This window comes from Limimonas halophila (assembly GCF_900100655.1).
In the GTDB taxonomy this organism is placed as follows: Bacteria; Pseudomonadota; Alphaproteobacteria; order Kiloniellales; family Rhodovibrionaceae; genus Limimonas; species Limimonas halophila.
Map to the genome: position 1 here is coordinate 111,700 of NZ_FNCE01000007.1, position 49,839 is coordinate 161,538.

The window sequence follows — 49,839 nt, forward strand, 5'->3', positions numbered from 1 at the left end:
GACGAAATCATCGACCCCAACCCCCTCTATGATCTCCCACTTGCACGCCACAGGCGTGCCACTGCGTGTGGCGCGCCTGTGGCGCGCGAGGCGAGCAAAGCTCGCCTGTCCCCCTCCACGGCAAGGGGGAGATGGGTTTGGGGGGTCAGCCCGAAACCCAGAGGGGGATGGGGCCATGCTCTCGCACGTATGATACCGCCGAGTTGATGAAGTCATAAGCCTCATCCCCCTCTGCCTTTCGCGCAGGTTTGCGCGAAAGCCATCTCCCCCTTCTCCTTCAGGAGAAGGGGGAGATTATAGAGGGGGTTGAGGCCGTCACGATGACCAAGTCATGTCATTGGCTCGATCGTATGATTTCATTGGCTCGCTGGTATAAGCCGCGTAAGCGGCAATCCGCCGAAACCCAGCACACCCTCCCCAACCGGCCGCCGGTTTGCTACCCTCGCGCGTGCATACGCCATCGCGGAGGATGCCCATGATCCCCGGCCTCGGCCCCGCCACGAGCGGCCTTCAAGCCGCGCAGACGCGCTTGCAGACCTCGGCGGCCAACGTCGCCAACACGCGCAGCGTGGGCGCCGAAGACGCGGACGGCCCGGCGCGGACGGAGCAGGGCCGCAACGCCTTCCGCCCGCAGCGCGTGGTGCAACAGGCGAGCGAAACCGGCGGCGTGCGCACCGACACCGCGCCCGTGCGCCCCACCTCCGTCCAGCAGTTCCAGCCGGACGCGCCGAGCGCGAACGATCAGGGCCTCGTCAACCGCCCGAACGTCAGCTTCGTGCAGGAAACCGTCACCCAGATCGAAGCCCGCGCCCAATTCTCCGCCAACCTCACAACCATCGACCGCGCCACTGAAATGCGCGACAGCCTGTTGGATATCGAGCTATAGGCCCCGCCCTACAGCAGCCTCGTCTCCTTCCTTATGGCGAAACGCAGAATCAAAGCCCTGACATAATTCTATACCCCACTTTCAAGAGACCTCTGGCGAACTCCCGATCGTGATTGACACCGGTGATACCCCTAGCACTTGCAACCGCGCCCGCATTCTTTAGGATGGTAGAGAACCACATAGAGCGGCGACACTCCAAGCTTTGACTGACCCTAAAGAGATATCAAACTTACTCCACGATTTAGCGCGCGGCAGAGCCGCAGACATAGAAAGCGTCCTTAAACCTGTCACGCGGGATGACCATGTTTACGGGACCAGAGTATTAACTCATTGCCACTGCCTCCAACTCGACGGCAATGGAAGGCCAAGAGTTAATGACCTAGCGGAAAAGATCGCCCATAATGTTATCGAATATTGCATTCCTAGAACAAAAATAAATAAAGCATACGAGAAAATGCATAAATATGGAGACGCATCGGAATTCGTTCGATTGACTCGACGAGCTACAAACCTTTTTACTCCTTTGGAGAAAAGTGGCGAGGGCGGTGAGCTCTTACTGTTCACATTTGCAGAACGAGTACTTAAACTACCACAGCTGCTATGCAAAATGGATCTCAAGACTAACAGCAACATGCACATACATGGCGCGGACGGGGTCCATTGCGGAGTCTCCGATGATAAAAGACGTCTTTTGTTGTACTGGGGAGAATCCAAGATCTATCAAGATTTTTCTACTGCTTGCAACGATTGCCTAGAAAGTCTCGCCAAACTCCTTCTGTCCCGTTCCAGCGCCGACGGTGAAATCGCGCGAGATCTACAACTGTTAAGTGGGCGGCTTAATGTAGCGAATGAAGAACTGGAACTGGCGTTGCAAAGCTTCTTAGATCCAGATGAACCGGGCTGGAATGACACCGAGATGAGTGGTCTTTGCCTAGTCGGATTCGATTATGAGAACTATCCTGCTGGCCCAAACGAATCGACACTAAACGACATATCGAGACAAATTCGACAAAATATCCCAGACTGGAAAAGTCACATAAGTCGCTCTGCGGATAAAAAACACGTAACGGAATTCAATATACATTTCATATTAGTTCCGCTGAACTCTGCTGAACAGTTTCGTCAATCGTTCAAACGCACGTTGGGCTTGAGAAATGACAAATAAAATTGCAAAATATATCTGGGATCACGAAACGTTTCAGACGGATTTTCGTACTATCTGCGACTGGTTGGTGTTGTCTGAATTTACCACAGTTACCAAAAATGAATCATGTGATATAAAATTGTCATGGAATAAGCTACTAAATTATGCGCAAATTTTCTCTGCTACTGAAGACCAAAAACTCTTAGATGCTTCGCTTCGAATTGTTCAAGCGGCGTTGAAATTCTCGGGAAATCGGCCCGAAATTCAAGCGGGTGCGGCTTATGTATTGAACCACATGTGGAATCGCCCGACAATTGATCTTGCGCAGAGTAAAAAACTGTTGCCCGACGATGTTGGTCAGATGCTGCCAGGACCGGCACGTTATGATTGGATTTATTTTGAAGAGTCACAGTCAATACACATTGAAGGCCGCGGAGATTTGCGTGTAAACAAATTTCAAAATGAGCTTTGGGGTATGTTGCAGGACTACGAATGGATTAGCTTTTCAGCCCCAACGAGTGCAGGGAAATCGTTCATATTATATCAGTGGGTTATAAATAAATTGAAAAATAAAAAGTACGGCGATATAGTTATAATTGTCCCGACACGTGCATTGATAACACAATGTTCAAATGATTTACGCGAATTGATAAGCAAATCAGGCTTAAAAAACGAAGTTTTTAATGTTCCAGGAGAATTTGACTCGAGTGGTGCAAATTGTGTCTACGTATACACGCAGGAACGCCTATATCAACATATGGTGCATACCCGTAGCCAGTCTGGTTTTTCTCTGATTATCGTCGATGAAGCACATAAAGTGTCTGATGCCCAAAGAGGGGTGTTTCTGCAGTTAACGTTAGAGCGCGTAATAACATCAAATAAACGAGCGCAATTCGTATTTTCTAGCCCGTTAACGGACAATCCGGGTAAGTTACTCCGGTCGGCCCCGACCGGTGCGACTGCCGAAAGTATGACAGGATATATAAATACGGTTAATCAGAATTTGGTTTGGGTCGCTCAAGTCGAGCGTAAACCAACGCGTTGGAAACTGTTAAATGTTGCAGACGATGAAGTTAGAGATATCGGCCGGCTAGAGTTGGATTATGGGCCTAGAAAACCGCGTGATCGCTTTGCGAGTGTTGCTTATAAACTTGGAGGTGGGCGCCCGGGGAATGTTGTGTATGTCAATGGGCCGAACGAGGCTGAGCAGATTTCACATTTGTTAGTTTTGCAAATTGGTGGGCAAGTTGAAGAAACAGACGAGTTGATTAATCTTAGCAACGCAATAAGGAAGACAATACACCCAAATTATATGCTAGCGCGCTTTGTGCGCAGCGGTGTTGCATTTCATTATGGAGTTATACCACAAAATATTCGTGACGAGATTGAACGCTTGTTTAGGAACGGACAGATAAAGTACTTGGTAGCAACGTCGACGTTGGTTGAAGGAGTGAATCTGGCTTGCCGCAACATTTTTCTTCGGGGCCCGAAGACGGGCAACGAACCGATGGGACCGGGCGACTTTTGGAATTTGGCGGGTAGAGCCGGAAGATGGGGGAAGGAGTTCCAAGGAAATATTATTTGCGTTGATCCGTATTGGACAGGCCTTTGGGCCGAAGGAGAACCGCCGAGAGAACGGACGAAATTTAGTATATATCCGAAGGCTGAGGTGTTACTCCGAGATCCAACTCGGATAATTGATTTTATCGATAAAGGGGGCATTGCGAGGAGGGTTGGTGATAAAGACGCAGAGAGTGTTTGGCATTATCTCTGTGCGCAATATATTGAGTTTGGAGATTTAGATAAGTCGTTCGCGGGGTTATACTTGCGTGAGGGATGGGCGGAAACTTTACAGGAGAGGGTTTCGGCTACCCTAACGAGTTGCGCGGTGAGTTGGGCCAACATTCTGCGGAACCCTGGGATTTCTGTTAATGCAATGGATGAGATATATCAGTGGTTCGTTTTGGAGGTTCGGGAAGGGAGGTCAGAGGAATTGATTCCGCCGCCTCCGACGAGTGATGATGCGGTGCGAAACTACGCAAGGCTGTTTAATATTATGAAAAGGAGGATGGGGGCGGTTAATATTAGTTCAGGGAGTAGGGAGCCCGGGGATAAAGACAACAGGGCTATGCAGGTTGCGATATTGTCGGCGAATTGGATGCAGGGTATGTCGTTGCCTAACATTATTGACCGGAAGATCAAGTATGAAAAGAGACGGAAACGAAAGGTTGACGAAAATAGCACTATACGTGATACTATGAAGGATATCGAACAATGTGTTCGGTTCGAGGTTCCGAAGTATCTTAGTGCCTACGTGGACATTTTATATCAGTGTTTTCAGGACTATGGCGTTGAGATTGAGGATATGAGGTTAGATGACTTGTCGGAAAGGTTAGAGTTTGGTGTGGCGACTAAGACGGAGTTGTCATTGATTGCATTAGGGGCTTCTCGAAGCGCTGCCATGATGGCAGCGCCGTATTTGCGTGCGGAAGAATTGGGGAAAGAAGAAGTCCGTGACGCTCTTCGGAAGATTGATTGGCGAATTACGGATATTCCGGAGCTTATTCGGCGGGAGATTGTTGAAGTTGTTTGGGGACATGAAGGCGAATGAGGGTGATGTCGTCAGGGGCTGAGTGTAGATGTCGTCGGAAATTGGTACAATGTGTTGCGTGGTTGGGGGGGTTTTGGAGAAGCGACTATGCTGGGAGGAAGTGCGTGCGGTGCCGAGGTCGGTTCGGAGCATGCTCACGCTTGCGGTTCATGGTAACGCCGCCAGGGTGCCCTACCACCCCGGCGGCGCGGAGCAGTCTGAACCTATGGGTGGTTGGAGACTGCCAAATTCAGGGTAAGTGACCGCCGGTTGTGGTCAAAGGGAGCGCTGATCGTGGCGCTCTCGGCGGTTACGACGCGCGCAGGACGCGGGCGATCTTGGTGAGCCGGCGGATGGTGTCGGGGTCGGCGGGGCGCAGGGTTTTGATGTGGTCGCGCAGGGCGCGGCGGTGTTCGGTGTCGCGGCTGGGCTGGTCGGCCAGGTCCAGCAGGTCGGCGACCGTGATCTCGAAATAGGCGGCGATGCGGACCAGTTCCGGCAGGGGCGCGGCGTTGCGGCCGTGCTCGATCTTCTGCACGCGCTCGCGTGACTTGCCCAGGCCCGCCGCCAGCTCTTCCTGCGTGAGGCCCGCGTGCTCGCGCAGTTCCCGCACGCGCGCGCCGAAGGCGCGCCGTATGGCTGCGTCATCGATCTCGTCTACCTGACTCATGCCGCAAGCCTCGCCCACGCGGGCCGGGCGGGAGAACGTCAATCTCGGCGCGAATCTGGACGAATCAACGGGAAACGCGTAGAAAAAATACGCGTACAGGTGGTAGGTTGAGCGAAATACGTCGCATGAGAGGCACAGCGCGGAGTTACAGTTCGCATGCCGGTTGATCAGGACAACGCGCGGCCGGTTCTGCCCGAAACGCGGCGCGTCGCGGCCGTGATCGCGCGGGTGCGCGTGGACGCCGGCCTCTCGCCCGACCGCGCGGCCGAGGTCACGGACGCCGACCCCGATGCCGTCCGCGCCTACGAGGCCGGCATGCGCGGCGTTCCGGCGACCTACGTGTACGCCCTGCTGCGCGCCTGCGGCACGCCCTTCCCGACCTTCCTCGACATGCTCTTCGCGTCTGCCGATTGGGGCGAGGACGCGGGCGACCCGGCGCCCCTGCCGCCCGATGCCACGCTGCTGGAAAGCGCGCTGCGCATGTGGCGGCTGCAGCCCGAGGGCATCGAGGCACACCTGCGCGGGATCGTGGACGAAACGCTCGCGGCCGGGGGCCATCCCGCGAGCGGCCCGGCGCTGGCGCTCATCCGCTCCTGACCGCCGCACGCCTCGAAACACGCCGCCGCGACTGCTACAGCATCGGACGATTGTTCGTGGTTAAGAACGTGGATGCGCGCAACGGTGTGCGCGCATGACGCAACGGGGAAATCCGCACCGTCATGTCATGGCCGCCCGCCGCCTGCCACCGGACCGCGATCCGGTGGTCGCGGCCATTCACACCTATTCACACCTGTTTCTGAAAAGCTGTCCGGTGCTCTAGCCTCCGGGGCCGGTTCAGCATTCCGGCCCGCGAGGCAGCATGGCGACGACGGCCGAGGCCCCCGCCCGCGACGACACCACGCTTTCCGCCGCCGCCAGGCTTTGGGCGCTTCTCTTCGGCATGGGCTTGTTGCTGGTCGGCAACGGCCTGCAATCCAGCCTGCTGGGTGTGCGCGCCGACGCCGAGGCCTTCGGCGGCTTCGTCACCGGGCTGGTGATGTCCGGCTACTTCCTGGGCTTTTTCGCCGGCTCGCTGCTCACCCCGCGCTTCGTCCGCCGCGTGGGGCACGTGCGCGTCTTCGCGGCGCTGGCTTCGCTCGCCTCGATCGCCATTCTGGTGCACAGCGTGCTCGTGATCCCGGCGGTGTGGGCGGTGATGCGCCTGCTGACGGGCTTCGCCTTCGCCGGGCTCTACATCGTCTCGGAGTCCTGGCTGAACGACAGCGCCAGCAACACGCTGCGCGGCAGCCTGCTGGCGCTCTACATGGTGATCAGCTACCTGGGCCTCGCGGGCGGGCAGTTGATGCTGAACGTCGCGGGGCCGGAGCAGCACACGCTCTTCATCCTGTGCTCGATCCTGATTTCCTTTGCCCTCGTGCCCATCCTGCTCTCCTCCACGCGCCAGCCCTCGGCGGACACGCCCGAGCCCATGAGCCTCGCGCGCCTCTACACCGTCTCGCCCCTGGGCGCGGTGGGCTGTTTCGGCACCGGAATCGCCAACGGCGTGATCCTCGGCATGGGCGCGGTCTACGCCCGCCAGACGGGGCTGAGCGTGGCCGAGGTGTCGATCTTCATGACCGCGCTGGTGCTCGGCGGCGCCATCCTGCAGTGGCCCATCGGCAAGCTGTCCGACCACCTGGACCGGCGCACCGTCATCACGGGCGTCGCGGTCCTGGCCGCGCTGGCGGCGGGCGGCGTGCACCTGGCGGGTGCGGTGTCGGACCTGGCGGTGCTGGCGACGGCGGCGCTGATGGGCGGGGCGGTGCTGAGCCTGTATCCGCTCTTCCTCGCCTACACCAACGACCACCTGGACCCGCGCCAGATGGTGGCGGCCAGCAGCGCGCTGGTGCTGTCCTACGGCGGGGGCGCGGTGCTCGGCCCCTCGGGCGCGGGGTGGCTGATGGACCTGATGGGGCCCGAGGGCTTTCTCTTCTACCTGGGGCTGATCCACGTCGCGATCGCGGGATTCGGCGTCTACCGCATGACGCGCCGCCCCGCGCCCACGGATCAGTACCCGCACATCCTCACGCCCTCGCAGGCCTCGCCCGTCAGCGCCTCCTGGGCGGAGGAGAGCTACGAGGCCGCGGCGGCCGAGGAAGCCGACGCCGAGACGCGGTGAGCCTTACCCGAACGACGTGATGACGGCGATGCCGGCGTCGGGCGTGCGGTCCATCGCCATCAGGCGCTCCGCCCCCTCGGCCAGCGAAACGTGCCGGGAAATCAGCGCCGCCGGGTCCAGCCGCCCCGTTTCGATCAGGCGGAAGAGCGTGGGGAAGCGGTGCCCGGCCATGCCGTGACTGCCGCGCAGCTCCAGCTCGCGCGCGATCACCTCGTCCATGGGCAGCGGCGGCGCGGCGTGCTCCCCGGTCAGCAGCCCCACCTGGACGTGCCGGCCCTGCTGGCGCAGGCCCCGGATGGAGTTCCGGCAGGTCGCGGTGTGGCCGAGCGCGTCCAGGCTCACGTGCGCGCCGCCGTTCGAGGCATCGCGCACCGCCTCGGCCACGTCGGCGGCGGTGGCGGCGTTCACGCTCGCGCTTGCGCCCAGCGCCCGTGCCCGGTCCAGCGCCGCGGCGTTGACGTCCACCGCGACGACGTGCGCGCCCGCCGCCACGGCGATCATCACCGCCGACAGCCCCACGCCGCCGCAGGCGTGCACCGCCACCCACTCGCCCGTCTGCAGGCGCCCCTGCTCGATTAGCGCGCGGTAGGCCGTGGTGAAGCGGCAGCCCAGGCTGGCGGCGGCGGGATAGCCGAGGTTCTCCGGCAGGCGCACGAGGTTGCTGGCGGCGTTGGGGACGGCGACGTACTCGGCGAAGGCGCCCCACTGCGTGAAGCCGGGCTGGCGCTGGTGCTCGCAGATCTGCTGCTGGCCGGACCAGCAGCTCGGGCAGCTGCCGCAGGCCATGACGAAGGGCACGGTCACACGGTCTCCGGCCCGGAATGCCGGGCAGTCCGGGCCGGTCGCGACGACCTCGCCGGCCAGCTCGTGCCCGGGCACGTGGGGCAGGCGGACGTTGGGGTCGTGGCCCTGCCAGGCGTGCCAGTCCGAGCGGCAGATGCCGTTGGCGTGGACGCGCACCACCGCGCCGTCGCGCGGCGGCTCTGGGTCGGGAACGCTGCGCACGCCGATGGGGCCGGCGAAGGTGTCGAACTGGGCCGCGCGCATGCCGCTCTCCCGTGGCCGGTTTCAGCGCCGGTGGTACGCGCCGCGGCGGGCCGCCGGCAAGACGGTCTTCTCCCAACACGCAGTCAGCGGAACGACCCAGACCACACGCGTTTAGCGGCGGCATATCGGCTAGGGTCCTTTCTCCTTTAGGAGAAAGACAGAATGAGGCCATGCCTTTAGCTGTTTAAGTCACCCGCTTACAGCCGCACCGCCACCAGCGCCGCCGTCACCACCAGCGGCGCCAGCAGGGTGGAGACGAAGACGATGGCCGAGGCCAGCTCCTCCTTGGCCTGGTACTCCACGGCGAAGATCGCCAGCAGGATGCCGGCGGGCGCGCAGGTGCTCACCAGCAGCAGGGCGCGCAGCTCCGCCGGGAAGGGCAGCAGGAACACGGCCGCCGCCGTCAGCAACGGCGCCGCCAGCAGGCGCAGTCCCACGGCCGTGGCCGTCTCCCGCGCCGGAATCCGAAGGCCGCTGCGCGCCAGTTGCGCCCCCAGGCTGACCAGCGCCAGGCCGACGTAGGCCTTGCCGAAGGTGTGCATGGGGGTGCGCAGCACCTCGGGGATCGACCAGTCCAGCGCGTTGAGGCCGAGGCCGATGGCGACCGCCGGCAGCATGGGCGTTTCCACCAGCGCCTTGGCGTGGCCCAGCACGCTCGTCCGCCCCTGGGCGTAGACCAGCGGCACCACCAACAGCAGCAGGACGGTGTGGATGGAAACGATCACCACCTGGTGCGTCACCAGATCGCCGCCGAACGCCAGCTCGATCAGCGGGATGCCGAAGTTGCCGCCGTTGGGAAAGGCGCACGCCAGCGCCACCAGCGGCCGGCCCTCGTCGCCAAGGCCCGCCGCGCGGGCGGCCCACCAGCCCACCGCCAGCAGCACGCCGAACTGGACGACGGTGAACAGCGCCGTCCCCTGCACCTGGCTGAGCGGGATGCGCGCCTCCGCCAGGGTGACGATGATGAAGCAGGGAAACGCGCCGTAGACCAGCAGGCGGTTCAGCGTCGCCACGTCGAAGCGCAGGTGCTTTTGCAGCCCGTAGCCGCCCAGCGCCAGCAGCACGATGGGCAGCGTGATCCCGACGACGACGTCCTGAAGGATGGCGAGCATGCGCGTGGGCTCCGAAGCGGCGGCTGTGATGCGGCGCGACAGGCTGCATCTGCGCCCGCGCGGTGCAAGGAGCGGGGTGATACGGCGTGCAGTCCCGGTCGCCGCGCCGGTTGCGGCGAATTGCGGACACTCATCGCCGGGATTTCGCAGCTTTATTTCGCAATCGCCTTTGGGCGTGCTACCGTCGCGCCGTGAATTCGGATCGAGGCGACATGATCTCGACCGGATGTTTGGCTTTCCGATTTTGGCAAACGCCAAGCGTCGGCGCTCGTTCAGGCGCCGCGTTCATGAAGAAACACGACCGGAACGACAGGGAGAGAGGCTTCATGGTCAAACACAGCATCCGCGCGCTCGCCATGGCCGCGGCCGTCGCGGTTGGGTTCGCGCCGGCCGCCGGTGCGCAAGCCATCACGGTGGGCGGCAAGAACTTCACCGAGCAGCTGCTGCTCAGCGACATGACGGGGCAGTACCTGGACGCGCACGGCTTCGACGCGGACGTGCGCAACGGCATGGGCAGCACCGTGCTGCGCCGCGCCCAGCTCAACGGCCAGGTCGACCTCTACTGGGAGTACGTCGGGACCTCGCTGATCACCTACAACAAGGTGGAAGGCGGCGCGAAGATGTCGCGCCAGGAAGCCTACGAGAAGGTGAAGAAGCTGGACGCCGAGAAGGGCCTCGTCTGGCTCAAGCCCTCGCAGGCCAACAACACCTACGCCATCGCGATGGAGGAGGAAGACGCCGAGAAGCGCGGCGTTGAGACCATCAGCGATCTGGCGAAGCTGGTCGAGGGCGGCAAGGAGCTGACCTTCGCCACGGACGCCGAGTTCGCCTCGCGCCCCGACGGCCTGCCGGGGTTGCAGGAGCACTACGGCTTCTCCTTCCCCCGCGCGCAGGTGAAGCGCATGGACGCCGGCCTCGTCTACAAGGCGCTGAACGAGGACGAGGTGAACTCGGCCATGGTGTTCGCCACCGACGGCCGCAACGCCGCCTTCGACTTCCGCGTGCTGGAGGACGACCAGAACTTCTTCCCCAACTACGCCATCACGCCCGTGGTGCGCGAGGACGTGCTGAAGAAGCACCCCAAGCTGCGCGAGCTGATGAACGAGCTGTCCAGCAAGCTGGACGACGCCACGATGCAGCGCCTGAACAAGCAGGTGGACGTGGAAAAGAAATCCGTCTCCCAGGTCGCCGAGACCTTCCTCAAGGAGAACGGGCTGATCTAACGCCCCTCCACCCGCTACACCTGCTTTTGGGGGCCGCCATCCGGCGGCCCCCTTTTTGTGCGGAGGTTCGGTGACGGTCAGGGCGTTTTCCCGCTTGCGTTACACGCGTCTGGTGTGGTCGGTGCACACCATCGTGCCCGCCAGCACAGGGGAGCCGGCATGGTCGCGCGCGTGGCTACCGTCGCCTTCCGCGGCATCGAGGCCGTGGACGTCGAGGTTCAGGTGCAGATGTCGCAGGGCCTGCCCGCCTTCCAGATCGTGGGCCTGCCCAACAAGGCCGTGGACGAAAGCAAGGAGCGCGTGCGCGCCGCCCTGGGCGCGCTGGGCCTCTCGCTGCCGCCCAAGCGCATCACGGTGAACCTCGCCCCCGCCGACCTCGCCAAGGAGGGCAGCCACTTCGACCTGCCCATCGCGCTGGCGGTGCTGGTGGCGATGGAGGCCGTGCCGGCGGAGGACGCGAGAACCTACCTCGCGCTCGGGGAACTCGGACTCGACGGGCGGCTGGCCGACGTGGCGGGCGCGCTGCCGGCCGCGATCCACGCCAACGGCCGCGACCTTGGCCTGATCTGCCCGGCGAACCAGGGCCCGGAAGCCGCCTGGGCGGGCGAGGACGTGGAGGTGCTAGCCCCCGACAGCCTTATCGCCCTGGTGAACCACTTCAAGGGCTCGCAGATCCTCACCCCGCCGGCGGCGCAGGTCGCCACCGCGGACGGCCGCGCCCCCGACCTCGCCGACATCAAGGGCCAGGAAACGGCCAAGCGCGCGCTGGAGATCGCCGCCGCCGGCGGGCACAACATGCTGATGATCGGCCCGCCGGGCGCCGGCAAGTCCATGCTGGCCGCGCGCATGCCGGGGCTGATGCCGCCCCTGGACGCCCGCGAGGCCCTGGAGGTCTCGATGGTGCACTCCGTGGCCGGCGGCCTGCCCGACGGCAAGCTGATCAGCCAGCGCCCGTACAGAGATCCGCACCACAGCGCGTCCCTGCCGTCATTGACGGGTGGCGGTGTGAATTACATTAGTTCCTGCGACAAAACATCGGTCAATGCGACTCGCGTGCCTAGCAAGCGTGAGGGCGGTACGAAGGCTGGACCTGCTGCGTACCCTTGTCACGCTAGGTCTTCTTGCACGCCGCCCGGCGCGCGACTGGATTGGCGTGGCGGGGTGGCGCACCGCCTGGCCGCGCGATGTCCGCGTGCGGCCGGGGCCGGCCGGGCCGGGTTCGTGCTCTGAGGAACCTATCCCCGAGGCAACGCTCCTCGCCGCGTGCCACCGGCCGGACGCACCCCAAAATACGGCGACGAGCCGGGACCATGAGGACACGGCCAAGGTATTAATTAACGCAGCTCACTGCCGAACCTTGGCACGAATCCGGGTAATTAAGAGAAGCCAAACAGGATCTAGCTGTTATCGCCACGCAATAGTTTCTTGACTCTCTGTTCTATATTTGGGCCAATGTTACGATATGTCTCTTCAACACTCTGAACCCGCTCAAGAACCCATTGCGCGTCTCCCTCGCTAAAATCCACATCCTTGGTAAAATATTCCTGACCTGAGGGGGTTTCCTGCCGCAGCGCAACGGTCGTAACGTTCGACTGCTCATCGTGGCTCGGATTAGTGACCATTGCCTCCACCTCCCAGCGCCTCAGAAAGAATCGATGAGAATACCATAGCATAAGCACCAAACAAACGCATAAACACTCTATCTATGTACTCCCGCCACAGATCCTCACTGCTGTCAATGGATACCACGCCCAACGGCTTCATCCCTGTGGACGTGCCAGCGGCCGTGCCCGTTGGCGACCAGACGGGAAGTGCTATGATGGATTGCAAATTCGGAGAAACCATCGCCATTTCATACTTCGTCATGTAAAGTGACCTACGACTATTGCGGCTAACATTCAGATAAACTGCTTTCCGTTTGTGAAATGCTGCAGGGGCCCCTGCATTTCGGGAATCGATCATTAGGGCGTCATCAGGGTCGCTACTCGCCAGTCCACTCGAGGCAACAATCTTGAACGAAAACCGACCACTGCCGACCGGTTGTATGAACATCGCCCTTAAGGTTACGGGCTGGAGCGTATCGTCGCTTGCGCGAATTTCGCTGCTTCGGTTTTCGAGAGCAACGCGAAGCTCGTGAAGAAACCGCGTCAACTGCCCCTTCATGTGGCAATCGAAATCAAAAGTTTCCCGCGCCCTGCTATATCCTTCTCGATAGGCCTCGGATGCTTTCTCAGCAGACATATCAAGATCAAATGGCGCAATTGACGGGCTCAGTGAAACAACATACAAATCGCTTAATAGTTCATCGGTGATGCGCTGGTTACCGAAAATTCCAGCTTTGCCCACTTCCGTACAGAAATGAGAAAACGCGGCAATATTTCGGACTGATGGCCTATTCAGAAAAAATGATTTTACACATTCAGTCATGTAGCTGCGGTCAGACCGCCTTGTTGGAGTGAATTTGCTTTCACCCCCGTCGAGTTCGAATGCCAACAAAGGAACACGATCTTGTATTTGACGCTCAATGTAACGTTTCTCGTCTGAGAAAACCCATGCCGGGAGATTGCCAACTAAGCCGCCGTCTAAAAAGCAACGTGAAGAAGAGTCGTAGGAATGCTGTTGGCTGGAATGCTGCTTATTTGCCTCTTGTACGTCGACCGGCGAAAAAACGAACGGTATTGAGATAGACGCTAAAACAGCATCGGCTATGACTACGTCGGGAGTGTGGTGGCCGAATACCACAGGCCGACGATTGATGACGTCAGTCGCAACAATTTTTAGAAAAGCGGCCCAATTATGATCTAATGGGTCTATGTCGCGAAAACAAACCCAATCTGGCAAAGACTCGTCATCGTTTGGGACTCCGAGATTACTTGCCAACTTTACGCGAATTATGTAATTAATTCGTTCACGTAGCGAAGATATATCTATATAATAAAAATTTTCAATAATCGACTTCTGAACCGTGTGGGAACTCGGAACAATTCGACCAACGTGGCGGCCGAAATTCAGCATCAGAAATGCATAAATATTACTTTGAGCACTGGCTTTACGGAATGTTCGCCACTTTTTATGACCGAATACGGTGATCGGATCGGCCGCATAATTGGTTAATATATTGGAGGAGGGAGAGGCAGGATCAATAAGGTCGTCGGATCGATATCCAATTGCGACTAGGGTGGCGACTAATGCACCAGCCGAGGCGCCGGCTACACCGCGGAATACATAACCTTCCTCCTCCGCAGCTTTGAGTGCTCCGGCGTGAGCCACGCCCATTGCGCCACCGCCTTGGAAGACGCCCAGTGCAGTTGTCACGATGGCCATTCTACTTCATTGGGGAACATGGATGTTGATAGGGTGGGGCAACCATATCTGGGATGCAAGCGGAAAATGTGGAAGTAAGACACCGGAACACGTTAAGCGGGTGGGGTGAAAGCCCCTTGGAGATACATGGGGACTCGGCGCGGGCAACGGCACGCGTACCGCTTTGCTGGCGCTTCAAAGAGACATGATCAGGTGTCCTGGGGGAGCTGGGGCGTCGTGCAGGCAGAGGTGGAGTGGGCGCTGATTTCGTAAACCGCGGTTGTTGGCGACCCCGTGCGCTGAAGAGTCAGGTAGATTGAGGTTGGCCGCATACACCATATTTTTGCAACGTTCGCCAAAGGTGGTTACCCTTCAAACCTACAAACTTGGGTTGTGAGCTACCGGGGGATACGTGAAGACCATCGTTGTCTGCTGTGACGGCACTGGCCAGAAGTTTGACGGAAACAAAACCAATCCACTGAAGTTCTATTCGTGTCTCCGTGAGAGTCCGGAGCAAAGGTGCTTCTACGATCCGGGTGTGGGAACCTTCGATCCCGAGCGTGTCGAGTTCGGCAAGACATGGTTGCACAAAGCGGCAGCCTGGCTTGGAAAGGTTCGTGGCAAGGCCCTAGGTCACGGGATCGTACGCAACATCACGGACGCCTATCGCTACCTCATGAACGTTTACGAAGAGGGCGATCGCGTCGTTCTGATCGGCTTCAGCCGCGGGGCGTTCACGGTCGAGGCACTCGCGGGCTTGCTCCGCAAGTGTGGGCTTTTGCTGCCGGACCACGACAACCTGCTGCCGTACGCCATCGAGATGTACTTGCAATCGGGTAACGAGCAAGTGGCCGCGGACTTCAAGGACACGGTGGCGCGCTCCTGCCGGCCCAGCATGATCGGAGTGTGGGACACGGTGGCCAGCCTGGGGCCGTTCCTGCGTTCAGAGCGCCATTTCCTCAACGGGCCGGTCGGAGACCTGGCGGATACGGCTTACAAGGCGCTCTCCATCGATGAACGCCGCAGGCCGTTCGCACCAAGCCGGTGGCTGCTCCCAGAGCGTGAGAAGGGTTTTGAGGAAGTATGGTTTGCCGGCGTTCACAGTGATGTCGGCGGCGGTTACGCCGAGGCTGGCTTGGCCCATGTGCCGTTGCAGTGGATGATCCGGAAAGCGCAGGATAACGGCGTGGCGTTCGATCACGACCGCGTCAAACGATACGCACCAGAAGCATGCGGTAAGCTGCACAACTCGTTGAAATGGTATTATTGGGTCTTGGTCCCGTACGAGCGGCCAATTCCTCAAGGCGTTCGGATACACGAGAGCGTGGAGACACGCCGGCAGCATTGTGATTACGCGCCCGGCAACCTTCCGAACAGTTATGAGGTCGACGAGACACCTGTCGATCCTGGAGCTCCGCGAGAATGACGAAGAGGCGTTCCAGGGCGTCGAGTGGTACGGGGAATCATGGCGGATCGGTACGTTTTTGCGATCGACGGCGGCGGCATACGAGGGGTGATTCCCGCCGTGGTGCTGAAAGAAATCGAGCGGCGCCTGGACCGCCCGATTTCCGCAGTGGCCGACATTATCGTCGGGACGTCTACGGGTGGCATCCTGGCCGTCGGCCTCTCGCAGGTTCAGGAGGGGCCGCTGCGCTCGGCGGCGGAGTTGCTGCAGCTCTACCTCGAACAGGGCCCGGAGATCTTCGCAGGGCCTGCTGATCGGGGTGACGGCGGGGGTCGGGACGATTCACCTCCGCGCGGTAAAGCCGGATCGGTCGGTGCGATCGAGGACGACAACCAAGTCACCGGCCTCTTCGATCGGAAATACCCGGCCGACGGCCTTGTGAACGTGATCCAGGAGGTCGTGGGCGAGTATACGCTCGACGACCTCACGACCGGGATGCTGGTCACGTCCTACGACCTGCAAACGCGGCGGCCGCGTTACCTCGGCTCTCCCAGTGCGCGCGACGGCCAACTGGTCGCGCCCCAGAATGTCTCCTTGGTGGACGCCGCGCGCGCGACCTCGGCGGCACCGACGTTTTTCGAGCCGGTCCGAGCCCAGGCGCTCAACGAAGAGGCCACGTTCGACCTCATCGACGGCGGCGTGTTCGCCACCAACCCGGCCAGCGTCGCCCTTACGGCGGCACGCGCGATCTTCCCGGACGACGATATCCACGTGATCTCGTTCGGCACGGGGACCGACCAGGAACCGCTGGATTACGACACGGTGAAGGACTGGGGCGCGGTCGGCTGGGTGCGATCCCTGATCTCCATCCTGATGGACGGCCCCGCGGATCTGGTCAGCGACCAGCTTCGCACGTTCCTCGGGGACCGGTACTGGCGCTTCGACATTCCCCTCGAACGGCTGGACGACGATACGCCGGCGCCCAGCGGTGCCATGGACGATGCGAGCGCAGAGAATCTCGAGCGGCTGCGTCGAACCGGCGAAGCGCTCGTCGAACGGGAAAATGAGCGCGTTCAGGCTTTGGTGGACCGCTTGAGTGCAAACGCGTCCGAAGCCGGCCGTGGTGAGTTCCCGACGAGTTGATGGCTGTGAGGTGTTTGATGCGTGCGATGCGCAGGTTCGGGCCCCTCGTCGTGGCGTGTGGCCTTCTCGCCGGTTGCGCGGATTGGATCGACGAAGACATGAACGCCGTCTACGAGCCGGCCGATGCCCCGGCTGTGACGGAAGAGACCCGCGAGCTGCACTCCTCCCTGTTCGTCGCGGATCTGCACGCGGACACCATGCTCTGGGACCGCGACCTGCTCGAGCGCGCGGACTTCGGGCACGTGGATCTGCCGAGGCTCGTCGAGGGCAACGTCGCCTTGCAGGTCTTCGCGGTGGTCACGAAGACCCCGAAGAAGGAAGAAGCCCCGGCGGACGCGGAGCTGGTCAATCCGAAGGCCAGCAAGTGCATCGCGCCCGACAATCTGAATGAGGTCGGATGGCTGCAGGTCGCACAGATGCGGCCGCTCGATACATGGTTCAGCTTGCACGACCGCGCGTTCTATCAGATCGATCGGTTGAAGGGCTTCATCGACCGCTCCCAAAAGCGCCACGAAGCGAACGCCAAAGCGCCTTACCTCATGCTCGTCCGCGACGTTGGGGACCTCCAGGAGCTGATCGCCAAGCGGCAAAACGGTGAGCCGGTGGTTGGAGCGCTGCTTGCCGTCGAGGGCGCCCACTGGATTGGCGGAGACGGCATGCCCGTCGAGAAGGGCGTTCGGGAACTCTTCGACGCCGGCGTTCGGATGGTCGCCCCGACCCATCGCTTCAACAACGCCCTCGGCGCGTCCAGTGAAGGCTGCGACCAGCGCGCGGGCCTGACCGACGACGGGCGCACATTCCTCGAGGCCGCCGAGGGTCGGGGCATGGTGATCGATCTCGCTCATGCCACGGATCGCGGCATCTCGCAGGGAACCGCGGACCGTTCGGGTCCGGTGGTCGTCTCGCACACCGGGGTCAGAAGTCGGTGCGACCAGGCACAGCACGCCGGCGACTGTGTCTACGAGCGCAATCTACGGAGGGATGAGATCCAGGATGTCGCCCGCACTGGCGGCGTGGTCGCCATCGGCTACTGGCCGCAGGCGGCCGGGCGCGGAATGGAGTCCGTGGCCGCTACGTTCCATGCAGCGTATAAGGCGCTGAGCGCGCCCGACTTCGTGGACGAGATGCGCCGCCAGGAACCGGACTACGATCCGTTGGATCACATCGCTCTGGGCTCCGATTTCGACGGGGCCGTGAAGACTCCCTTCGACGTCGCGGGCCTTCAGACGCTGACGGCTGCGTTGCGGCAGTTCCCGACACCCGAGGGCGTGCCCGCGTTCGATGACGAGGCGCTGCGTCGGATCTATGGACGGAACGTCTGCAAGATTCTCGCGGCACAACTTCCTGCCGATGGCTCGGACACGCCCGAAAACACGTGTTCCAATCTGTGACGGACACGGCAACACGCGTCCCTCGGGAAGTCGGCATCCCCGGACCCGGCGGATCGATGCCGCCGGTTGAGGTCCCGTGCAGCGCGGGCGGTGTGTGACTCCCGGATGGGTCGAACATGAGGCCCCAGGGCATGGCTGGCCGAGGTCCTGGGGCCTCATAATCGGGATACAGGGCGTGTGCGGGCCGCGCCCATGGCGGACCTTACGACTGCTCGGACCCGCCTTCGACCTGAGGCGCTTCCTCCTGCAGGGCCGTCAGCGCCAGCTCCACGTAAAACTTGGGTTCGCCGCGAAGCCCGCGCGCCGACATTTCCCGAGATAGCTCGTGAAGCATCAAGGCAACATAAGACTGGTCGTCAGACGACGGCTGCTTTGACATCCTGCTCTCCTTCCCGCAAAGCTTCGCCCGGTATCACCGGGGCGCACAGGGACGGCTCCCAGAGCCCGCAAGTCCGGGCGATCCGTTGCAGTTGCTGGTGGTCGGTCGGAAAACGGCCTGCGACGGTGGAAACGGATTGGTGCGAGCCGTCACTGCCAATCCGCTCGACACTCAAGCCGCAAAAACGAAGGATTTTTTCAAATCGGGCATCCGTGATGAACACGACTTGCTCATAGCCATTGTGCAGCCCGTACTCCACCATCGCCTTCAGGAGTTCGGCTGCGGTCCGCGTGATCATCTTGCTTTTGTTCAGGCGCGTGGAGCGCTGTGTGTCCACAGCGAAGCGGCTGGCCTCCAAGGCACGGTTGCGGTCCTCGGGCTCGAAGCCGCCCTTAATGGCCGCGAAGGTATTGTCGATCATGCACATCCGCGTGCATGGGATCAGGCGAGCGCACCCGACGACCGCACCGTCGACATCCGTTGCAATGAGATAGACCGGATCTTCAAGATCGTATTCGTCCTGCTCAAGAAATCCATATATTGATGAGTGAAAACATGTGATATCCCATCCAAGACGCCGTATAAAAACGCGATATCGTAGATTGTGCATGTTCATGATCGTCGGCTCGAAGACTTCATGCTGCGTGGATCGGATTGATATGACCATGGAATCCCCCGTTGCGTTGGTCGCGCGGGATTCCATCAGCCCTGGCAGGGGCTGAAAAGCTGTCACGTTTCATAGGTTGACATCACTGATAGAGGTTGAACTCTGTTGCCACACTAATTGCATGCTCCAAATTTCTAACTTTAAGTTTTTTCTTTATCCTCATGTTATGAAAATATACCGTGTTTGCAGTTATACCCAGTTCGGCGGCGGTTTGTTTTGCGGACTTACCAGCCGACAAGGCACGAAGGACTTCGGTTTCCCGTTTGGAAAGTTTCGGAATATCGTGTTTCCATTTACGCGATATGTTCGCGATCGCGTTGTAGATGATGATGGCCACGTAGGAGAGGGCATCCCCCTCGCTCGCAACCATCGGCTCGACGACGTCGATGTCATGGCGCGATACGAAAGAAACCAAAGCCACGGTCTTTGAGTTCTTCGAAACCGGAACGACGTATCCGGTCCGAAGCCCCCAAGAGGCAGCGCGTTCCATCATATGGCGTTCTTGATCAGTCTTTCGGAAATCGGGATATAGACGCGACCATAAAAACGGAGATATTTCACGGACCGTACGCCCGACGACGGGATCGATGCGGTCGTACTGATTTTCCATGTACTCGTCGAGCCAGCCCTGTGGATAGTTGGATATGAGCGAGGGCGGCGTATCGAAAGAACCAAGAGTCCGAAAATTCGCATATACATACCAGTCGAAACCGAGCGACTGCGTTATGTCGTGGAACACGACTCGCAATTGCGAAAGATCGGAGATGTTTCGCAATTGCGCCGAAACTCTGGACACAGGGTTGTTTGGCGTTGGCATGAGCGCCCCCGCGGCGTTTCGTTCAGCGTCGGCAATGCATCTGCGCTTATGTTTTGACCGGCCGTGCCGAGCGGCTAGGCGCAGCGTGGAAGGCCGGCGCTGCTGGGTCGGGCGGTAGCTGGGGTGAACCGCGCACGTCCCTCCTCGTCGGCCATTCCGCGCGCCGGCTCGCCTGAGCATGCAGCGGTGTGAGAGTGGTCACGCGAAACCACTGTATGCGAAGCATCGGTAGAAATAGAAACATGCGATGGTACTCGCTGTTGTGGGCTGGCGGCATCCAAGCACCGACGGAGGGGGTTGAAAAGCTGTCACGTTTCATAGGTGTGTATGCGCGTGCAGGGAGCAGGTTCCGGGAAGGGCGCAATGAGCGGGCCGACGGAAGGCCCGGCCATCGCGCGTCACGCAGGCAGTGCGTGGCGGGGCGCCCCGGAGCCGGGATCGCGCCTGAGGGCCGCGACCTTGCCCTCGATGAGACGATCTGGCAGGCGCCGGCTATGCACCTGACCCAGCTGCCCAAAATCCGAAGGCTGAACGTGCCGCCTCCCTCGCCGTCGGCGCGACCGCCGTGGCCGCGATGGTTGCCGTGGGTGTTGATGGGGAGTGGATCGGCGGGGTTCGCGCTGCTTATGGTCGCGATGTTCGCGGGATGGCTGTGACGTATCGGGGCCTGGCCGTCGCCGCCGCCATGGCCGTGAGCGTCGGCCTGGCTGGCCAGGTGGCCGATGCGGCCGCGCTGACGGGGAAGGCGCGGGTGACCGATGGCGACACGGTCGTGGTCGGCGGGAAAGATATCCGGTTACAGGGCGTGGACGCGCCGGAAACCGAATCGTGCGCCACGACGGAGAAAACGTGAATCGGTGGCTGGTGCGCCGGGGCCACGCCTGGGTCTACGATCGCTACGCGGACGATCCACGCCTACCGGCTCTCGAGCGCGAGGCGCGCCGCCACCGCCGTGGCCTTTGGCGACGCTCCGACCCGATCCCGCCGTGGCGCTGGCGCGACGGAGAGCGCCGGGGAACCTCCGGCACATCGGGCAACCCGGAAGTCGCGGACCGTGACTGCTCGGATTTCGAGACCCATCGCGCCGCCAAACGGTTTTTCGAGGCGCACCAGCCGGGAGATCCGCATCGCCTGGATGGCGACGGCGACGGCAAGCCGTGCGAGGGCTTGCGATAGCTTTGGACCTTTGGCGGCGGTGGCAGGCCGTCATTGATTGTCGCGGAAGTAGTCGAGGACAAATCCTCGAACGGCCGCGGTGAGCTGACGAGACCGGAGCTTGTCCACGTGTGAAACGAGTTCGTTGACGCTCGTTTTCTTATCTCTCGCAATCTTGTAAAGGCCGTCCCAGAATTCGCGTTCGAGTCTGAGGCTGGTTCGGCGGCCATTGACGGTCACGTTGCTGCTGATCTTGTCGCTTTCCTCGCGCTCGCGGGTCATCCCTGCACCTGCGAATTGTTCACAACAACACGCTTCATCCCGCGCACGTTTTAGCACGGGGTGGGTAGCGAACGGGAAGGCCCGGATCTGCGGGCAGGGCGTTAGACCGAGGCAGTCTGCGAGCCTGTTTGCACCGCGCGCTCCATGTGGCGCGCGAGCACGTCGGAATGCTTGCGGCCCTCCCCCCGGAAGCGCCGCATGTCGCCGAACACCAGGAAGGACCGCTTGGCGCGCGAGACGGCCACGTTGAGCATGTTGGGCTGCCGGTCGAAGAACGCGGTCTTGTCGACGTCGCCGGTGATCGTGGGCGAGAAGATCACGATCTGCGAGGCAGCGCCCTGGAGTGCGTGCACCGTGCCGACCGTCATGCCCGCGTTCCGCGCCACGCGGATGCCCTGGTTCCTCAAAGCACGAATCAGCGCTTCTTTCTGGGGGCGGTAGGGCGTGACCACCGCGACGAGATCCTCGAGGCGTTCGCCTTGTCTGCCGTAGGTCCGCTGGAGCGCCAGGCGGTTACGGGCGAGCCAGGCGGCGATCGCGTCGGCCTCGTCGGGGTTCGCCATGCTGCCGGCGCGCCGTTCGACGCGCCCCACGACGTCCACCCACCCGAAGAACGGCAGCCCGCCGGCGACCTTCTTTCCCCGACAGGGGACGAGCGGCTGTCCCTCGGGTTCATAGATGAGGTCGTTGCAGAAGCCGATGATCGGATCGGGACAGCGCCGGTGTTCCTCCAGGAAGAGCCCATCGGCCCGTGGCGGTTCATCGGCATGTGCGCGCGACCACGCGGTGGCACGGTGAGCCGCCACCATGAGGTTGCCGCCGGTGTCTTCCCCGCTGCCCGGCGAGGCCTTGAGACCGTTCTTGCGGATCGTGTCCCCGGCCACAGTGTCGCGGTCAAGTCCGAGCTGGCGCAGGTTCGCCTCGTCGACCGACACGGGCAGGTCGTGGACGGGTTCGATCTGCCAGATGTCGCCCACGATGAGGCCCGTGCGCGCCAACGCGAAGGGCGGACCCGCGACGTCCGGGCTCGCCTGGCCGGCCTCATCCGCGATCAGCAGGTCCGCCTCGCCCAGCATGTAGACCGTCTCTCCGTCAGCGCCGCCCTGACGGCAGCTCAGCCACCGCGGCAGCATGTAGGCCGTGGACACCATGCACGGCGTCAGCATCGCCGTCCGGCGCAGCGTGGCGCGCCGCGCGCCGGCGGGCGCCCCGTTCAGTTTGGCCCCCGGCTTGTTGGCGTTCACCACGTCCCGGTCGGCCTCCAGCAGAAAGCGGCCCTCCCAGTAGTGCACGGCGAGCAGGAAGGCCCTGTGGCGAGCCTTCACGTCGAGCAGCTCCTCGATGGAGGCCGGACTCTCAAGGATTTCAGCCTTGCCCGGATGCGTCACGCCGCCGGTCCGCTGCAAAAACTCGCTCACCAGGCGCGCGAAACGGTCCTCGAGATCCTCCATGTGGCGGATCGTCTCTCGAAGACGGCGTTCCTTCTTCCGGAGGTGCTGGACCTCGGCGTCGCGTTCGCGCCGCAGCCGGGCAACACGATCGTCCGCGGCTTTGACGGCCTCCCTGGCATCACGGTCGAGGCGCTCGAAGGCGGCACGCAACTCCGAAGGCGACGGTGCCTCGAGCCGGTCGAACGGGGCGCCGGCGATTTCGCCAAGGTCGAGTTCCCGAAGACGGTGCTGAAGGCGCCGCCAAGCCCTCGCGCGACGACCCGGCAGAAGGCGGAGCAGCGCGGCGATGAGGCCGCGAGCGGTAAGCGGAGCGGCCTCCGCATGCAGATCCCTTACGGCATCGCACCGCGCGGCAGCCGGCTCGCGTTCCCGCTGAACCCGCTCGATGGTTTCGTTGTAACGCGCCTGGGTGTCCGCACACGCCTTGCGCCGGCACTCCAGCTCGTCGCGCGCGCTGGCGAGCGTGCCGCCCGGGAGTGCGCCGCGGCCTTCGAGCACGTCGTGCGCCGTCTTTTGAGCCCGCTCGATGCGATCGCACTCCGCCCGGATCTCGTCGCACAGCGCCTGGACGCCCGTGTCGACGGTGTCGGCGCCGTTGTGGAGCCGGCAGGCCGCGGCGAACGCGGCCTTTGCCTTCGAGATGTACTCCGGGTCGTGCTTGTCCGCGATGAAGCCCCTCCACTGCCAGCCGTTGAGGCCGGCGACTTGGTAGCCCTCGCTGACCTGCTGGCTGGGCGACGGCAGGTACAGGCCAAAGGAACTCACCTCCGGAAGCCACCGCAGGCCGAGCGGACCGTCATCGCCGCTGCTTTCGCCAAAAGCGTCGATCACGTTCGTGACGGCCTGGTTGTTCGCCGACGTACCGAAAATCAGCGGCGGCTCGGCGCCCCGGCGGGCGCGGTCCACCACCAGGTGGGCCACGACTGACTGGATGAGCGTGGTTTTGCCCGTGCCGGGCGGGCCGTCCACGGCCAGGACTTCGCCGTCGCCCGTCTCGTTGTAATGGGCCAGCGCCTCGCGCTGCAGCTCGGCGAGCGGGAAGTCGCCCTTCATTTGGCCGAGATGCGCCTGTTTGCGCGAACGCCCGCGCCAGTGGCGCAGGCCTCGGCGTTCGCCGCCTTGGATGACGGAGCATAACGCTGTGCCGCGCAGGCGTTTCCTGCTGTCGCCCTCTGCGGCATAGGCCGTCAGGCGGCGCAGATGGTGTCCGGCCTGGACCAGGCCCGAGGTTGGCAGAAGCGCCGCCTCGTCGAGGGCCAGCCATCCCGGTGGAACCGCCCCGCCGTGTGCGGACATAGCTCCATCGGCCGGATCCTCCTCGGTTGCGCCGCTCTGCTGTGGTGGTGAGCCGGATTCGGCAGCCTGCAGGGTCTTCGCCAGCAGCGCTTCGGCACGCCGGAGATGCTCGGACCAGGTGTCCGCCCGCACCTCATCGAAGATGCTCCGTGCCGCGTCGTAGGCGTCGAGGGCCGCGACCGTCGGTTCGCCACCGCCCATGGGTTCCAGGAACTGCCGCGCCACGAAAGCGCCCTGCTCCGGATGCGGATGAAGCGCCCCGGCTTCGTCGAGCCGCGCCGGGACGATCAGGACGAGGCGCGGTTTACCGTTCGTCCGGTCGCGTCCCCCTCGCGCCGTCTCCGCGCGAAGGACCAATGGCGCCGCAAGGATTTCCAGGCGAGTTTCGCCGTACTGGTCGGGGCCGATCTTCGATTCGGCGTTGGCGCTATCCCAGAGGGCGTTCACGGCCGTCTGGTCCAGCTGGCCCGCCCGCAGTGTATCTTGGCTGACGTAGGTGAGTTCGGTGTCTTCCTTGACCTGGATCTCGAGGAGATCCGCATCCTTCAAGCAGTAGTTCCAGTAGGTGAGAAGCTTGGCGGAATCCATACGAATGGCCTACGCGCTGTGATTGCTGGAGGTGTGTCCACGGGCTTCGCTTTGGCGTCGACAACCGCAGCGATTAATTACCTCAGCGTGTGCGCTGCGGCACGTTGATCGAATTGTTTGTGTTATTTCACACGCCAAATAGTCCCCCTCTCTATAAGACAAAGTTCCTACGTATTGATGCGCGCCCCTGTTGTGGATACGCTCTCGCTCATCTAGCGGAGCAAGAGAGGTTGGTATGATAGAATCGTCAAGCTTAGAAGAATATGATCAGATATTGGAAGATCTCGATGCAGATGCGATCATCTATTCGGGCCCTATCTTAAGGTCCGGCGCAGATCAATTGATAGCTGAAGTTTTGTCGCTAAGCACGTCAAGGTCTCGTCTGTTCTTGTTTTTAACCACAGACGGAGGGGATGCTGATGCGGCATTCCATATATCGAGACATATAAGGCGCTATTATAGATCATTCAGTATTTTCATTTTCGGCCTTTGCAAGAGTGCCGGAACCCTCGTTACATTGGGGGCTGACGAAATTGTAATGACCGATTTTGGTGAACTTGGACCGCTTGATGTCCAGACTACTAAGCCGGATGAACTTTTGCAGGTCCACTCAGGGTTGGATATTTTCGAAGGGCTTACTGCTGTTTCGCGTCACGCTTTTTATACGTTTGAGCATACGCTACTGAACATTGTTCAGAAGAGCGGTGGCCACATATCTGCTGTAACTGCTGCACAGATTGCGCGTGAGCTGACTGCAGATCTGTATGCGCCGATTACCAGGCAGATTGATCCAGTTCGAGTTGGCGAGCAGCACCGCGCAACTCGGATTGCAGAGCACTATGGGCTTCGCTTGAACTCGAACAATATGAGATTAAATGCAATAGAGGATTTAATTTCAGCTTATCCGTCACATAGCTCGGTGATCGACATTGACGAAGCTGAATATCTGTTCTATAATGTTCGTTACCCTGAGCATGAGGAAATTTTGTTAGCCCAGGGGTGGGCAGACAGTGTGAGATGCCCACGTAGTGATGCAACGGTCATAAATGTGTCTCTCAAAGCCAAGGAGGCCGTTCGGCAAAGGGAAGATGATGAGGCAGGGCAACCCGAACACGGGGATGGAGAAGCTCGTGCGCCGTCAGATGGAAGCGGCGGACAGGACGATTTCGCGTCTGGAACGTCAGAGCCGCAGGAGTTCGACGAACGCCAGCATGAAGGCCCGCCCTCCGATTCGAGGCGAAAAGGCAACGAAAGTGCGGACGAAACCAACGAAGGACAAAACCACCATGCATAATTTCCTGTTGGCGGTGGATTCCGAAGATAATTGAGGAAATATTTGTCCCGCTACACAGTGGCGGGACGACTTTTTGTAAGAAAATATGAGACATTGCGTTTCATTCAATGCCTAGATGGAAATTAGGCTTTTGATTTTTTATATGTGTCGTCGGGGCGATGTTGCGAGCACGCCAGTGTCTGGTAACGTCATCCTCGGTTGTAGTCTTGAGCGCCGTCTCACATAATTTGATCTATTTAGCATGCCTGAGATTGTATCGAAGGCTCGTTGAGTGCATTGACTGGTGCGCGTTCTTGCCAGAGAACATGACGCCTTTTGGGTCCGAGGGAATCAGCGCGCCCAGGGCCGTACTGAGGCGATCGGTTAACACGATGCGTTCGCCGGCGACGCTCAAGATGTACCGGTTCCCATCGGTTTGAAGGTCGCCGCGACGTAGAGCCAACAACTTCTTCACGGGCACCCCGTATAGCCGCGAGATTGCGCGCACGATCTTGGCTCGGCGTTGGGGCAGTGGATCGCTGCTGGAGGTGGTGCTCAGAAGTTCGTCGACCTCTCGGATTGCCAGGCGATCGAGGTGTTCCGGTGAGCTTCGCCGGGCGCGGGGGCGATGCAGTGCGACGCCGTAGGTGCGCTCAACGAAGCCCAGGAAGGCGCTCACCGAAGCCGCCTGCCCCTTGTGGCCGCGCAGATAGCCACGGACGTGGCGTTGCGAGAGGTCCTCGATGCGCTGGATGTCCCGGGCGTGCGCCAACTGATCCGCCGCCGCCCGGAGGTAGAGCCGTCCCGTGCGCGCCTTGAGGGATTTCGGCCGTCCGGACCGCAGCTGCGACCGGTAGGCGACGAGCACGGGGTGGAACCACGCGGCCTCGGCAGCGGCGACGATCACGTCCTGGCGGCGTTCTTCGGTCAGCCTCTCCAGCTCCTCGACGGACCAGGCGAAACCGACCCGGTCGCACAGGTAGGCCATGGCGTGGAAGGCTCGCCGCAGGCCCTCGGCGCCGAAGACCCCAAACAAGCTCTCCTGACTCAGCTGCCCCGGATCGGTGAACGCTCCGTCGATCCGCCGGATGGTTTCGAGCTGCCGGTCGACGATCGCCAGCTCGTTGTTCGGTTGCTTGGCGATCGCGTCGGACCGGCAGAGGCCGAGATACAGCTCCTGGACCCAGGACTGACGGATCTCGGCGCTGCGCGTCTCGGCGCGCTGGGTTCGTCGCCGCATGTTCTGGCAGGTGCGGCAGAAGCCGTTGCCGTCGCCGGGCAGCTCTGTGCCGCATCCTGGACAGGCATGAACGGCCGGGATTGGAGCGCTGCAAGCGCCGCAGAGCGGTCGTGAGTCGGCCGTGGTGTCGGCAATCCGGCGGGAGCGGCCGCAGCGGCTGCACGTCGCCGACAGGCGCCTCTGCCGCGCCTCGAAGCCTTTCCGTGCCGCCTCGGCTGAAAAGACCGCCTCGCCGGTGCGCCTCATGCGTCGTCCTCCCCGGGGTCCGACGGAGGATAGCGCTTCCGGGTGCGGGGCGACCGGCTCTTCGGAGGTAGGCCCGCGGACGATCGGCCGCAGGCGTCGAGCAGCCGCGCTGCGCGGGCTTGCCGGTAGGCGGCTGGGTCCCGGCGCCGCAGGCGCATCATCTCCGGCGTGTAGACGACCGGCTCGTAGCGGCGGTCCCTGGTAAAGCCCTCGCCGAGACGTGCGATCTCCGCGGCCAGGGCCGGCGGAACGTCCCAGCGCCGAAAGAAGCGCTGGCTCAGGCGCAGTTCGGCCGCAACGTCGTGGAAATCGGCCGGCCAGCGCTCCAGGAGGGCGGCAACGGTTTCCATCAGCGACACCCGGACCGGCAGGCGCGCTTCCTCAAAGCGAACCTCGGTCCCGTCCGGCCAGGCCTGTGGCGGCAGATCCAGGACGCGGCGGATCCTCGGCGCGTAGTTCTGGAGCGAGGCCAGCATCATGAGGGTCCGCATCCCCGCAAAGGCTTCCGTTCCGGTCCATGGGCCGATCGGATCGCGCGTGGTCCCTGTCTCCAGCACGGCCAGCAGCTTGTCCTGCAGACGCAGCGCGGATCCCGGGATCTCCGGTGCCGAAGGAACCAGCTCGCCCACAAGCGGAAATCCGCAAGCGTGACAGTGATCGGCGTGACCGACTGCCGAACGGTGCGGAATCACGGGCGCGTCGCAGACCGGGCAGGCGTCGCGGAGGGGTTCGCCGTGCTCCGGGCACTGCAGGACGAACCCCACGCGCCAGATCTTCCGGTACCAGGGCTTCCGGTCGGCCGCGAGGCACGCGGGGCAGTATTGGAGACCGTGCCGCCGGCGCGTGCGATGCAGGATCCCCGCCGACAGCAGCAGCCTGACGGTGCCGCGCCGGGCCCATCCCGGGCCGGCCAGGCGCTCGGCGTAGTCCGCGAGTGTCGCCTGGCCGAGGCGTTCGCGCGGCACGCCGAGATGGTCGGCAATCTCCCGCAACCAGGCGTCATCCTGGTTCCGGTCCACATCGCGGTTCCACGCGGGGCGCCGCGGCCACAAGAGGTTCACGAAGCGATAGCCGCTGCAGCCGTGGGCGTGGGCGTTCCGGACCAGCAGCGAGGAAAGCAATTCGCCGTCGTGCGGCGGCAGCCGGAACGCCCAGCCCCCGCGCCTCACAACTGTTTCGCCGTCTGGGTGAAGTCCGCGAGCCGGGTCCGCTCGAGATTGTCGAGGGTCCGTTCCGTGATCCGTTCCTCGCCGGAGCGGATGGCGTCCACCGCCGCGCGTTTCAGCACGCGCGCGAGATCGCCGATGGTGCCGTCCGTCATGCCGTGGAGCTTCATTGCCATGTCACGGCTCTTGAGGTTGGACGGCTTCGCCAGCGGGAGGATCCGCTCGAAGTTTGTCAGGAGCCGCAGGAAGGACTCGTCCAAGGCCCATTGCGGCAGCGACAACACCTCGAAGCGCCGCGCGATCTGTTCGTCGGTCTGGAGCGTCCGCAGCGAGGAAAAGGTGCCGGCAGCCACCAACGAGATCTGCAGCTCGTTGCTCAGGTTCTTGATTACCCCGAGAAACTGGCGCTGCTTGTTGTAGGTGCCGTATTCGATGTTGTGGAATTCGTCCATCACGACCACGCGGCAGCCGACGGCCTTCAGCGCATCGAGCGCCTGGCCCCGCTTGCGATGCGCGGCGTCCGTGTCGCGGTAGGGCACGTTCAGCGTGCTCAGGATCTCGCTCCAGAACCGCGTTTCGCTGGGACCGGACGGCATCTCCACCCTGAGCACCGGGGTGTAGCCGGACCCGTCGTCGCGCCGCTGAGACGGGTGCTGGTTCGCGAAACGCTCCAGGATGGTGCTCTTGCCGTTGCCGCTCTCCCCGACCAGCGCCAGGCTCGGCATCCGGTGCGAGCGCGGGTACTGGACCAGGTCGCTCAACTGCTGGAGAGCTTCCTTGGCGCGGTCGTAGCCGATCCACCGGTCCTGCCACGCGTGCCGGACGCGCTCCTCGGTGGGGTAATCGAGAACAGGGCGCACTTTTTCGGCGAGATGCTGGCCGTCGCTCATTCGAGATCCCCCAGATCCTGCTCGTCGAACGGCTGAATGTCCTTTTCGAAGATATCCTCGCCGCCGGCGGCCGTGCCGGCGGGCTCGGCGCGGTCCTGTCGATCCGCGGTCCCGTTGCCGGCCCCGGAAGGCTGGCTGGTGGCGGGCGGCTGGCCGGTGCCCTGTTTCGTTCGCCGCATGCGGTGCCGCCGGCGCTTTTCGGCCTTGGTTTTGGCCTGCGCCGCCTCGACGTTCGCCCGCATGCGCTCGACGGCGCGGAAAATCGCGTCCTCGTCGACCTGCTGGCGGCCTTCCTGCTTGGCGCGGCGTTGCGCCTCGCGCAGCTCCCAGACGCTGATGGGCGGCCGTCCGGTGTTGCCGTAGGGGATGAGGTAGTAGCGCTGGACCTCGGGGTCGTAGAAATAGACCCCGCTGATATCCATCGGGTTCCGCCGCACGATGAAGCGCCGCTTGCGCTTCGGATCCTCGGGATCCTTGGCGTTGATCCAGCGGTTCAGCACCTCGTGGTAGTAGTGGATGTTGTCCAGCACGATGCCGTAGCGCTGAACCGTGCGCTCCTCGTACGGCAGGAAGTCCACCCACAGCCGCGCCGGGTCCGCGGGAACCTCCGGCGGCCCCGTTCCCGGCCGCGTTTCGTCGCCGACGATGCCGAGTTCCCACTTGCGCTCGGGCGGCATGTCGAGCGAGCTGTGAACGCGCTTGTGGTAGATGTTGACGATGAAATCGACGAGGTGGCGCTCGAACTCGGCGAGCGTCAGCGCCGCCTGACCTTCGGAATCGTAGCCCTCCCGATCGGCCGGCGACGAAAAGGTCGTGCCGGGCAGCGTCTGGACTTCCTGGGTGTTGGCGGTGCCGATGAGGCGCTCGATGTGGCCGCCGTAGTTCGGCTTCCCGACCGGCCGCATCTGGAGGTCGATGCCGTGCTGGGCGCAGGCCCGCGTGAACGCCCGGCTGCGGAATTCCTTGGCGTTGTCGGTGTGCAGGGTTCCGATGCGGCCCCAGACCGGCCACTCGCCCGGAACACCCAGCGCCTTCAGGTAGTCGGTCTTCGGGAGCATGGCGCGTGCGGCGCAGATCCCGGCGACGGCCGCGTTGGGCGCCTCGATCGACACGTGGCACGCCGCGACCATGCGGCTGTAGACGTCGATCGCGAGCGTGATCCAGGGGCGCCCCAGGGGTTCGCGGCTCTCCTCCTCGACCACCACGATGTCGGCGGGCGTGTGGTCGATCTGGACCACGGCCATGGGGTAGTCCGCGCCCGGGAACTGGCCCTTGAGGGGTTCGTATTGATCGCGCGCGCGATCCTTCTGTCCGCGCTTGCGCATCGACGAAGCGGGATCGAGCGCCTTGATCCGTTTGCGGACCGTGTTGGCGTGCGGCGGCTCGAGGCCTTCGCGGCGGCATCGCCGGCGGACCTCGTTCGCCACCTCCTTGGGACGGCCGCGCCGGCGCTGCAGATAGATGTCCCGGATGCAGGACTGGATGATCGCTTCCACCTGGGGCGTAAGCTTGCGGCCGCCCTTCGCCGGGCCGGGCTTGTCCGGAATCAGCGCGGAGATGCACTCGGCATCGAGATAGGCGTTCAGCCAGCGATAGATCGTGGCCGCGTTCACGCCCGCCGCGGCCGCCGCTTGCTCGACATCGGCGCGCCGGCGCCGCTGTGTGCCGATGAGGGACTTGATCGCCTCGAAACGCCGCTCGGCCTCCGACCAGGCTTGCTCGCTGTATTCGGTGACGTCGGGGGTGGGCGCCGCGCGCGGGTCGTCGCCCTCTTCCGGGGCGGGCGCCTGGGGGCGAATGGCGTCGACGTGGATTTCCTCGGTGTTGCCCGTGTCCACGTCCTGGGCGAGCACGGCGTCCGGCTTGACGTAATGCGTGACCCGGTAGGTCCGGCCGCCCGCCGTGATGGTCGCGCCCTTCTTGAGGTGGATGAAGGTCCGGCTCGTCATGGACGGCCGTCCTCCCCGACGGCCCGGAGAGGCGTGGCCATGGTGAGGGGCGCGTCCAGGTCGGCCGCGATCCGGCCGAGGGCGACCAGCCGCCAGAGCGACGGAAGGGCCATGGACCGGCTGGCGTGCTCGGGGAACGCCGTGTTCAAGATGTCACCGGGTTTCGCCGTCCCGAGCTGCGTCATGGCGTCGAGAAGGCGCGATTCAGTTCCCGCATCGGGCCGGCGGTCGAGATACGGACGCAGGAAGCGGGCGTTCTCCAGGCGCGGGCCGCGGATCTCGACCTCCGTCACGACCTCGAAGCGCAGGCCGCGCTGGCGCGCATCCCGGGCGGCCGCCCGGAAGCGGGGCTTCAGGTCCGGCCAGCGTTCCCGGAGTTCCTGACGGTACTTGACCTCGTAGACCGTCGGCGGGCCCGAGTGCCGACGAACGCGGAAATCCGGCGTGTAGCGCCGCCGTTCGCCGCCCGGTCCGGCGAACGAAAGCGTGTACGGCTGGGCCGCGACGGAGGCGACGTCCTCGTCGAAGTCCAGCAGGACCAGCAGATCCCGTTCCAGGGACGACTCGAACGGCACGGCGCGCCCCTTCACCGGGATGGAGCCGGTCAGACTCCGCCGGTTGGGGCGTATGCGGCGCGCCTGTGCCTGTTGCCGGGTTTCCATGGCGGGTTCGATCTGATGGCCGGTCGCGGGAACCGGTGTTGCCGCCCATACATCGAGCGGCGCGTGTGGTTCGTCAAGGGTTTGACGAGCACTGCTTGCGGAATAGCCTCGGGCTTAGGTTTCGCCGACGAGGGAGATCCCGCAAGCTTCCACGAAGCGAAACAGAAACGGTTCCATCTTACGTGCCAGAGTCTTGAATGTCCGCCTCGGAATACCCGCCCGGCGAGGCTGCCCTGCTACAGCAGGTCAGGCGCCTTCGAGTGAACGCGATCTACGGCAAGCGCAAGCACTTCAATGCTGCCGACCGAAAGCATAAACATGCTGCGGCCCTTAAATGGAGTCCTATTCTGATCAGCTTGTTGTTGGCCTCGGCGTTCTTCAGCGAACTCCAGAGTGCGGCCCCAGCCATAACCCGGTGGTTTGGCACCGCTCTCGGAATCGTTGCGGCCGGTATCGGGTGGATCGGAAGCGTTTACCAAGGCACACCTGCGAACCACCGACGCGTCGGTGATCAGTTCACGCACCTGCAACGGCAGTCCGACCACGGAAGGCGATTACGCCAAAGCCCGCGATCAAATCGACGATGGACAGGAGGATTATTCGCATCACGAGTTATATGATAATCGAAGCTGACGGACGTGGAGCGCATAGATGACAGTGACGGTCGAACAAGGCTTTAAACAGTTTCACAAGCGTCTACAGCCATCCCAGACCGCCCAACGCGGAGCTCAACAACATCGACGGTCCATCCAAGCTTGTTTGGAAGCGAACTTCGGGCTGAACGCGTTCAGGCGGACGGGATCATTCGGCAACGGAACGAGTGTGGCGAATTGCAGCGACGTCGATTACGTAGCTGGTCTTCCGCCTGGCTCCTATCAAAAAGATTCCGATCGTACGCTGAAGCAGCTTCGGGATGCCCTTGCTCGGACTTTTCCAAGGACCGGGGTAAAGCGTTCTTGCCCAGCAGTTGTGGCGCCTTTCGGTCAACGCAAAGAAGAAGACACCGAAGTGGTTCCCGCCAAATATATCGGCCAGCGGAATGGTAGGTTTGATGTGTTCGCTATCCCGAACTGCTCAGGTGGTTGGATGCCAACCAGCCCCGACGCCCACAACGCCTATGTAATTGAAGTCAACCGCCAACGAGGTCAGAAGGTCAAGCCGCTGATTCGCTTCATCAAGGCATGGAAGTACGCGCGTCAGGTCCCGATTTCCTCCTTCTACATAGAATTGTTCGTGGCACGTCAGGCGGCCACCCAGAACGGAATCTTGTATAGCCGCGACGTTGTTGGCGTTTTCAACGCGATGGAACGCACGGATCTGACCAGAATTTCAGATCCTATGGGCGTATCGGGCAATGTGCAGCCCTGTAGAACTCGCTCGAGACTCAACACGGCACGAAGTCGCGTGCGCAGTACTGCAAAAAAGGCGCGTCAGGCTTGGCAAGCCGAATGCAACGGACAAAAGCGTCGCGCCTTTATATTGTGGAATGAGGTGTTCTCCGGAGGTTTTCCAAGTCCTTGATGACGGTTCCGTGCTGGGTTGTTCGATGCGCCGAAATATATATTTAATATATAACAATCCGCCTGCTATCTTTGTCCCGTACAATATGCCAGTTATCGAATGAATAATATTGATTTTCTGGGGGTTTCGCGCCACGTATCGTATTGTTAGTGATATCCACCAAAACAATAGATTTTCGTTCTTCAACGAGAGCGTCGAGATGTAGCCCGGTGCTGAAGAGGTAGCCGCGACCGCAGTTTGGATTATATCCAGAACACCAAGTATATGCCGTGTGCTCACCGGGGGGCGCAAAAAAGGCGTGCCAAATTGGGATAACGGGATAGTCGTCAGTAACCCTCATGGCGAAGGTATGCACATTCTTTATTTTCGATCCTGTGAGGAACAGCACGTAATCAGAGTTATCATAATGGTCAACAACCTTCGTGCATAACGCGGTCTCACCGTCTGACAAGTTTTTGCCGTAGAAGATTTGGCCATAATCAATGCAACTGAGCATCACAGTCCTATCAGGAGTATCAGCACGCATAATCCAAATCTCCGGCGCTGTATGTTTTGACAGACTTGAAAAGTACCACGTATTATTAAGTGTGCAAATCATTCGGCGGAGTTACGTCACAAGCCTCGATGCCGGGGTTGTGTACGGGCTAAAATGAGTAAACTGTTCGTTGTGCATATTTAGACCACTTTCGGTGCAACGAGATAGGATAAGTTAGACAAACGATAGTATGCATCATGCGCTTGGACAGCCGACGCACTGGACATAGGAGACTTCCGTGAAGGTGTTCATCAGTTCTGTCATGGCCGGGATGGAAGAGCATCGGGATGCTGCTGATCGGGCAGCCCGAGCCCTTGGACATGAGGTTATCCGCGCTGAAGATTTCGGGGCTCGTCCTGAAAGCCCGCAAGTGGCCTGTCTCGCAGGGGTCAGAGAAGCGGATGCCGTGATTCTGATTATGGGCGCGCGTTATGGCGCACTGCAGCCATCGGGGCTTTCGCCAACACACGAAGAATATCGGGAAGCACGGGAACGACGCCCTGTGCTTGTTATGGTGGAAAGCGGCGCGGAGCATGACCTCCAGCAGGAACAATTCCTGTCGGAGGTGCGCGACTGGGAGATGGGACACTATACGGGATCGTTCACCACGCCCGATGAGCTTCGGGACGCAGTCACGAATGCTCTCCATAGTTTCGAGTTGGCGCACGCGACCGGGTCTGTCGATCCGGACGAGATGCTACAACGTGCTACCGATCTACTCCCCGAGCCGAACGCGAATGTCTCCACCGGACAAGCTCAACTGGCAGTGGCGCTGAGCGGCGGTCCTTATCAGTCCGTGTTGCGCCCGGCGGAACTCGAGGCCGAGGAATTAAAGGACTATCTCCAGCGAGCGGCTTTGTTCGGTGATGCGGCTGTTTTTACCCCGAAGCATGGAACACAGACAGAAATAAAAGGGGATACGCTCATAATGAAACAAACGGATCGGTCAATCTTCCTGACTGAAACTGGATCGTGTCTCTACGTCACCGATATCCCGAGATCTAGCCGCGGTCTTCCCGTCATTGTCGAAGAGGACATTCGAGAGCTGATAAACGGTGTTCTTTGTTTTGGAGATGTTGCGTTGGATTATATCGATCGTGTTAAACGGCTTTCGCACGTGACCATCGCGACCAGAATTCTTGGTGCGGAGCATTTGGGCTGGCGTACGCGGGCCGAACACGAACGCAATCCAAATCATGTGCAGATGGGGCATCCTACCGGCGCGGCCAGAAAGCCGGTTTCGCTATCGCCACCACATGTTCCGCGAGCCGCACTACGGCACGATGCCGGACGGATCGTGGAAGATCTCGTGGTGAGACTCCGGCAGGGTTTCCGGTAAAGGCAAAAAACCGCGCGCGGCTAAGAACAGGTGCGCCGCGAGCGCTGAGACGCGGAGCCGTCAAACCATCATCGGATCGCGCGGCTGCGGCGACGGACGGACAAAGCCTAACACGCATGTATTGCGTCCGTCGGAAGATTGTCTAACGATGGGAAAGCTAGAACACTAGGCGAACATTCAGCTTGAAACGGGATCCGTATGACGGTTGCAGCGAAAGCGCCGTCCAGCGCGCGTTCGGACGCGGAGCTTCGGTATCGCCAGCTCCGCATCAGCGATCCGGATAGGTATCCCGGCCTCGTCCATCGCATTCCGCCAAGGGCGGATCTCGTGGAAATCGTCGCGACGTACGTTTACCAGGGGTGGCCGGAGAACAAAGGATGGTGCGCCCGGTGTGAGGGCCATCGCCACCAGCGCGGGTTCATCGCCTCCTTGTCGGACGGGAGCGCCGTGATGCTGGGGCGCAACTGCGGCCAGGCCGTCTTCGGCACGAGTTGGGACCATCTGGAAGCCGCGTTCAAGGCGACGAGGTCGCGGCAGGACCGTCTGCTCGAACTCGACCGCATGGCCCCGATCATCGACCGTTTGCTGGAACGCCTGAAGGCGTGGCGGCATCCGGCGCAGAAGCTCACCGCCTCCCATCGCCGATTCCGGGCGGAGATACCGATCCTTCAACAAAAACTCTCCGACGCCGTCGCGCAGGCGGGCGGCGTTCTGACCGTTCATGTCCGGGAACGCGACGCCGCGGAGGAGGCGCGGCGCGCCGAGCGCGGCACGGGCGGCGACGAGCCCGTCTACCGGTGGGTCGAGAAGTCGGTCCATCGGATCGCCGGCCAGGGCTACTTCGCCGCGCGGGATCCGCAGGCGCTCGTGGCCGAGAGCGAAAAGGCCCTGAAGGAGGTGCGCGCGGCCCAGGGGGACACGGACGCACGCAGCCTCGCGTCGCTGAAGCAGCTCAAGCGGCATATCGAGACCGCGGTCGAGAACCTCCAGACCGTGGCCGCGGTTCACAGCGGCGCCGGCGCGTTCTTCGAGCCGCGGAACCTCCGGGCGATCGCCGAGTGGGCGAACGAAGCGCGAGGCGCGGGCCAACGGGATCTGCACGGGCACTTCGACGCCGACGGCGAGGAGCTTTACCTGGAAACCCCGGACGGCCAGGTCTGCAGCATGGGACCGCCGCCGGACCTGGGATCGCTCGACCCGGAGGTGCTCGATCTCGCGGCGCAGCTTCGTCCGAGTGCCTCGGATTGATGCGCATTTGTTCGGAGCCGCGCTGGGGCGCGCGCACCCGGTCGCATGAACCCGTGTCGTGCGCAAGCCGATCGCGCCGACCGATGTTCATCGTCGCAGGGACCGGAGTGCGAAACGGCGCTGCCGACCGCCGAACGGCGCGGTCCCGTCGCATCAGCCGGGAAAATTCACAGGCGGCTTGAAGGCGCGGCCGGGCGAGGTGTCGCTGGCGCACCTGGGTGTGCTCTTCCTCGACGAACTGCCCGAATTCAACCGCCAGGCGCTGGAGGCGCTGCGCCAGCCGCTGGAAACCGGCGAGGTCTCGATCGCACGCGCGAACGCCCACGTCACCTATCCCGCGCGGTTTCAGCTCGTCGCGGCGATGAACCCGTGCAAGTGCGGCTACCTGGACGACGAAGAGCTGGCCTGCGCCCGCGCGCCCAAGTGCGCCGCCGACTATCAGGCCAAGATCTCCGGGCCGATGTACGACCGCATCGACCTCACCGTGGAGGTCCCCGCCGTCGCCGCCGCCGAATTGACGCTGCCGCCGCCGCGCGAGGGCACGCGCGAGGTGGCCGCCCGCGTTCAGGCCGCGCGCGAGGTGCAGGCGGCCCGCTACGCCGACGTGGACGGCGAGGGCGCGCCGCGCACCAACGCCGAGGCCGACGGCACGCTGCTGGAAAACTCGGCCGCGCCGGACGAAAGCGGGCGCAAGCTGCTGGCGGATGCCGCCGAACGCCTGCGCCTGTCCGCGCGCGGCTACCACCGCGTGCTGCGCGTGGCGCGCACGATCGCCGATCTTGCCGGGGCCGAAACGGTTTCCCGCGTGCACCTGGCGGAGGCGCTGAATTACCGCCGCGTGGCGCCGGGGCACCGTTAAGGATCAATTATCTGATGACTCTACTTGTTGGCGCATCACGCCGATACCATTATGATTCTCTATCATTTTCATGGCTGCCGTATTAGATATACTATGCATATAGCAATGATGGACTGTAAGTACCAAATCTTGCAATCGTGAGTCATTTTCTATCCTTTTTATTTTAAGTCCAATTTTTTCACATGACTCAGGGGGCAAGTGTTTATTGTGCGCCATATTTCCCCTATAATCGGTGAGTTCTTCGATTATTTTATTAATTTTGTCGTCCTTATTTTTTGTGTTGCGAAACATTCCTTTTCTCAGTTCATCGTAAGCGAACGATTTGGCCCAATTTACAGCATTTTCGCACTGGGACAGGAATGTCGGTGCATATTTGTCTAATATTGGCTGCCATATATAAGCTTTCTGAGGATCAGCCGTTATTTCGTTGTATGCCTGCCGAAATTCTTCCAAAACACCCTGAGCTGGAATACCGTTAATTTGTGGGTCTATTGGTCCTAAATTAGAATGTTTTCCCATATAAATGCGATCACATGCGCACGCTATCATTGTTCCTGAGGACATTGCAATTTGAGGAACAATCACCCGCATATTTAATCCGAACATCGCCCTCAAGTAATGAACGATTGATTCGGTGGCTGCAATGTCGCCCCCTGGCGTGTGTAATATTAGATCCAAGCCTCTTTCACGGTCCAAATTGTGGACGGCCATCATAAATCCATTTTTATCTTCGTCACGTATTTCTGTTCCGCTTATCCTTGGCATTGACAAAAATCCTGAGTAATATGCTATGATATTTCGCCCAGTATAATCTGAAAGCTCCTGCACATATTCTCTCCTCACGGTGTTTATTGCGCCATCTGCTTCGTTCTGATGGCGTATTTTGTAATCTCGTATTTCGTCGAGCACTTCCTTCCAGTTCGGCATTTCTTCACTCACTCGGTCGTTGTTGTTGTATTACCGTATATATACGTGGTCCTGGATGGAACTTCATAATATACTGACGGATATTGCCAATTCTTTTCTTCTTTTCTTGTTCTTATGTAATTGTTTTCCACGAGATAACGATATTTCCGCATAATTTCCGTGCTGCTCGTTTGGTTGCCTTGAGTTCGCATCACCGCCCCCAGCGTTATCGCTATTTTGCCATTTCACGCATAATTATCTCGCTTCTGCTTGTCAAGAGGGTTACACTACTATAAATATAGTAACGGAAACATAATGATATATTTAAATCTTCTTCAGTGATGGCGCAGGAGGCTTAAAGTCCCTTTGAGTCGGGCTGGTGCCGTTTCACGGCCGGGATGAGTCGAAAAGTGTTTGGGTCAACTGAAAATAGGTGCCTTGGAAAGTTGTTTCCCGAACAGCATACACCGCTCAACGCGGCGGCAGCGCCGCCCGCGCGCTTTCGCAATCGCGCGCGATCTGCTGTTTGAGCGCGTCCAGGCCGTCGAACGCCCAGTCGCCGCGGACGAAGGCGTGGACCCGCACGCGCAGGTGCTGGCCGTAGAGGTCCGGGCTCACGTCCAGCAGGTGCGTTTCGAACAAGACGCCGGGCGTGCCCTCGGTGACCGTGGGGCGGCGGCCGACGTAGGCGGCGCCGTCCCACCATTCGGTTTCCGGCCCGGCGTCGATCCCGGCGCGCACGGCGTAGATGCCGTGGGCGGGCTCCAGCATCTCGCCCAGCGCGATGTTGGCGGTGGGAAAGCCGATCGTGCGCCCGCGCTTGTCGCCGTGCTGGACGCGGCCCTCGATCTCCCACGGGCGGCCGAGCAGCGCCGTGGCCTCGGCCACCTCGCCCGCGCGCAGGGCGTCGCGGATGCGGCTGGAGGAGATGACGCGGCCGTCGGCGTCGCTCACGGGCGGCATGGCGGACACGCCGAAGCCGTGCGCGTCGCCCTCGCGGCGCAGCAGCTCGACGTCGCCGGCGCGCTTGCGGCCGAAGCGGAAGCCCTCGCCGACGACGACGTGGCGCGCGCTCAGGTTGCGCACGAGAATGTCCGCGACGAAGGCCTCGGGGCTGTAGCCCGCGAGATCCCAGTCGAACGGCAGCACGAAGAGGTGCGCCAGCTCGCACGCCTCCAGAAAGCGGACCTTGGTGCGCAGCGTGGCCAGGCGGAAGGGCGGGGCGTCCGGCTTGAACAGCTGGTAGGGGTGCGGCTCGAAGGTCAGGACGCTCGCGTGCGTGCCCAGCTCGCGGGCGCGCGCCTGGGCTTCCGCCAGCACGGCGCGGTGGCCGCGGTGCACGCCGTCGAAGTTCCCGATCGCCACGACGCCGCCGCGCGCCTCGGCCGGGAGATCCTGGGTGTGGCGGAACAGGGCCATGCGGTGGCTCGCGTGCTCGGGGCCGGTCGGCGCGGGCCGGACACGGCGGCTCCGCGCCCAACCCGCGCTCGTGTGCGGCGGCGGGGCGAGGCTGTCAACCGGCGTCCGCGTCGGGGCCGGTCGCTCGTCCCCCACCGGAAAGAGCTTGGCGCATCCCCCGCCCGAGGCAAACACAGCGGCGGCGCGAAGGCGGACCGCTTGGATTCGCGCGCAGACCAGTCGGCGGCGTGGGGAGGGCGCGTCCGCTCGCGCCACGCGATGGCCGCGGATGCACCTTTCACGTTTGCGTGAATGCGCGATGCCGCGCGGGCGGCGGCGCTCGGGCCGGGGCGCCCGGGCCATGCCCCGGTGTGCCGCGGGTCCCGGCGCATGCGTCTCGTGTCGCGCGATCGCATGCGCCGCCTCAACCAACGCTGGCGTGTGGTCTCGTGGGCGGGCCGGCGCGGCGCGGGACGGCGTGACAGGCCGGTGTCAGCCATGACGGTGGTTTCTAACTGGCCCTCGCTGTTTGCAAAGCGCGCGCCTTTGTCGATACAGTCTCCGCGCTTCGGGGCACTCGGGGGGTTAATCCTGGCGGATATCGTTTGCGCGCGGCGCGGCGCTTTGCGTCGCTCGGCGTGATGTACGTCCACGCCAGTGGTCGCCCCCGGCCAGCATCGTTTCCCGCTTCTGGGGAGGGGCGGGAAAACCGAGTCTGGGAGGCCGGATGCACGAGCCTGTGGGGCAGGCACGCATGTCGCCCGGTGCTGTGCGATGGCAATCGGATGCAGGCCGGGCGTGTGCGGTGAGCGTGTCCCGAACCGCTCGGCGGGGGCCGCAACGGGCCGCCGCCGGCCGCGATTGCACAGGGAGGAGAACAAATGCGGGCATTGCAGCGGCGAACGATGGGGGTTTGTTGCGCTGCCGCCATGGCGCTTGCCGGGACGTCCGCCGCCGCCCATCCGGACGTGCTGAACATCGTCAGCTGGGGCGGCGTCTACACGGCAAGCCAGATGGAGGCCTACGTTAATCCCTATCGGAACCGAACGGACCAGCCGATCCAGGTCGACCGCTACACCGGCGGGCTCGAGGAGATCCGCAATCAGGTCACGGCGAACAACGTGAAGTGGGACGTGGTCGACATGGGCCTCTCCAACGCCGTGCGCGGCTGTGAGGAAGGCCTGCTGATGGAGATCGACCACGGCAAGCTTCCCGCGGGCCGTGACGGCAGCTCGCCGCAGGAGGACTTCCTGGAGGGCATGCTGCCGGACTGCGCGGTCGGCCAGAACGTCTTCTCCAACGTGGTCGCCTACGACACGCGCGATTTCCCGGACAATGCGCCGGATAGCGTGGAGGACTTCTTCGACACGCGTACGTATCCGGGCGATCGCGGAATGCGGAACAACCCCCGCGGGAACCTGGAGCTGGCGCTGCTGGCGGACGGCGTTGAGCCGGATCGGGTCTACGAAGTCCTCTCCACGGAGGACGGGCTCGATCGCGCGTTCGACAAGCTGCGCTCGATCGCGCCGTCGATCACTTGGTGGGACGGCGCGGAAGATCCGCAGCTGCTGCTGGAACGCAATCAGGTCAGCATGACGACGGGCTACAACGCCCGCGTGCAGGCCGCGATCGACGACCGCGATCAGCCCTTCGAGATCATCTGGGACGGCCAGACCTACAACTACGAGCTCTGGACGATCGTGAAGGGCACGCCGCACAAGCAGGCGGCGATGGATTTCGTGAAATTCGCGTCCAAGCCCGATCGACAGGCTGCACAGGCCAACGCGATCGCGTACGGTCCGGCGCGCAAATCGGCCATGAGTCTGGTGAAGGACTCCATGCGGCCGAAGCTGCCCACGGCCGAGAAGAACCTGCAAAACGCGCTTCGCATCGATCACGAGTGGTGGGCTGACAACCAGGACCGCCTGGATGAGCGCTTCAGCGCCTTCGTTCAGGAAGCCAAGGAGATGGGCGGCAGCGACACCTTCGGCGTGGGCACCCCGCGGTAAGCGCGACTCAAGGGGAGCAGAAACATGAGCGACAATCAGTCGGAGTGGGGTGTTTACCGAACGAAACACCCCCAGTTCCAGGTTAACCCGCCGACCTTCTTCATCGCGGCGGCCTGTATCCTGGCCTTCATCATCTGGGGCCTCGTGGCCGCCAAGGGCGCGCAGGACGTCTTCGGCGCCATCCAGGGCTTCATCTCGAACTACTTCGGGTGGTTCTACATCCTCACCGCGAACGTCGTCCTGATCTTTGCCGTCTACATGGGCTTCTCCCGCTACGGGAAGGTCCGTCTGGGCGGTCAGGACCAGAAGCCCGAGTTCGGGATGTTCGCCTGGTTCTCCATGCTGTTCTCCGCCGGCATGGGCATCGGTCTGCTGTTCTACTCCGTGGCCGAGCCGCTGTGGCACTTCTCCAGTCCGCCAATGGAGCCCTGGAGCGGTGGCAGCGAAGCGGCCAACGCCGAGCAGGCCATGGGCATCACCTTCCTGCACTGGGGCCTCCACCCCTGGGCGATCTACGCCATCATCGCGCTGGGGCTGGCCTACTTCGGCTATAACCGCAACATGCCGCTGTCGATCCGCTCGGCCTTCTATCCGCTGATCGGCAACCGGATTTACGGCGCGGCGGGCCACGCCATCGACATCCTGGCGACGATCGCCACGCTGTTCGGCGTCGCGACCTCGCTGGGCCTGGGCGTCAGCCAGGTGAACTCGGGCCTGAACTTCGTCTTCGGCATTCCGAACAACACCACGGTTCAGGTGATCCTGATCGCGATCATCACCGCCTTCGCCACGGCCTCCGTCGTGGCCGGCCTGGACGGCGGCATTAAGCGGCTGTCCACGATGAACATGGTGGTCGCCGCGGTGCTGCTGGTGTTCGTGCTCTTCCTCGGCCCGACCATCTTCATCCTGGAGGCGGTGCTCGAGAACACCGGCTTCTACCTCCAGCACTTCCCCTCGCTGGCGCTGTGGAACGAGACCTACACGCGCGGTGAGTGGCAGAACTCCTGGACAGTGTTCTACTATGGCTGGTGGATCTCCTGGTCGCCCTTCGTCGGCATGTTCATCGCCCGCGTCTCCAAGGGCCGCACGATCCGCGAGTTCATCGCCGGCGTCCTGCTGGTGCCGACCGGTGTGACCTTCCTGTGGCTCACCATCTTCGGCGACGCTGCGCTGTACGTGCAGATGTTCGGCCAGGGCGGCATCCTGGAGGCGGTCAACGAGATGGGCGTCTCCCGGGCCATGTTCGCCTTCCTGGAGACCTTCCCGCTGTCGATGATCACCTCGCTGCTGGCGACCATCGTGGTCATCACCTTCTTCGTCACCTCCTCGGACTCCGGCTCGCTGGTCATCGACATCATCACGGCCGGCGGTCTCGAGGAGCCGCCGACCGGCCAGCGCATCTTCTGGGCCGTGACCGAGGGTGTTGTGGCCGCGGTGCTGCTGCTCGGCGGCGGTCTCTCGGCCCTGCAGACGGCGGCGATCACGACGGGGCTTCCGTTCTCCATCGTGCTGCTGATCCTCTGCTACGGCCTGAAGAAGGGTCTTTCCACGGACCCGGTCGCCGGCGAGCAGGCCGGCGTGGCCATGCAGGCCGCCGAGTAAGACGCGCTACATCCCGCGACGGGATGGGGCCGGCCGTCCTTCGGGGCGGCCGGCCTTCTTTATGTTGGCGCGCGCAGCGGCCCCCTGCGGTCTTGGGTGCGCCGGGCCGGCGTGCTACACAGCGGGCCGGGCGAGCGCGGGAGTGGCGGAACCGGTAGACGCGCGCGGCTCAAAACCGCGTGGCCGCAAGGCCTTGTGGGTTCGAGTCCCACCTCCCGCACCACGGCCCATCGCAACCCTCGTCGGGTCCCGAGCGGGCATCCGCCGCGAATGTTCCAGCGCCTTTACGACCGCACGCTCGCCATCGCCGAGCACCGCCACGCCACCGCCGGGCTGGCGGGCGTCGCCTTTCTGGAAAGCTCCGTCTTCCCCATCCCGCCGGACGTGCTGCTGGTGCCCATGGTGCTCGCGGACCGGGCGCGCGCCTGGTGGCTGGCGCTCGTGTGCACCCTTGCCTCGGTTGTCGGCGGGCTGGCCGGCTACGCCATCGGGCTGTTCCTCTTCCAGGCCGTGGGCGAGCCCATCCTGGCGTTTTACGGCTATATGGACAGCTTCGCCGAGCTGCGCGCGCTGTACGGCGCGTGGGGCTTCTGGGTGGTCTTCGCCGCCGGGCTGACGCCCATCCCCTACAAGGTGTTCACCATCGCCAGCGGGGTGTTCACGCTGAACCCGGCGGCCTTCATCGTGGGCTCGGCCGTTTCCCGCGGGCTGCGCTTCTTCGCGGTGAGTGCGCTGATCTATTATCTGGGCCCGCCGGTGCGCCGGGTGATCGAGCGCAACGTGAACCTCGTGGGGACGGCGCTCGTGGTGCTCCTGATCGCCGGCTTCGTGGCAGTGCGCTATGGCGTCTGAGCAGGACCGGCTGGCGCTCATCGGGCTGGCGGCCGTCAGCGCCGCCGCGCTCATCTTCGCCTTCGTCGGCCAGTACGGATTCGGGCTGGAGCCGTGCACGCTCTGCGTCTGGCAGCGCTATCCCCACGGCGCGGCCATCGCGGCGGCGGCGATCGGCGCGCTGGCCGCACCGGCCGGCTGGCCGCGGCGCGCGGCGCTCGTCATTTGCGCCCTCGTGTTCCTGACCGGCGCCGGGATCGCCGGCTTTCACGTGGGCGTGGAGCAAGGCTGGTGGGAAGGCCTGCCGGGCTGCGCGGCCCCAACGATCGACCCGGACATGAGCGCCGAGGAGTTGCGCGCCGTGCTGGAAGCGCGCGAGCAGGTCGTGCCCTGTGACGAACCCGCCTTCGTGTTCCTCGGCGTGTCCATGGCGGGCTGGAACCTGCTGCTGTCCCTGGCGCTCGTGGCGGCAGCCGCATGGGCCGCGATCCGCCGAACCGCGTAGTGCACACGCCACCAATCCCGGAAACTCGGGCGATCAAGATGCTGAATTGCCGAAAAGCGCGTTCTCAGCCCCGGAAAACGGCGGGGCGCAAAAGGCGTCGTGGGGACGGCGAGGCGGTCAGTTCTGCAGTTCGCTGTCCCAGTAGAGGAAGTCGTGCCAGCTTTCGTGCAGGTAGTTGGGCGGGAATTTGCGTGCCTGGCGCTGAAGTTCGAAGACGCTCGGCTGCCGTGGTCGCCGCCGCAACCGCATCTCGGCCGCTTCGGGGGTGCGGTTGCCTTTCAACAAGTTCATCCGGGCGCTGGCGGTGACGACATTGTCCCAGCTTGTGCGCCCGCCCTGGGCCCGTGGCAGCACGTGATCGAAGGTGAGTTCCTCGGCCGGCAGGCGAACGCCGGAGTATTGGCAGCGGAAACCGTCGCGAAGGAAGACGTTGAAGCGGGTGAAGGCCGGTTTGCGGTTCAGCGGGACATATTCCTTCAGCGAGATGACGCTGGGCAGCCGCATTTCGAAGGTGGGTGATCGCACCATCTGGTCGTATTCGCAGACGATCGATACCCGATCCAGGAAGACCGCCTTGACCACCTCGTGCCACGGCCAAATGGACAGCGGAAAGTAGCTCAGCGGCCTGAAGTCCGCGTTCAAGACAAGCGCCGGGTAGGCATTGGCCGGAACGGACACGGCTCCGCTCCCCGTTCTGGTCCCGCTATGCCGATCTGTGCCGCTGCATGGCAGCACATTTGAAGAGATACGCCAACAGGGAACCGCCGGCAACCCCCGGCGGCCCGGGCCGCCGGGGGTGTCACCGGATCTTCACCTCGCGGCCGCGCCCGGCAGGTTCGCCCGCAGCGTCTCGATGGCGAGCTGGATGCCGCGCTCGTCGATGCCGTGGCCCATGCCGGGCCGGCGCTCGCTGGTGACGGGCACGCGATTGGCCGTCAGCGCGGCTTCCGTGGCGCCCAGGGCCTGGACGGGGATGATTTCGTCCGCCTCGCCGTGGACCAGCAGCACGGGCGGGCGGCTCTGGATTTCGTCCGCCAGGTGGTCGCCGCCCGGCAGCAGCGACGAAAAGGCGCAGATACAGGCCACGGGGTCCGCGCGCCGCAGGCCGACGTGCAGCGCCATCATGCCGCCCTGGGAAAACCCCACCAGCGCCAGCTTGTCGGCCGTGAGGCCGTGCGCGCGCAGCTCCGCGTCCAGGAAGGCGTCCAGCGTCGGCGCGGCGCGGCGGGCGCCGGCGTCGATGGCTTGCGGGGACTGGTCCTGCAGCGAGAACCACTGCTTGCCGAAGGGCGCCATGTCGCACGCCTCCGGCGCGTGCGGCGAGACGAAGGCGGCGTCCGGCAGGGCCTGGCCCAGATAGGGCGTGAGCTGAATGAGGTCATTGCCGTCGGCGCCCAGGCCGTGCAGCAGCACCACCAACTGCTTGGCGGGGCCGCCGCTTTGCGGCTGCGCGCGCGGGCCGTCGAGGTCGGTCATTTCGCCTCCGGAATCACACTGGGGCATCGGGGTGGCGGTAGAGGTGCCACAGGAACTTGGCGGCGGCGCTGCGGTGCGGGCGCCAGGTCTCGGCGATCTCGCGCAGCGTCCCGGCATCGGGCCGGGCGTCGAGGCCCTTGAGCCGCTGGCCGGCGGCCTGGAGCGCCAGGTCCTGCGCCGGGAAGACGTCGGGGCGCTCCAGCGCGAAGAGCAGGAAGATCTCGGCCGTCCACTGCCCCACGCCCTTGAGGGCGGTGAGCTGGCGCAGCACGGCGTCGTCGTCCGCGTCGGCCAGGCGGTCGAAATCCAGCTCGCCGCGGCCGACGGCCTCGGCGATGCCCCGGATGTAGCGCAGCTTGGGCCGGCTGAGGCCGAAGCGCCGCGCATCCTCGTCCGAGAGCTCGCGCGCGCCCTCGGGCGTCAGCGGCGTTTCCGCCTCCTGCAAGCGGGCGACGATGGACGCCGCGGCTTTGTTGGACAGCTGCTGCGCGGCGATGATGCGGACCAAGCCGGCGAACGACGGGTCCTGGCGGCGGTGGGCCGGCAGGCCGCAGGCCGCGTAGGCGTTCGCAAGATCGGGGTCGCGCGCCGCCAGGGTGTCCAGCGCGGCGCGCAGGCGTTCGTCGGGCGTGTGGGCTTCGTGCATGGCGGCGGACTGTAAACGAGGCGCGCCCGCGACGCAGCCGTGATGGGTGTCACTGGTTCCCCGCGCGGCGGCGGGGTAGGGTGGGTCGCCAAGCCGGGGGGACGAGGAGATGCGCTGTACCATCGCGGGGAGCGGCGACGCCTTCGGCAGCGGCGGCCGCCACACCACCTGCTTTCACCTCACCAGCGGCGACACCACGCTGCTCGTGGACTGCGGCGCCTCCGCCATGGTGGCGCTTGGGCAGGCGGGGCTGTCGACCAACGCCGTCGACGGGATCGTCATCACCCATCTGCACGGCGACCACTTCGGCGGCCTGCCGTTCCTGCTGCTCTACGAGCAGGTGGAAAGCGAGCGCACCCGGCCGCTGACGCTGGCCGGGCCGCCGGGCCTCTATCCCCGCGTGATGGAGGCCATGCAGGTGCTCTTCAGCGGCTGCCCGCAGGACTGGCGCTTTCCGCTCACCGTGTTGGAGATGCACACCGGCACGGCGGTGGACGTCGCCGGCTTCCGCGTCGAGCCCTTCGCGGTCGTCCACAGCATCGAGCCGACGCACGCGGTGCGCGTAAGCGACGGCGAAACCACCTTCGCCTATTCCGCCGACACCTGCTGGACGGACACGCTTTACACCGTGGCGGACCGCGCCGAGCTCTTCGTCATGGAGTGCTATGCCTACGACGAGCGCCAGTCCGCCCACACCGATTGGCTGACCCTGCGCGACAAGCTGCCGGGGCTGACGGCGCAGCGCGTCATGCTCACCCACATGAGCGCGCCCATGCTCGCCCGCCTGGACGCGGTTCAGGGTGTGGAGATCGCCCGCGACGGGCTGACGGTCGAGGTTTAGGGTATCGTGCGTGAAATCGTGTTGGCCGAGAAAACCGGAAACCGTGGGATAGGTTCATGTTTTTCCAGTGCGAGCAGTTTGCGCGCCTGCGGCGCGCGAGCCGTGTGGCTGTCCACGCACGAGCAAGCAGAATCACGCCGGTGATTCTGCTTTACGGCGATCTGCTCTAACGCTCGCTCACGCGCACGGTGTAGCGCAGGGTCGATTCGCCGCCCGCCGGAACCTCGACGGCCCAGACGGGCCGCTGGGCGGTTTCGCGCAGGTGCTGGTGGCTTTCCTCCAGCATGCGCCAGTCGCGCGGGAAGCGGCCGATGACGCGCACGGTAACGGGCTTCTCGCGCGCGTTGCTCAGCGTGACTTGGCGTGACAGCTGGTAGGCGTCCTCGCCGATGCGGCGGTAGCCGGTCTGCTTCGCCCGCGCGGTGACGTCGAAGGCGTTGCCCAGGTCCAGGGTCAATTCGGTGCCGAGCGGGGTGTCGGCGACGCGCTGCTCGCCGCGGAAGACGCCGCCGGCATTGACGCGCACGACGCCCGCCGGCAGCGCGCGGTCCAGCCCGGCTTCGCGCGTGTCCGCCACGCGCAGGCGCAGGTCGACCGGCGCCTGGGCCGTGTCGGGCTGCGGCTCGGCCGTGGCCAGGTTGGTGACGCGGTAGCGCGCCTGCACATCCACGGTTTGCGGCGTCATGAGCGCGAGCTGTGTGCGCCCGCCGGCGTCCAGCGAGAGGCCGCGGTCCAGCTCGTAGACCTTGAGATTGGCGGCGCTGCTCGGCTTGCCCGCGTCGGCGGCCGACATCGCGCGCATCGTGGTGGCCTGCTCGCGCTGGGGTCGCGGCTGCTCGGCCTGCGCGACCGCACCCGCCACGAGCTGGAGCGAATCCGCCTCGATGGCCGTGTTCAGCCGGCTCTCGACGGCCGCCATCGTGCGCAGCGTCAGCGTGCCCGCCGCCGGGTCCCACTGCGCGCTGTGGGCGGCCTTCCACGACAGCCCCTTCGTCAGGTAGCTGGTGGTCAGCGTGCGTTCCCCCGCGCCGTCGGCCTGTACCCGCAGGGTGGCGCGCGGCAGCGTGGCGGCGTCCTTGGGCAGGTCGGGGAAGACGATCTCGCCGCGCGGGTCGTGGAGCACGCGGTCCTGCACGCTGAGCACCGGGCCGTCGGCGAGGGCGAGCAGCTCGGCCTCGACAGTTTCGCGCCCGCGCCCCGTCGGGTTTGGGCGGATGAGGTGGACGGTCTCGCCCAGATGCGCCTGCAACAGCTGCTGGCGCGTGATGGGCCAGGGGGAGACCTGCTGTTCCAGCACGCGCACACCCTCGCCGCGCAGGGTCAGGCTGTCCGCCACGATGCCGGGGCTGAGGTCGTTGAGGCGCAGCGACGACGCGCCCTCGGGCAGGCGCGTCTGCCGCTCCACGCTCATGCGCGCCAGGTCGTCGGGGTAGACGGTCAGCGTGCGCGTGGTATCGGCCGCGAGGGCGGGGGCGGCGGCCACAAAGGCGGCGGTCAGGAACGCGGGCAGGCGCATGGGGTCCGTCCGTTCGTCACGAGGCGGGATTTACCGTATCACGGGCACGGTCGAGACGCTTTGTGGCCGTTTGATGGACGGCAGCGGCGTGGATCGAACGCGCGTGTTTGGCGAACACACCGGCTAGAGCATCGTGCGTGAAATCGTGTCTGCCGAGAAGGCCGGAAACCTCACGCTAGGTTCCTGTCTTTCCTGTGCGAGCAGATTCCGCGCCTGCGGCGCGGGAGCCGTGTGGCTGTCCACGCACGAGCAAGCAGAATCACGCGGGTGATTCTGCTTTACGGCGATCTGCTCTAGGGTCGCGGCGTCGTAACGGTTGGCCGATGCTGTCCGCGCAGAACCTCGTGCCGACGGAATCAAACATCCTCATGTTTTTGAGAAACCCGTTCGTTTCGGCGTGACGCCGGTGTCGAGTGACAGATGGGATTAAACATCCTCATGTTTAGCGACGGGCGCGGAGGGCAGCGGTGAGGG

The 49,839-nt window shown here is 63.2% G+C and carries 42 protein-coding genes, 1 tRNA gene and 2 pseudogenes; 23 read left to right on the plus strand and 22 right to left on the minus strand.

The window, feature by feature from the left end; all coding sequences use genetic code 11:
- The first annotated feature begins 475 nt into the window (after positions 1-475).
- The 3 genes from BLQ43_RS10290 (at position 476) to BLQ43_RS14425 (ending at position 4,641) form a co-directional block, all read left to right on the plus strand.
- A complete protein-coding gene (locus BLQ43_RS10290) occupies positions 476-886 on the plus strand; it encodes a flagellar basal body rod protein FlgC (protein WP_176758631.1) in 411 nt (136 codons plus the stop codon).
- Positions 887-1,088: 202 nt separating this feature from the next.
- Positions 1,089-2,051, plus strand: a complete 963-nt coding sequence (locus BLQ43_RS10295; protein WP_090020487.1) for a HamA C-terminal domain-containing protein — start codon at positions 1,089-1,091, stop codon at positions 2,049-2,051.
- Positions 2,041-4,641: a DEAD/DEAH box helicase gene (locus tag BLQ43_RS14425; RefSeq protein WP_143006249.1), complete on the plus strand. Its 2,601-nt coding sequence runs from the start codon at positions 2,041-2,043 to the stop codon at positions 4,639-4,641. Before BLQ43_RS10295 ends, BLQ43_RS14425 begins: the two co-directional genes overlap by 11 nt.
- Positions 4,642-4,930: 289 nt before the next feature.
- Here the strand turns inward: BLQ43_RS14425 and BLQ43_RS10310 are convergent, their stop codons facing one another.
- On the minus strand, positions 4,931-5,290 hold the full coding sequence (locus BLQ43_RS10310; RefSeq protein WP_090020489.1) for a helix-turn-helix domain-containing protein: 360 nt from the start codon (positions 5,288-5,290) through the stop codon (positions 4,931-4,933).
- A gap of 156 nt (positions 5,291-5,446) precedes the next feature.
- On the opposite strand from BLQ43_RS10310, the gene BLQ43_RS10315 reads away from it, so the two are divergent.
- Both BLQ43_RS10315 and BLQ43_RS10320 read left to right on the plus strand, forming a co-directional pair.
- Positions 5,447-5,887, plus strand: a complete 441-nt coding sequence (locus tag BLQ43_RS10315) for a helix-turn-helix domain-containing protein (RefSeq protein WP_090020491.1) — start codon at positions 5,447-5,449, stop codon at positions 5,885-5,887.
- A gap of 262 nt (positions 5,888-6,149) precedes the next feature.
- Positions 6,150-7,448 carry an MFS transporter gene (locus tag BLQ43_RS10320; protein ID WP_090020493.1) on the plus strand — a complete coding sequence of 433 codons (1,299 nt, stop codon included), beginning with the start codon at positions 6,150-6,152 and terminating at the stop codon, positions 7,446-7,448.
- A gap of 3 nt (positions 7,449-7,451) precedes the next feature.
- On the opposite strand, the gene BLQ43_RS10325 is transcribed toward BLQ43_RS10320, so the two are convergent.
- Both BLQ43_RS10325 and BLQ43_RS10330 read right to left on the minus strand, forming a co-directional pair.
- Complete coding sequence (locus BLQ43_RS10325; RefSeq protein WP_090020495.1) at positions 7,452-8,495, minus strand: zinc-dependent alcohol dehydrogenase family protein; 1,044 nt, start codon at positions 8,493-8,495, stop codon at positions 7,452-7,454.
- Positions 8,496-8,692: 197 nt separating this feature from the next.
- Complete coding sequence (locus BLQ43_RS10330) at positions 8,693-9,607, minus strand: AEC family transporter (RefSeq protein ID WP_090020498.1); 915 nt, start codon at positions 9,605-9,607, stop codon at positions 8,693-8,695.
- A gap of 326 nt (positions 9,608-9,933) precedes the next feature.
- Here BLQ43_RS10330 and BLQ43_RS10335 point away from each other — a divergent pair, with 326 nt between their 5' ends.
- Together BLQ43_RS10335 and BLQ43_RS10340 are read left to right on the plus strand one after the other, a co-directional pair.
- Positions 9,934-10,830: a glycine betaine ABC transporter substrate-binding protein gene (locus BLQ43_RS10335; RefSeq protein ID WP_090020500.1), complete on the plus strand. Its 897-nt coding sequence runs from the start codon at positions 9,934-9,936 to the stop codon at positions 10,828-10,830.
- Positions 10,831-10,989: 159 nt separating this feature from the next.
- Positions 10,990-11,835: pseudogene (locus BLQ43_RS10340) on the plus strand (YifB family Mg chelatase-like AAA ATPase); the annotation flags it as partial.
- Positions 11,836-12,441: 606 nt separating this feature from the next.
- On the opposite strand, the gene BLQ43_RS10345 reads toward BLQ43_RS10340, so the two are convergent.
- The gene (locus BLQ43_RS10345) at positions 12,442-14,154 is read right to left on the minus strand and encodes a patatin-like phospholipase family protein (protein ID WP_090020503.1); all 1,713 of its coding nucleotides are present in this window, start codon (positions 14,152-14,154) and stop codon (positions 12,442-12,444) included.
- Positions 14,155-14,545: 391 nt separating this feature from the next.
- On the opposite strand from BLQ43_RS10345, the gene BLQ43_RS10350 reads away from it, so the two are divergent.
- From BLQ43_RS10350 to BLQ43_RS10360, 3 genes are all read left to right on the plus strand, one after another.
- Entirely contained in the window at positions 14,546-15,559 is a 1,014-nt protein-coding gene (locus BLQ43_RS10350) for a T6SS phospholipase effector Tle1-like catalytic domain-containing protein (RefSeq protein WP_090020505.1), read from the plus strand.
- A gap of 39 nt (positions 15,560-15,598) precedes the next feature.
- Entirely contained in the window at positions 15,599-16,681 is a 1,083-nt protein-coding gene (locus BLQ43_RS10355; RefSeq protein ID WP_090020507.1) for a patatin-like phospholipase family protein, read from the plus strand.
- A gap of 98 nt (positions 16,682-16,779) precedes the next feature.
- On the plus strand, positions 16,780-18,072 hold the full coding sequence (locus BLQ43_RS10360) for a dipeptidase (RefSeq protein WP_176758632.1): 1,293 nt from the start codon (positions 16,780-16,782) through the stop codon (positions 18,070-18,072).
- 202 nt (positions 18,073-18,274) lie between these two features.
- Here the strand turns inward: BLQ43_RS10360 and BLQ43_RS14640 are convergent, their stop codons facing one another.
- From BLQ43_RS14640 to BLQ43_RS10370, 3 genes are read right to left on the minus strand one after another with little or no spacing between them, the layout of a single operon-like run.
- Positions 18,275-18,451 carry a hypothetical protein gene (locus tag BLQ43_RS14640; RefSeq protein ID WP_176758633.1) on the minus strand — a complete coding sequence of 59 codons (177 nt, stop codon included), beginning with the start codon at positions 18,449-18,451 and terminating at the stop codon, positions 18,275-18,277.
- Positions 18,429-19,154, minus strand: coding sequence for an acyl-homoserine-lactone synthase (locus tag BLQ43_RS10365; RefSeq protein ID WP_090020511.1), 726 nt, complete (start codon positions 19,152-19,154; stop codon positions 18,429-18,431). The genes BLQ43_RS14640 and BLQ43_RS10365 overlap by 23 nt, the downstream gene beginning before the upstream one ends.
- A gap of 46 nt (positions 19,155-19,200) precedes the next feature.
- Positions 19,201-19,935, minus strand: a complete 735-nt coding sequence (locus BLQ43_RS10370) for a helix-turn-helix transcriptional regulator (protein WP_176758634.1) — start codon at positions 19,933-19,935, stop codon at positions 19,201-19,203.
- A gap of 565 nt (positions 19,936-20,500) precedes the next feature.
- Between BLQ43_RS10370 and BLQ43_RS14645 the strand changes: the two genes are divergently transcribed.
- Together BLQ43_RS14645 and BLQ43_RS14650 are read left to right on the plus strand one after the other, a co-directional pair.
- Positions 20,501-20,788 (plus strand): hypothetical protein, encoded by a 288-nt coding sequence (locus tag BLQ43_RS14645; protein WP_176758635.1) that lies wholly within the window; start codon positions 20,501-20,503, stop codon positions 20,786-20,788.
- A complete protein-coding gene (locus BLQ43_RS14650) occupies positions 20,764-21,111 on the plus strand; it encodes a thermonuclease family protein (protein ID WP_176758636.1) in 348 nt (115 codons plus the stop codon). The genes BLQ43_RS14645 and BLQ43_RS14650 overlap by 25 nt, the downstream gene beginning before the upstream one ends.
- 30 nt (positions 21,112-21,141) lie before the next feature.
- Here BLQ43_RS14650 and BLQ43_RS10380 read toward each other — a convergent pair whose 3' ends face one another.
- Entirely contained in the window at positions 21,142-21,372 is a 231-nt protein-coding gene (locus BLQ43_RS10380; RefSeq protein WP_090020517.1) for a ribbon-helix-helix domain-containing protein, read from the minus strand.
- A gap of 101 nt (positions 21,373-21,473) precedes the next feature.
- On the minus strand, positions 21,474-24,707 hold the full coding sequence (locus tag BLQ43_RS10385; RefSeq protein ID WP_090020519.1) for a DEAD/DEAH box helicase: 3,234 nt from the start codon (positions 24,705-24,707) through the stop codon (positions 21,474-21,476).
- A 235-nt stretch (positions 24,708-24,942) separates the two neighbouring features.
- Here BLQ43_RS10385 and BLQ43_RS14430 point away from each other — a divergent pair, with 235 nt between their 5' ends.
- On the plus strand, positions 24,943-26,001 hold the full coding sequence (locus tag BLQ43_RS14430) for an ATP-dependent Clp protease proteolytic subunit (protein WP_143006250.1): 1,059 nt from the start codon (positions 24,943-24,945) through the stop codon (positions 25,999-26,001).
- 232 nt (positions 26,002-26,233) lie between these two features.
- Here BLQ43_RS14430 and BLQ43_RS10390 read toward each other — a convergent pair whose 3' ends face one another.
- The 6 genes from BLQ43_RS10390 to BLQ43_RS14435 form a co-directional block, all read right to left on the minus strand.
- The gene (locus BLQ43_RS10390; protein ID WP_143006251.1) at positions 26,234-27,466 is read right to left on the minus strand and encodes a zinc ribbon domain-containing protein; all 1,233 of its coding nucleotides are present in this window, start codon (positions 27,464-27,466) and stop codon (positions 26,234-26,236) included.
- The gene (locus BLQ43_RS10395; RefSeq protein ID WP_090020523.1) at positions 27,463-28,635 is read right to left on the minus strand and encodes a TniQ family protein; all 1,173 of its coding nucleotides are present in this window, start codon (positions 28,633-28,635) and stop codon (positions 27,463-27,465) included. The genes BLQ43_RS10390 and BLQ43_RS10395 overlap by 4 nt, the downstream gene beginning before the upstream one ends.
- Positions 28,632-29,522, minus strand: a complete 891-nt coding sequence (locus BLQ43_RS10400) for a TniB family NTP-binding protein (protein WP_090020526.1) — start codon at positions 29,520-29,522, stop codon at positions 28,632-28,634. Before BLQ43_RS10400 ends, BLQ43_RS10395 begins: the two co-directional genes overlap by 4 nt.
- Positions 29,519-31,471 (minus strand): TnsB C-terminal domain-containing protein, encoded by a 1,953-nt coding sequence (locus BLQ43_RS10405; protein WP_090020528.1) that lies wholly within the window; start codon positions 31,469-31,471, stop codon positions 29,519-29,521. Before BLQ43_RS10405 ends, BLQ43_RS10400 begins: the two co-directional genes overlap by 4 nt.
- A complete protein-coding gene (locus BLQ43_RS10410; protein WP_090020530.1) occupies positions 31,468-32,133 on the minus strand; it encodes a TnsA endonuclease N-terminal domain-containing protein in 666 nt (221 codons plus the stop codon). Before BLQ43_RS10410 ends, BLQ43_RS10405 begins: the two co-directional genes overlap by 4 nt.
- Positions 32,134-32,369: 236 nt before the next feature.
- Entirely contained in the window at positions 32,370-32,657 is a 288-nt protein-coding gene (locus BLQ43_RS14435) for a hypothetical protein (RefSeq protein WP_143006252.1), read from the minus strand.
- A 127-nt stretch (positions 32,658-32,784) separates the two neighbouring features.
- On the opposite strand from BLQ43_RS14435, the gene BLQ43_RS14440 reads away from it, so the two are divergent.
- Positions 32,785-33,654, plus strand: coding sequence for an SMODS domain-containing nucleotidyltransferase (locus tag BLQ43_RS14440; protein ID WP_143006253.1), 870 nt, complete (start codon positions 32,785-32,787; stop codon positions 33,652-33,654).
- A 43-nt stretch (positions 33,655-33,697) separates the two neighbouring features.
- Here the strand turns inward: BLQ43_RS14440 and BLQ43_RS14445 are convergent, their stop codons facing one another.
- A complete protein-coding gene (locus BLQ43_RS14445; protein ID WP_143006254.1) occupies positions 33,698-34,180 on the minus strand; it encodes a hypothetical protein in 483 nt (160 codons plus the stop codon).
- A 247-nt stretch (positions 34,181-34,427) separates the two neighbouring features.
- Here BLQ43_RS14445 and BLQ43_RS10415 point away from each other — a divergent pair, with 247 nt between their 5' ends.
- From BLQ43_RS10415 to BLQ43_RS10425, 3 genes and pseudogenes are all read left to right on the plus strand, one after another.
- Positions 34,428-35,528, plus strand: coding sequence for a DUF4062 domain-containing protein (locus BLQ43_RS10415; protein WP_143006255.1), 1,101 nt, complete (start codon positions 34,428-34,430; stop codon positions 35,526-35,528).
- A gap of 198 nt (positions 35,529-35,726) precedes the next feature.
- The gene (locus tag BLQ43_RS10420; protein ID WP_143006256.1) at positions 35,727-36,776 is read left to right on the plus strand and encodes a hypothetical protein; all 1,050 of its coding nucleotides are present in this window, start codon (positions 35,727-35,729) and stop codon (positions 36,774-36,776) included.
- Between the two features lie 157 nt (positions 36,777-36,933).
- Positions 36,934-37,635, plus strand: a pseudogene (locus BLQ43_RS10425) (ATP-binding protein); the annotation flags it as partial.
- A 3-nt stretch (positions 37,636-37,638) separates the two neighbouring features.
- Here BLQ43_RS10425 and BLQ43_RS10430 read toward each other — a convergent pair.
- Positions 37,639-38,562 (minus strand): SDH family Clp fold serine proteinase, encoded by a 924-nt coding sequence (locus tag BLQ43_RS10430; RefSeq protein WP_090020538.1) that lies wholly within the window; start codon positions 38,560-38,562, stop codon positions 37,639-37,641.
- A 450-nt stretch (positions 38,563-39,012) separates the two neighbouring features.
- Complete coding sequence (locus tag BLQ43_RS10435; protein WP_090020542.1) at positions 39,013-39,960, minus strand: bifunctional riboflavin kinase/FAD synthetase; 948 nt, start codon at positions 39,958-39,960, stop codon at positions 39,013-39,015.
- Positions 39,961-40,820: 860 nt separating this feature from the next.
- On the opposite strand from BLQ43_RS10435, the gene BLQ43_RS10440 reads away from it, so the two are divergent.
- The 5 genes from BLQ43_RS10440 (at position 40,821) to BLQ43_RS10460 (ending at position 44,886) form a co-directional block, all read left to right on the plus strand.
- Positions 40,821-41,948 carry an ABC transporter substrate-binding protein gene (locus tag BLQ43_RS10440; RefSeq protein WP_218119178.1) on the plus strand — a complete coding sequence of 376 codons (1,128 nt, stop codon included), beginning with the start codon at positions 40,821-40,823 and terminating at the stop codon, positions 41,946-41,948.
- A gap of 24 nt (positions 41,949-41,972) precedes the next feature.
- Positions 41,973-43,550, plus strand: a complete 1,578-nt coding sequence (locus BLQ43_RS10445) for a BCCT family transporter (RefSeq protein WP_090020547.1) — start codon at positions 41,973-41,975, stop codon at positions 43,548-43,550.
- Positions 43,551-43,686: 136 nt separating this feature from the next.
- Positions 43,687-43,773, plus strand: a tRNA-Leu gene (locus BLQ43_RS10450).
- 47 nt (positions 43,774-43,820) lie between these two features.
- Positions 43,821-44,402, plus strand: a complete 582-nt coding sequence (locus tag BLQ43_RS10455) for a YqaA family protein (protein ID WP_090020549.1) — start codon at positions 43,821-43,823, stop codon at positions 44,400-44,402.
- Complete coding sequence (locus BLQ43_RS10460; RefSeq protein WP_090020551.1) at positions 44,392-44,886, plus strand: disulfide bond formation protein B; 495 nt, start codon at positions 44,392-44,394, stop codon at positions 44,884-44,886. Before BLQ43_RS10455 ends, BLQ43_RS10460 begins: the two co-directional genes overlap by 11 nt.
- A 117-nt stretch (positions 44,887-45,003) precedes the next feature.
- On the opposite strand, the gene BLQ43_RS10465 is transcribed toward BLQ43_RS10460, so the two are convergent.
- The 3 genes from BLQ43_RS10465 to BLQ43_RS10475 all read right to left on the minus strand — a co-directional run bounded on the left by BLQ43_RS10465 (position 45,004) and on the right by BLQ43_RS10475 (position 47,008).
- Complete coding sequence (locus tag BLQ43_RS10465) at positions 45,004-45,564, minus strand: HNH endonuclease (protein WP_090020553.1); 561 nt, start codon at positions 45,562-45,564, stop codon at positions 45,004-45,006.
- A gap of 132 nt (positions 45,565-45,696) precedes the next feature.
- Complete coding sequence (locus BLQ43_RS10470) at positions 45,697-46,362, minus strand: alpha/beta hydrolase (RefSeq protein ID WP_090020558.1); 666 nt, start codon at positions 46,360-46,362, stop codon at positions 45,697-45,699.
- 13 nt (positions 46,363-46,375) lie between these two features.
- Entirely contained in the window at positions 46,376-47,008 is a 633-nt protein-coding gene (locus tag BLQ43_RS10475) for a DNA-3-methyladenine glycosylase family protein (protein ID WP_176758637.1), read from the minus strand.
- Between the two features lie 109 nt (positions 47,009-47,117).
- On the opposite strand from BLQ43_RS10475, the gene BLQ43_RS10480 reads away from it, so the two are divergent.
- Positions 47,118-47,849 carry an MBL fold metallo-hydrolase gene (locus BLQ43_RS10480; RefSeq protein ID WP_090020562.1) on the plus strand — a complete coding sequence of 244 codons (732 nt, stop codon included), beginning with the start codon at positions 47,118-47,120 and terminating at the stop codon, positions 47,847-47,849.
- 166 nt (positions 47,850-48,015) lie between these two features.
- Here BLQ43_RS10480 and BLQ43_RS10485 read toward each other — a convergent pair whose 3' ends face one another.
- The gene (locus BLQ43_RS10485; RefSeq protein ID WP_090020564.1) at positions 48,016-49,365 is read right to left on the minus strand and encodes a DUF4139 domain-containing protein; all 1,350 of its coding nucleotides are present in this window, start codon (positions 49,363-49,365) and stop codon (positions 48,016-48,018) included.
- Between the last annotated feature and the right edge of the window lie 474 nt (positions 49,366-49,839).

Coding starts and splice junctions, on each gene's coding strand:
- BLQ43_RS10290 (WP_176758631.1), top strand. CDS start 476: ATGATCCCCGGCCTCGGCCCCGCCACGAGCGGCCTTCAAGCCGCGCAG.
- BLQ43_RS14425 (WP_143006249.1), top strand. CDS start 2,041: ATGACAAATAAAATTGCAAAATATATCTGGGATCACGAAACGTTTCAG.
- BLQ43_RS10310 (WP_090020489.1), bottom strand. CDS start 5,290: ATGAGTCAGGTAGACGAGATCGATGACGCAGCCATACGGCGCGCCTTC.
- BLQ43_RS10315 (WP_090020491.1), top strand. CDS start 5,447: ATGCCGGTTGATCAGGACAACGCGCGGCCGGTTCTGCCCGAAACGCGG.
- BLQ43_RS10320 (WP_090020493.1), top strand. CDS start 6,150: ATGGCGACGACGGCCGAGGCCCCCGCCCGCGACGACACCACGCTTTCC.
- BLQ43_RS10325 (WP_090020495.1), bottom strand. CDS start 8,495: ATGCGCGCGGCCCAGTTCGACACCTTCGCCGGCCCCATCGGCGTGCGC.
- BLQ43_RS10330 (WP_090020498.1), bottom strand. CDS start 9,607: ATGCTCGCCATCCTTCAGGACGTCGTCGTCGGGATCACGCTGCCCATC.
- BLQ43_RS10335 (WP_090020500.1), top strand. CDS start 9,934: ATGGTCAAACACAGCATCCGCGCGCTCGCCATGGCCGCGGCCGTCGCG.
- BLQ43_RS10345 (WP_090020503.1), bottom strand. CDS start 14,154: ATGGCCATCGTGACAACTGCACTGGGCGTCTTCCAAGGCGGTGGCGCA.
- BLQ43_RS10355 (WP_090020507.1), top strand. CDS start 15,599: ATGGCGGATCGGTACGTTTTTGCGATCGACGGCGGCGGCATACGAGGG.
- BLQ43_RS10360 (WP_176758632.1), top strand. CDS start 16,780: ATGAACGCCGTCTACGAGCCGGCCGATGCCCCGGCTGTGACGGAAGAG.
- BLQ43_RS14640 (WP_176758633.1), bottom strand. CDS start 18,451: ATGTCAAAGCAGCCGTCGTCTGACGACCAGTCTTATGTTGCCTTGATG.
- BLQ43_RS10365 (WP_090020511.1), bottom strand. CDS start 19,154: ATGGAATCCCGCGCGACCAACGCAACGGGGGATTCCATGGTCATATCA.
- BLQ43_RS10370 (WP_176758634.1), bottom strand. CDS start 19,935: ATGCCAACGCCAAACAACCCTGTGTCCAGAGTTTCGGCGCAATTGCGA.
- BLQ43_RS10380 (WP_090020517.1), bottom strand. CDS start 21,372: ATGACCCGCGAGCGCGAGGAAAGCGACAAGATCAGCAGCAACGTGACC.
- BLQ43_RS10385 (WP_090020519.1), bottom strand. CDS start 24,707: ATGGATTCCGCCAAGCTTCTCACCTACTGGAACTACTGCTTGAAGGAT.
- BLQ43_RS14430 (WP_143006250.1), top strand. CDS start 24,943: ATGATAGAATCGTCAAGCTTAGAAGAATATGATCAGATATTGGAAGAT.
- BLQ43_RS10390 (WP_143006251.1), bottom strand. CDS start 27,466: ATGAGGCGCACCGGCGAGGCGGTCTTTTCAGCCGAGGCGGCACGGAAA.
- BLQ43_RS10400 (WP_090020526.1), bottom strand. CDS start 29,522: ATGAGCGACGGCCAGCATCTCGCCGAAAAAGTGCGCCCTGTTCTCGAT.
- BLQ43_RS10405 (WP_090020528.1), bottom strand. CDS start 31,471: ATGACGAGCCGGACCTTCATCCACCTCAAGAAGGGCGCGACCATCACG.
- BLQ43_RS10410 (WP_090020530.1), bottom strand. CDS start 32,133: ATGGAAACCCGGCAACAGGCACAGGCGCGCCGCATACGCCCCAACCGG.
- BLQ43_RS14440 (WP_143006253.1), top strand. CDS start 32,785: ATGACAGTGACGGTCGAACAAGGCTTTAAACAGTTTCACAAGCGTCTA.
- BLQ43_RS14445 (WP_143006254.1), bottom strand. CDS start 34,180: ATGCGTGCTGATACTCCTGATAGGACTGTGATGCTCAGTTGCATTGAT.
- BLQ43_RS10420 (WP_143006256.1), top strand. CDS start 35,727: ATGACGGTTGCAGCGAAAGCGCCGTCCAGCGCGCGTTCGGACGCGGAG.
- BLQ43_RS10430 (WP_090020538.1), bottom strand. CDS start 38,562: ATGCCGAACTGGAAGGAAGTGCTCGACGAAATACGAGATTACAAAATA.
- BLQ43_RS10435 (WP_090020542.1), bottom strand. CDS start 39,960: ATGGCCCTGTTCCGCCACACCCAGGATCTCCCGGCCGAGGCGCGCGGC.
- BLQ43_RS10440 (WP_218119178.1), top strand. CDS start 40,821: ATGCGGGCATTGCAGCGGCGAACGATGGGGGTTTGTTGCGCTGCCGCC.
- BLQ43_RS10445 (WP_090020547.1), top strand. CDS start 41,973: ATGAGCGACAATCAGTCGGAGTGGGGTGTTTACCGAACGAAACACCCC.
- BLQ43_RS10455 (WP_090020549.1), top strand. CDS start 43,821: ATGTTCCAGCGCCTTTACGACCGCACGCTCGCCATCGCCGAGCACCGC.
- BLQ43_RS10460 (WP_090020551.1), top strand. CDS start 44,392: ATGGCGTCTGAGCAGGACCGGCTGGCGCTCATCGGGCTGGCGGCCGTC.
- BLQ43_RS10470 (WP_090020558.1), bottom strand. CDS start 46,362: ATGACCGACCTCGACGGCCCGCGCGCGCAGCCGCAAAGCGGCGGCCCC.
- BLQ43_RS10475 (WP_176758637.1), bottom strand. CDS start 47,008: ATGCACGAAGCCCACACGCCCGACGAACGCCTGCGCGCCGCGCTGGAC.
- BLQ43_RS10480 (WP_090020562.1), top strand. CDS start 47,118: ATGCGCTGTACCATCGCGGGGAGCGGCGACGCCTTCGGCAGCGGCGGC.
- BLQ43_RS10485 (WP_090020564.1), bottom strand. CDS start 49,365: ATGCGCCTGCCCGCGTTCCTGACCGCCGCCTTTGTGGCCGCCGCCCCC.